Source organism: Leucobacter sp. USCH14, from assembly GCF_037619215.1.
In the GTDB taxonomy this organism is placed as follows: domain Bacteria; phylum Actinomycetota; class Actinomycetes; order Actinomycetales; family Microbacteriaceae; genus Leucobacter.
In genome coordinates this window covers 338,353-390,626 of sequence record NZ_JAQPZP010000002.1, presented here as the reverse complement: position 1 = coordinate 390,626, position 52,274 = coordinate 338,353, and the positions used below count along the sequence as shown (strand labels likewise).

General features: G+C 68.8%; 48 protein-coding genes, 1 tRNA gene and 3 pseudogenes (1 of these 52 running past the window's edge). 24 read left to right on the top strand and 28 right to left on the bottom strand.

All coding sequences use genetic code 11. From position 1 onward, the window contains the following. On the bottom strand, positions 1 to 211 hold a 211-nt coding region (locus PQI23_RS04170; RefSeq protein WP_339971811.1), incomplete at its 3' end, for a hypothetical protein. 92 nt (positions 212 to 303) lie between these two features. Here PQI23_RS04170 and PQI23_RS04165 point away from each other — a divergent pair. Continuing rightward, entirely contained in the window at positions 304 to 1,581 is a 1,278-nt protein-coding gene (locus PQI23_RS04165; RefSeq protein WP_339971809.1) for a D-alanyl-D-alanine carboxypeptidase family protein, read from the top strand. Between the two features lie 36 nt (positions 1,582 to 1,617). On the opposite strand, the gene PQI23_RS04160 is transcribed toward PQI23_RS04165, so the two are convergent. The 4 genes from PQI23_RS04160 to PQI23_RS04145 all read right to left on the bottom strand — a co-directional run bounded on the left by PQI23_RS04160 (position 1,618) and on the right by PQI23_RS04145 (position 7,740). Continuing rightward, positions 1,618 to 2,889 carry a M20 family metallo-hydrolase gene (locus tag PQI23_RS04160; RefSeq protein WP_339971808.1) on the bottom strand — a complete coding sequence of 424 codons (1,272 nt, stop codon included), beginning with the start codon at positions 2,887 to 2,889 and terminating at the stop codon, positions 1,618 to 1,620. Positions 2,890 to 2,959: 70 nt separating this feature from the next. Then, positions 2,960 to 4,609: an amidohydrolase gene (locus tag PQI23_RS04155; RefSeq protein ID WP_339971806.1), complete on the bottom strand. Its 1,650-nt coding sequence runs from the start codon at positions 4,607 to 4,609 to the stop codon at positions 2,960 to 2,962. An 11-nt stretch (positions 4,610 to 4,620) separates the two neighbouring features. Then, positions 4,621 to 6,303, bottom strand: a complete 1,683-nt coding sequence (locus PQI23_RS04150; RefSeq protein WP_339971804.1) for a thiamine pyrophosphate-dependent enzyme — start codon at positions 6,301 to 6,303, stop codon at positions 4,621 to 4,623. Between the two features lie 105 nt (positions 6,304 to 6,408). Then, the gene (locus tag PQI23_RS04145; protein ID WP_339971802.1) at positions 6,409 to 7,740 is read right to left on the bottom strand and encodes an MFS transporter; all 1,332 of its coding nucleotides are present in this window, start codon (positions 7,738 to 7,740) and stop codon (positions 6,409 to 6,411) included. 159 nt (positions 7,741 to 7,899) lie between these two features. Between PQI23_RS04145 and PQI23_RS04140 the strand changes: the two genes are divergently transcribed. Further along, positions 7,900 to 9,072: a helix-turn-helix domain-containing protein gene (locus tag PQI23_RS04140; protein ID WP_339971801.1), complete on the top strand. Its 1,173-nt coding sequence runs from the start codon at positions 7,900 to 7,902 to the stop codon at positions 9,070 to 9,072. Positions 9,073 to 9,098: 26 nt separating this feature from the next. On the opposite strand, the gene PQI23_RS04135 is transcribed toward PQI23_RS04140, so the two are convergent. Continuing rightward, positions 9,099 to 10,508 carry a M20/M25/M40 family metallo-hydrolase gene (locus PQI23_RS04135; RefSeq protein ID WP_339971799.1) on the bottom strand — a complete coding sequence of 470 codons (1,410 nt, stop codon included), beginning with the start codon at positions 10,506 to 10,508 and terminating at the stop codon, positions 9,099 to 9,101. An 84-nt stretch (positions 10,509 to 10,592) separates the two neighbouring features. Further along, a complete protein-coding gene (locus tag PQI23_RS04130) occupies positions 10,593 to 11,264 on the bottom strand; it encodes a TetR/AcrR family transcriptional regulator (RefSeq protein WP_339971797.1) in 672 nt (223 codons plus the stop codon). A 166-nt stretch (positions 11,265 to 11,430) separates the two neighbouring features. Between PQI23_RS04130 and PQI23_RS04125 the strand changes: the two genes are divergently transcribed. The 5 genes from PQI23_RS04125 to PQI23_RS04105 are packed head-to-tail and all read left to right on the top strand — an operon-like array spanning position 11,431 to position 18,329. Continuing rightward, positions 11,431 to 13,104 carry an amidohydrolase gene (locus PQI23_RS04125; protein WP_339971795.1) on the top strand — a complete coding sequence of 558 codons (1,674 nt, stop codon included), beginning with the start codon at positions 11,431 to 11,433 and terminating at the stop codon, positions 13,102 to 13,104. A gap of 11 nt (positions 13,105 to 13,115) precedes the next feature. Then, entirely contained in the window at positions 13,116 to 14,735 is a 1,620-nt protein-coding gene (locus PQI23_RS04120; RefSeq protein WP_445238400.1) for an ABC transporter substrate-binding protein, read from the top strand. Continuing rightward, positions 14,735 to 15,799, top strand: a complete 1,065-nt coding sequence (locus PQI23_RS04115; protein WP_339971791.1) for an ABC transporter permease — start codon at positions 14,735 to 14,737, stop codon at positions 15,797 to 15,799. The genes PQI23_RS04120 and PQI23_RS04115 overlap by 1 nt, the downstream gene beginning before the upstream one ends. Further along, complete coding sequence (locus PQI23_RS04110; protein ID WP_339971789.1) at positions 15,796 to 16,716, top strand: ABC transporter permease; 921 nt, start codon at positions 15,796 to 15,798, stop codon at positions 16,714 to 16,716. The genes PQI23_RS04115 and PQI23_RS04110 overlap by 4 nt, the downstream gene beginning before the upstream one ends. Beyond that, positions 16,713 to 18,329 (top strand): ABC transporter ATP-binding protein, encoded by a 1,617-nt coding sequence (locus tag PQI23_RS04105; RefSeq protein WP_339971787.1) that lies wholly within the window; start codon positions 16,713 to 16,715, stop codon positions 18,327 to 18,329. The genes PQI23_RS04110 and PQI23_RS04105 overlap by 4 nt, the downstream gene beginning before the upstream one ends. Before the next feature lie 7 nt (positions 18,330 to 18,336). Here PQI23_RS04105 and PQI23_RS04100 read toward each other — a convergent pair whose 3' ends face one another. Next, a complete protein-coding gene (locus PQI23_RS04100; RefSeq protein WP_339971785.1) occupies positions 18,337 to 19,131 on the bottom strand; it encodes an alpha/beta fold hydrolase in 795 nt (264 codons plus the stop codon). Between the two features lie 133 nt (positions 19,132 to 19,264). On the opposite strand from PQI23_RS04100, the pseudogene PQI23_RS04095 reads away from it, so the two are divergent. Further along, positions 19,265 to 19,520, top strand: a pseudogene (locus PQI23_RS04095) (ATP-binding protein); the annotation flags it as partial. Between the two features lie 125 nt (positions 19,521 to 19,645). Here the strand turns inward: PQI23_RS04095 and PQI23_RS04090 are convergent. Together PQI23_RS04090 and PQI23_RS04085 are read right to left on the bottom strand one after the other, a co-directional pair. Further along, on the bottom strand, positions 19,646 to 20,362 hold the full coding sequence (locus PQI23_RS04090) for an ABC transporter ATP-binding protein (protein ID WP_339971783.1): 717 nt from the start codon (positions 20,360 to 20,362) through the stop codon (positions 19,646 to 19,648). Further along, positions 20,359 to 21,450 carry an ABC transporter permease gene (locus PQI23_RS04085; RefSeq protein ID WP_339971837.1) on the bottom strand — a complete coding sequence of 364 codons (1,092 nt, stop codon included), beginning with the start codon at positions 21,448 to 21,450 and terminating at the stop codon, positions 20,359 to 20,361. Before PQI23_RS04085 ends, PQI23_RS04090 begins: the two co-directional genes overlap by 4 nt. A gap of 148 nt (positions 21,451 to 21,598) precedes the next feature. Between PQI23_RS04085 and PQI23_RS04080 the strand changes: the two genes are divergently transcribed. The 5 genes and pseudogenes from PQI23_RS04080 to PQI23_RS13965 all read left to right on the top strand — a co-directional run. Then, positions 21,599 to 22,795, top strand: coding sequence for a sensor histidine kinase (locus tag PQI23_RS04080; protein ID WP_339971781.1), 1,197 nt, complete (start codon positions 21,599 to 21,601; stop codon positions 22,793 to 22,795). Further along, a complete protein-coding gene (locus PQI23_RS04075; RefSeq protein WP_339971779.1) occupies positions 22,792 to 23,412 on the top strand; it encodes a response regulator transcription factor in 621 nt (206 codons plus the stop codon). Before PQI23_RS04080 ends, PQI23_RS04075 begins: the two co-directional genes overlap by 4 nt. A gap of 288 nt (positions 23,413 to 23,700) precedes the next feature. Continuing rightward, the gene (locus PQI23_RS04070; RefSeq protein WP_339971776.1) at positions 23,701 to 24,198 is read left to right on the top strand and encodes a hypothetical protein; all 498 of its coding nucleotides are present in this window, start codon (positions 23,701 to 23,703) and stop codon (positions 24,196 to 24,198) included. A gap of 46 nt (positions 24,199 to 24,244) precedes the next feature. Beyond that, a pseudogene (locus PQI23_RS04065) lies at positions 24,245 to 24,499 on the top strand (IS3-like element ISAar45 family transposase); the annotation flags it as partial. Next, a pseudogene (locus PQI23_RS13965) lies at positions 24,500 to 24,604 on the top strand (tyrosine-type recombinase/integrase); the annotation flags it as partial. It lies immediately after the preceding pseudogene. Between the two features lie 592 nt (positions 24,605 to 25,196). Here PQI23_RS13965 and nrdF read toward each other — a convergent pair. The 5 genes from nrdF to PQI23_RS04035 form a co-directional block, all read right to left on the bottom strand. Then, the gene (gene nrdF / locus PQI23_RS04055; RefSeq protein WP_339971774.1) at positions 25,197 to 26,165 is read right to left on the bottom strand and encodes a class 1b ribonucleoside-diphosphate reductase subunit beta; all 969 of its coding nucleotides are present in this window, start codon (positions 26,163 to 26,165) and stop codon (positions 25,197 to 25,199) included. 53 nt (positions 26,166 to 26,218) lie between these two features. Then, positions 26,219 to 28,360: a class 1b ribonucleoside-diphosphate reductase subunit alpha gene (gene nrdE / locus PQI23_RS04050; protein WP_339971835.1), complete on the bottom strand. Its 2,142-nt coding sequence runs from the start codon at positions 28,358 to 28,360 to the stop codon at positions 26,219 to 26,221. Then, complete coding sequence (nrdI, locus tag PQI23_RS04045) at positions 28,360 to 28,788, bottom strand: class Ib ribonucleoside-diphosphate reductase assembly flavoprotein NrdI (protein ID WP_339971772.1); 429 nt, start codon at positions 28,786 to 28,788, stop codon at positions 28,360 to 28,362. Before nrdI ends, nrdE begins: the two co-directional genes overlap by 1 nt. An 83-nt stretch (positions 28,789 to 28,871) precedes the next feature. Beyond that, positions 28,872 to 29,105, bottom strand: a complete 234-nt coding sequence (nrdH, locus tag PQI23_RS04040; RefSeq protein ID WP_010155847.1) for a glutaredoxin-like protein NrdH — start codon at positions 29,103 to 29,105, stop codon at positions 28,872 to 28,874. Between the two features lie 250 nt (positions 29,106 to 29,355). Further along, complete coding sequence (locus PQI23_RS04035) at positions 29,356 to 29,772, bottom strand: hypothetical protein (protein WP_339971768.1); 417 nt, start codon at positions 29,770 to 29,772, stop codon at positions 29,356 to 29,358. Positions 29,773 to 29,963: 191 nt separating this feature from the next. Here PQI23_RS04035 and PQI23_RS04030 point away from each other — a divergent pair, with 191 nt between their 5' ends. Continuing rightward, complete coding sequence (locus PQI23_RS04030; protein WP_339971766.1) at positions 29,964 to 30,476, top strand: DUF421 domain-containing protein; 513 nt, start codon at positions 29,964 to 29,966, stop codon at positions 30,474 to 30,476. Positions 30,477 to 30,508: 32 nt separating this feature from the next. Here PQI23_RS04030 and PQI23_RS04025 read toward each other — a convergent pair whose 3' ends face one another. The 5 genes from PQI23_RS04025 to PQI23_RS04005 form a co-directional block, all read right to left on the bottom strand. After that, on the bottom strand, positions 30,509 to 31,411 hold the full coding sequence (locus PQI23_RS04025; protein ID WP_339971764.1) for a ribokinase: 903 nt from the start codon (positions 31,409 to 31,411) through the stop codon (positions 30,509 to 30,511). A 46-nt stretch (positions 31,412 to 31,457) separates the two neighbouring features. After that, positions 31,458 to 31,916 (bottom strand): 23S rRNA (pseudouridine(1915)-N(3))-methyltransferase RlmH, encoded by a 459-nt coding sequence (locus PQI23_RS04020; protein ID WP_339971762.1) that lies wholly within the window; start codon positions 31,914 to 31,916, stop codon positions 31,458 to 31,460. Continuing rightward, positions 31,913 to 33,136, bottom strand: a complete 1,224-nt coding sequence (locus tag PQI23_RS04015; RefSeq protein ID WP_339971760.1) for a pyridoxal phosphate-dependent aminotransferase — start codon at positions 33,134 to 33,136, stop codon at positions 31,913 to 31,915. Before PQI23_RS04015 ends, PQI23_RS04020 begins: the two co-directional genes overlap by 4 nt. A 208-nt stretch (positions 33,137 to 33,344) precedes the next feature. Then, complete coding sequence (locus PQI23_RS04010) at positions 33,345 to 34,691, bottom strand: APC family permease (protein ID WP_339971758.1); 1,347 nt, start codon at positions 34,689 to 34,691, stop codon at positions 33,345 to 33,347. Further along, positions 34,688 to 35,548, bottom strand: coding sequence for a carbon-nitrogen hydrolase family protein (locus PQI23_RS04005; RefSeq protein ID WP_339971756.1), 861 nt, complete (start codon positions 35,546 to 35,548; stop codon positions 34,688 to 34,690). The genes PQI23_RS04010 and PQI23_RS04005 overlap by 4 nt, the downstream gene beginning before the upstream one ends. A gap of 88 nt (positions 35,549 to 35,636) precedes the next feature. Here PQI23_RS04005 and PQI23_RS04000 point away from each other — a divergent pair, with 88 nt between their 5' ends. After that, positions 35,637 to 36,251, top strand: coding sequence for a TetR/AcrR family transcriptional regulator (locus PQI23_RS04000; protein ID WP_339971754.1), 615 nt, complete (start codon positions 35,637 to 35,639; stop codon positions 36,249 to 36,251). A gap of 195 nt (positions 36,252 to 36,446) precedes the next feature. On the opposite strand, the gene PQI23_RS03995 is transcribed toward PQI23_RS04000, so the two are convergent. Then, a complete protein-coding gene (locus PQI23_RS03995; RefSeq protein ID WP_339971833.1) occupies positions 36,447 to 38,315 on the bottom strand; it encodes an ABC transporter ATP-binding protein in 1,869 nt (622 codons plus the stop codon). Positions 38,316 to 38,650: 335 nt separating this feature from the next. On the opposite strand from PQI23_RS03995, the gene mvk reads away from it, so the two are divergent. The 6 genes from mvk to PQI23_RS03965 are packed head-to-tail and all read left to right on the top strand — an operon-like array spanning position 38,651 to position 45,201. After that, the gene (gene mvk / locus PQI23_RS03990) at positions 38,651 to 39,715 is read left to right on the top strand and encodes a mevalonate kinase (RefSeq protein ID WP_339971752.1); all 1,065 of its coding nucleotides are present in this window, start codon (positions 38,651 to 38,653) and stop codon (positions 39,713 to 39,715) included. After that, entirely contained in the window at positions 39,712 to 40,701 is a 990-nt protein-coding gene (mvaD, locus tag PQI23_RS03985) for a diphosphomevalonate decarboxylase (protein WP_339971750.1), read from the top strand. Before mvk ends, mvaD begins: the two co-directional genes overlap by 4 nt. After that, positions 40,698 to 41,792: a phosphomevalonate kinase gene (locus PQI23_RS03980; RefSeq protein ID WP_339971749.1), complete on the top strand. Its 1,095-nt coding sequence runs from the start codon at positions 40,698 to 40,700 to the stop codon at positions 41,790 to 41,792. The genes mvaD and PQI23_RS03980 overlap by 4 nt, the downstream gene beginning before the upstream one ends. Then, on the top strand, positions 41,782 to 42,951 hold the full coding sequence (gene fni, locus PQI23_RS03975; protein WP_339971747.1) for a type 2 isopentenyl-diphosphate Delta-isomerase: 1,170 nt from the start codon (positions 41,782 to 41,784) through the stop codon (positions 42,949 to 42,951). Before PQI23_RS03980 ends, fni begins: the two co-directional genes overlap by 11 nt. A gap of 40 nt (positions 42,952 to 42,991) precedes the next feature. Then, positions 42,992 to 44,059: a hydroxymethylglutaryl-CoA reductase gene (locus PQI23_RS03970; RefSeq protein ID WP_339971745.1), complete on the top strand. Its 1,068-nt coding sequence runs from the start codon at positions 42,992 to 42,994 to the stop codon at positions 44,057 to 44,059. Further along, complete coding sequence (locus PQI23_RS03965) at positions 44,056 to 45,201, top strand: hydroxymethylglutaryl-CoA synthase (RefSeq protein ID WP_339971743.1); 1,146 nt, start codon at positions 44,056 to 44,058, stop codon at positions 45,199 to 45,201. The genes PQI23_RS03970 and PQI23_RS03965 overlap by 4 nt, the downstream gene beginning before the upstream one ends. 128 nt (positions 45,202 to 45,329) lie before the next feature. On the opposite strand, the gene PQI23_RS03960 is transcribed toward PQI23_RS03965, so the two are convergent. From PQI23_RS03960 to PQI23_RS03940, 5 genes are all read right to left on the bottom strand, one after another. Then, the gene (locus PQI23_RS03960; RefSeq protein WP_339971741.1) at positions 45,330 to 45,749 is read right to left on the bottom strand and encodes an organic hydroperoxide resistance protein; all 420 of its coding nucleotides are present in this window, start codon (positions 45,747 to 45,749) and stop codon (positions 45,330 to 45,332) included. 87 nt (positions 45,750 to 45,836) lie between these two features. Next, positions 45,837 to 47,300, bottom strand: a complete 1,464-nt coding sequence (locus PQI23_RS03955) for a sodium:solute symporter family protein (protein WP_339971739.1) — start codon at positions 47,298 to 47,300, stop codon at positions 45,837 to 45,839. Then, positions 47,297 to 47,602, bottom strand: a complete 306-nt coding sequence (locus tag PQI23_RS03950; RefSeq protein ID WP_339971737.1) for a hypothetical protein — start codon at positions 47,600 to 47,602, stop codon at positions 47,297 to 47,299. The genes PQI23_RS03955 and PQI23_RS03950 overlap by 4 nt, the downstream gene beginning before the upstream one ends. Continuing rightward, positions 47,599 to 49,035 carry an amidase gene (locus PQI23_RS03945; RefSeq protein WP_339971735.1) on the bottom strand — a complete coding sequence of 479 codons (1,437 nt, stop codon included), beginning with the start codon at positions 49,033 to 49,035 and terminating at the stop codon, positions 47,599 to 47,601. The genes PQI23_RS03950 and PQI23_RS03945 overlap by 4 nt, the downstream gene beginning before the upstream one ends. Positions 49,036 to 49,122: 87 nt before the next feature. Beyond that, the gene (locus PQI23_RS03940) at positions 49,123 to 50,085 is read right to left on the bottom strand and encodes an Lrp/AsnC family transcriptional regulator (protein WP_339971733.1); all 963 of its coding nucleotides are present in this window, start codon (positions 50,083 to 50,085) and stop codon (positions 49,123 to 49,125) included. Positions 50,086 to 50,246: 161 nt separating this feature from the next. Between PQI23_RS03940 and PQI23_RS03935 the strand changes: the two genes are divergently transcribed. Together PQI23_RS03935 and PQI23_RS03930 are read left to right on the top strand one after the other, a co-directional pair. Next, entirely contained in the window at positions 50,247 to 50,462 is a 216-nt protein-coding gene (locus PQI23_RS03935) for a hypothetical protein (RefSeq protein WP_339971731.1), read from the top strand. Positions 50,463 to 50,549: 87 nt separating this feature from the next. Next, positions 50,550 to 50,623: transfer RNA gene (locus PQI23_RS03930), tRNA-Met, on the top strand. Positions 50,624 to 50,790: 167 nt separating this feature from the next. On the opposite strand, the gene PQI23_RS03925 is transcribed toward PQI23_RS03930, so the two are convergent. Then, positions 50,791 to 51,366: a dihydrofolate reductase family protein gene (locus PQI23_RS03925; RefSeq protein WP_339971729.1), complete on the bottom strand. Its 576-nt coding sequence runs from the start codon at positions 51,364 to 51,366 to the stop codon at positions 50,791 to 50,793. Between the two features lie 120 nt (positions 51,367 to 51,486). Beyond that, positions 51,487 to 51,864 carry a MerR family transcriptional regulator gene (locus PQI23_RS03920; protein ID WP_339971727.1) on the bottom strand — a complete coding sequence of 126 codons (378 nt, stop codon included), beginning with the start codon at positions 51,862 to 51,864 and terminating at the stop codon, positions 51,487 to 51,489. An 84-nt stretch (positions 51,865 to 51,948) separates the two neighbouring features. Here PQI23_RS03920 and PQI23_RS03915 point away from each other — a divergent pair, with 84 nt between their 5' ends. Next, on the top strand, positions 51,949 to 52,274 hold the 5' end (the start) of the coding sequence (locus PQI23_RS03915) for a SulP family inorganic anion transporter (RefSeq protein ID WP_339971725.1). It continues 1,198 nt past the right edge of the window; 326 of the gene's 1,524 nt are visible here — the first part of the coding sequence; its start codon is at positions 51,949 to 51,951; its stop codon lies off the right edge, out of view.

Sequence of the window (52,274 nt, the reverse complement as noted above, 5' to 3'; positions counted from 1 at the left end):
CGAGCCCGACCGGGCGCACCCGCATCGACCGACCACCGAGCCGAGTGAGGTTCACGCAGATCAGACCGCCAGACGCGAACCCGCCTCCCGACCCCGACCCGCCTCCCGACCCGTCACCCGCTGCGGCTCCCGGCCCGAGCCCGGCGGCCGCGCGGAGCAGCCCTGACGACGCACGGCACCCCTTCTGACCACCGCGCAATCCGAAGTCCACCTAGGGTGGATCGAGTGAGCCCGAACGCAGCACCAGATGACGCTCCCCCGGCATCTCCGAAGCGCCGGAGGACGCGTCGTCTCCTCGGCGTCGTGGCTGCGAGCATCGTGCTCCTGCTCGCGATGGCGTACGCGATCATCTGCGCCATCGCTCCGTTGCCCGAGCCGGTCGTGACGCTCGACGAGCCGACGAGCGCGCGATTCGCCGCCGCCGACACCCAGGTGCAGCAGGCGGTCGACGCCGAGACCGAGCCGACGGCGGTGGGCTGGCTCCACGAAGACGAGGTCTGGACGAACTCGCGGTCACCCGCTCCGATCGCAAGCATCTCGAAGCTCGTCACCGTGCTCGTCGTGCTCGACGCGCAACCAGTGGCTGCGGGAGCCGACGGGCCGGTGCACGTGTGGACCGCCGAAGACGCGGCGCGACAGGCGGAATACCTCGCCGACAACGGCGTCGCGTTTCCCATTCCGATCGGCACGGAGGTGACGGCGCGCCAGATGCTGCAGCTCGCGCTGGTTCCATCGGCGAACGACTTCGCCACGGCCTACGCCTACTCGGTGTTCGGCGACAACGAGGCGTTCCTCGCAGCCGTGCGTGCGTGGCAGGAACGCGAGAGCCTGACGTCGCTGACGCTGTTCGAGCCCACCGGCATGGACGAGCGCAACGCGGCATCCGCTTCGGATGTGCTGCGGATCGCCCGCCTGGCGCTCGAGAACGAGACGATCGCGGAGATCGTGGCGATGCCCCAGGTCTCGCTTCCGTGGGGCGTCGGCACCCTGGAGAGCACGAACCCCCTGTACGGCGCGCTCGACGGCGTCGTCGGCGTGAAGACCGGGCGCACGAGCACCGCGGGGTATAACCTCGCCGCAGCGCGCACGAGCGATGCGCTGGGGCGCGACGTCGTACAGATCTCGGTCGTGCTGGGGCGTGAGTCCGCCGAGGATCGCCTTCGGTCGAGCCTCACAATGCTCTCCGCACTGGATGCTGCACCCCAGCGACTCACCATCACCGCCCGAGGCGAACGACTCGGCACGGCGACGACGGTCGACGGCGTCGAGATCCCGATCCTGTCGGACGACGATGCGGAAGCCGTACTGCTGCCGGGCGAAGCGGCGACCCGTACCGCGGTACTCGAACGGGGCGGGTTCTCGGCGGCGGGAGAACCCGACGCCGGGCTCACGGGGGCGGACGCCGAAGCCGGTCGGATCATCGGCGAACTGCGCATCTCCGTCCCGAACGATCCGAACCACTCGGACAACTCGAACAACCGGAACGATGCCGCGGTGGACCTCGTCACCGGATCCGACATCGTCGCTCCGAGCTACGGGTGGCGCCTCACCCACCCGCGCGAGCTCTTCACCTGGAGCTGATGCGTCGGTGCACTGACGCGGCTCCTCGCGTCACCCTCAATCGAGAAGCGCACCCGCGGCGAGTCGACGCACGACGCCCGTGAGATGGTTCACGCCCGCGACGAGGTCGGCCTCCTCGGTGAACTCGTCCAGGCTGTGCGAAATGCCCGCGACGCTCGGCACGAAGAGCATCACCGTGGGCACGGAGTCCTTCATGTTCGTCGAATCGTGACCGGCGACGGTCATCACCCGGTCGTGCGCGAGCCCGAGCTCGTCGGCGACTTCGCGGGCCAGTTCCACGCCGGACTCCGGGTAGGGATTCTGATCCCAGCTGTGCTCCGCGGTGACGGTGATCTCCACGCGATCCTCGCGCTGCACCCGCTCGATCGTGCGCTGCAGCGACGCGTGCGCCGCGCGGATCACGTCCGCGCTCGGCGAGCGCAGGTCGAGCAGCAGCTGCACCTGACTCGCGACGACGACGGGAGAGTTCGGGTACACGTTGAGCTCGCCGCACGCGGTGTGCAGTGCGCCGGGCGCGAACTCGTCCACGAGCTCGCGCGCGGCCACCACGAGCCTGGCGGCTCCGAGCAGCGCATCGCGGCGGTCGGACATGAGGGTCGATCCGCTGTGCGCCTGGGCCCCGGTCACGGTGAACTCGAACTTGTGCGCCGCCCAGGTCGCATTCACGAGGCCGATCGTGACCCCGTCCTCCTCCATGCTGCGCCCCTGCTGCACATGGATCTCGGCGTACGAGGCGACCTCGCGGCCCGTGTCGCCGCCGAAGACACCGCCGTCGCCGCGTTCACCGAGCGCATCGAGCGCCGCGGCCACGGTCACACCGTTCGGGTCGGTCGTCGCGAGCGCCGTCTCGAGCGGCATCTTGCCCGTGAAGACCGAGCTCCCCATCATCGAGGGCTTGAAGCGCGAGCCCTCCTCGTTGAACCAGTTGACGACCGCGAGATTGCACCGCGCCGCAGACGGGTCCGTGCGCAGCTCATCGGCGACGCGGAAGCACGCGTGCGCCGACGCCATCACGCCGAACGCGCCGTCGAAGCGACCAGCCGTCGGCTGCGAGTCGAGATGCGACCCGGTGAGCACGTACGGCGCACCGGGCACGAGCTCGAGCAGACCGAACTGGTTGCCGGCGGCGTCGCGCTCGACGGTGAACCCGTGCTGCTCGAGCAGCTGCGCGAACCAGGCGCGCTGCTCGCCGTCGGCCGCCGTCGCGGCCTGCCGGTCGACGCCGTTCGTTCCGGGTACCGCGCCGAAGCGGGAATGCACGGCCCAGTCTGCGAGGAATGCGTCGTCGTGCTGCTGCGTCATGGTCATCCTTACGTGCGAGAGAAGCGGGGATCCTCCGAGCGCGAGCGTGCGCGCCCGGGGCGGGAAGAGAGTCCGGTCAGGATCGTGAGTCGTAGCTCAGCGCACCGCCGAGCACCGTGGCGACGATGTCGAGGTCGGCGACGCGCGGGGCGGTCAGCGGCGAGGCGGAGAACACGGTGAAGTCGGCGAGCTTGCCGCGCTCGAGCGTGCCCTTATCGGCGAGCTGCCCGGTCGCGCGCGCCGCCCACTCGGTGTGCGTGCGGAGCGCCTCCTCCGGCGTGATCGCCTCCGCCGCGCCCAGCACGGTGTCCTTCTCCGTGCGGCGGTCGATGGCGGCCTGCATGCCGCGCCGCAGGTTGTTGTCGGCGACCGGCAGGTCGGAGGATCCGGCGAGCACGATTCCGGCGTCGATCACCGACCGCCCGCGGTACAGCCAGTCCTCGCGATCGCGACCCACCCGATCCGCCATCTGATCGCCGAAGGCGCTGATGAAGCCCGCCTGCGGCGTGACCGCGACCCGCAAGCGCCCGGCGCGCTCCACCTGGTCGGGTCGCGCGATGCCGAAGTGCTCGATGCGGCACGGAACGTCGCGACGCCCGTAGCGATCCTGCGCCTCCTCGATGAGGTCGAGTGCGAGGTCGATCGCGGCATCGCCGATGGCGTGCAGCGCGAGCGGCCAGCCCGCACGGTACGCGCCGAGGGCGCGCTCGCGGTACACCTCGGGCTCGTCGAGGAGATACCCGGTGTTGTGCTCGTGGCCGCAGTAATCCTCGGTGACCGCAGCCGTCGCGCCGAGCAGCGACCCGTCGAGGAAGACCTTCACGTGCCCGAAGCGCACGGCGTCATCGCCGAACCCGGCGCGGATGCCGAGGTCGAGGCCGGCGCCCTCGCCCTCGCGCGCGAAGTCGGAGGCGTGGCCGCTGAGCGGGCGGAGGGCGTCGATCGCCGGCATCAGCTGGGCCCGAGCGTGCAGCCGACCGCGCTCGGACGCCGCCTGGTACGCGGCGACCTCGATGGGGCTGTGGCCGATCCACCCGCCGCCGACCCCGGCCTCCGTGAAGCTCGTGATGCCCTGCGCGGCATACCGACTCGTCGCCGCTTCGAGTGCTTCGACGAGACGCTCGGTCGAGTACGGCAGCAGCAGCGCCTGCACGAGGCCCTGTGCCGCTTCTTCGAGCAGTCCGGTCGGAGCGCCCTGCGCATCGCGCACCACGACTCCCCCGGTCGGGTTCTCGAAATCGGCATCGAGCGCCCCGACGAGCCGGAGCGTCGCGGTGTTCGTGATCGAGGCGTGCCCCGAGGTGTGGCGCAGGTACAGCGGACGGCCGCCCGTGATCTCGTCGAGGCGATCGATATCGGGGAAGGCTCCGCCGTGATGCGCCTGGTTGAAGCCCGTGCCGTGCACCCAGGCGTCGGAGTCCCCGAGCGCATCGAGGCGATCGACCTCTTCCGAGATCTGCGCGTACAGCGCATCGAGTCCGCGCGTCACGCTGAGATCGATGGAGGTCAGCCCGAGGCCCCACCACGCGGTGTGGCAGTGCGCGTCGATGAGCCCGGGGGTGATGCAGGCGTCTCCGAAATCGTGCGTCTCGGCGGCGCTCAACCCGGCGATCTCCTCGTCGAAACCGACGATGCGGCCGTTGATGACGCCCACCGAGGTCGCCGACGGTCGTTCGGGGTGCATGGTGAGGATCTCACGGGCGGTGAGGATCATATCGAGGTGCATGGCGGTTCTCCTCAGGCTGCGATCTCGGTGGCTGCGGGCGGCATGACGCTCTCGTCGATGAGCACGTGGATGAGCGCCGGGCTCTCTGCGGCGAGCGCACGATCGAGAGCCGGAGCGAAGTCCTCCGTGCGCTCCACCCGCTCGCCGTGCCCGCCGAACGCGCGCATCCACTCGGCGAAGTCGGGGTTCGCCATTCGGGTGCCCGATGGGCGACCGGGGTAGTGCTTCTCCTGATGCTGCACGATCGTGCCGTAGATGCCGTTGTCGACCACGATCACCAGCGGCGCACCCCCGTGGGCGAAGGCGGTCGCGAGCTCCTGCCCGTTCATCATGAAATCGCCGTCGCCGCACACGGCGACCACGCGACGGTCGGGGAAGGCGAGCGACGCCGCGACTGCAGCGGGCACCGCGAGGCCCATGGCGCCGTTGCGCGCACCGACCAGGCTCGCGGGCTCGAGGTGCTTCACGAAGCGATGCGCCCAGATCGTCGCGTTGCCCGCTCCGAACGTCAGCACCGCCCGTCCCTCCAGGCGGTCGTCGAGCTCGCCGAAGGCGACGCCGAGGTCGACGCCGGGGTGCTCGGTACCGGCGGGGATGCCCGAAGCACCGGCGACTCCGGGCACCGACGCATCGGGGCGGTGCGCGGCGAACCGCTGCTGCACCTCCGCGCGGGCGTCCATCCACGCCGTGTCGCGCGCGCCGCGGGCCTGCTCACCCTCGGTCGTCTCGAGCGCGGCGACGAATGCCGCGGGCGTCGCGAGAATCTGCTGATCGATGCGCCCGGCGTGCATGGTGGCCTCCGGGTCCATCGACACGAGCACGGTCTCCGCCTCGAAGCCGAGGCGGTACCCGTCGCTCATGACGTCGGATCGGCCGCACCCGACGAACACGAGCAGGTCGGCCGCCGCGTACCCATCGGCCACCGCATCCGCGCGGCCGTAGCCGAGCCACCCCGCCCACGCCGGGCCCTCATGGGGAACGGCGTCGTAGGCGCGCCAGTCGGCGAACACCGGGATGCCGGCGTCGGCCGCGAAGTCGAGCAGTGCTCGGCCCGCTCCCGAGTGCCAGCCGTCGCCGCCCGCGATGATCGCGGGTCGTTCGGCACGGGCCAGGCGCTCCGCGAGTGCGGTGATCTCGCCGGTCGATGGCTGCGGATCCGGCACCGCGATGGGCTCGCTCCGCGCCGCGCCCGTCAGCTCGACGAGCACGTCCTCGGGCAGGCCGACGACCACGGGGCCGGGGCGGCCGGCCGCTGCGACGCGCATGGCCTCGGCCACGATTTCGCCCGAGCGATCCGCATCGTCGATCGTCATGACGCGCTTCGCCGTCGAGCCGAACCACCCGGTCAGACTGAACTCCTGGAAGGAGTCGCGCTCGCGGTCGGCGACCGGGATGAGGCCCACGAAGAGCACCAGCGGCGTCGCATCCTGCCAGGCCGTGTGGATCGCGATCATAGCGTTCGCCGCCCCGGGGCCGCGCGTCACCATCGCGACACCCGGGAGGCCCGTGAGCCGCCCTTCGGCGAGCGCCATGAAGCCCGCTCCGCCCTCCTGACGGCAGACGACCGTCTCGATCGTCGAATCGTGCAGCCCGTCGAGCACGTCGAGGTAGCTCTCGCCGGGAACGGCGTAGACGCGCTGCACGCCGTGCGCCTCGAGGGTGCGGACGATGAGGTGACCGGCCGACTGTGACATGTGATGCGATCCTTCCGAGGTGACGAGAAGCCGTGGTGACGAGGGCCCAGAATGAGAGGGGCCGGTGCGAACCCCCGGCGAGAGGATCCGCACCGGCCCGATCGGTCAGTGCTTGAAGCCGGGCAGGTTCACGCTCAGGCGGGGCGCGACGGCACCGGCGAAAGCGGAGAAGAGGCTCAGGAAGATGAGCATCGCAGCGGCGGGCCACCAGTGGTCAGCGGCAGCGGCGACGAACCCGGTGGCGAGCAGGGGGATGAAGCCCGAGAGCATGCCCGCGGTGTTCTGCGCGAGGCCCACGCCCGTGTAGCGCGTCTTCGCCGGGAAGAGGCCGGTGAGCACGGTGCCGGAGGCGGCGTACGGCAGCGAGAGGGCCGCGACGGCGAGCGTCATCGAGAGCACGACCAGCACGGGGTTGCCGGAGGAGAGCATCAGGAATGCGGGGATCGCCACAACCGCGGAGGTCACACCGCCCCACAGGATCACCTTGCTCGCACCGTACTTCGAACCGAGCACTCCGCCCCAGAGCAGCACGAAGATCTCGACGAAGGCGGCGACCATGCTGCCGAGGAGCATCAGCGACGAGTCGTACCCGAGCACGTTCACGCCGTAGTACACGCAGAACGCGGTGACGAGGTAGAACCCGCCGACGCCGAGCAGCGCTGCGGCCATACCGACGATGATCTGCTTCCAGCTGCGCTTGAAGGTGCTGGCGACGGGGGTCTTGTCGACCTCGCCCGACTCCTCCAGCTGGCGGAAGACCGGCGACTCCTCGAGCTTCGAGCGGATGTAGACGGCGACGAGCAGCAGCGGGAACGCGATGAGGAACGGGATGCGCCAGCCCCAGGAGTCGAAGCTCTGCTGCGACAGGAGGAGCGTCATCACGAAGAAGCCGCCGGAGGAGAAGATCGTGCCGATGGGCGAACCGATCTGCGGAATCGCCGCGTACCGGGCGCGGAGGTGCAGCGGCGCGTTCTCGACCACGATGGTCATGGCGCCCGACCACTCGCCGCCGACGAAGAGCCCCTGCAGCACGCGCAGCAGCACGAGCAGGATCGGGGCCGCGATGCCGATGGCCGCGTAGGTGGGGAGCAGGCCGATGAGGCCGGTCACGACGCCGATGCCGACGATGGTGATCATGAGCACCTTGCGGCGCCCGATGCTGTCGCCCATGCGCCCGAAGATGATGCCGCCGATCGGGCGCGCCGCCAGGCCGACGCCGAAGGTGGCGAACGACGCGAGGGCCGCCGCGGTGGCGTTCTCGCTCGTGAAGTACTGGACGTTGAAGACCAGCGCGGCCGCTGCGCTGAACAGGAAGAAGTCGTACCATTCGAGAGCGGTGCCGATCAGGGCTCCGATTGCGACCTTGTTCGCGTCTTTGACGCTCAGTTCTTGCGTGGCGCCGTATTCGATCGATGCCGTGTTGGTTGTCTCGCTCATGCGTTCTCTCCGTCGAGGATGCGGGATCCGTGAGGTGCAGCTCTCGCGCGGTTGCGCGGGCGTCGGTACTCGATCTTCGCAGGGAATCCGCACACCGGGAGTGCTATATCGCCCCCGAACGCTCGGAGATTCCAGTGCATATGCACATACACTGGGCGCATGGACGTCCGTTCGGCCGACGCACTCAGCGACACCCCCACCCCGAGCGACCGCGACCGATGGCTCGAGCTCCTCGCCGAGCTCGACCCGGAGTCGCTCACCGACCGGTTCCTGTCGCGCGTCGGCACGGTACCCGGGTACGACCCGGCCCCGATCCCCGTGTCGGAGCTGAGACGGACGGGCACGCTCTCGTTCGTCTCGCTGATCGAGGGGCTGCGTGCGGGCGGATTCGCGGAGCCCGTCGCCGTCGCCACCGACGTCGGCGTCTCGCGGGCGCGCGCCGGCATCCCGCTCACGTCGCTCATGACCGCCATCCGTCATGATTTCACCGTGCTGTGGGAGGCGCTCACCCGGGCTGCGACGGCGGAGGACGCCGAGCTCATCGTGCGGCACACGAACATCGTGCTGCGCACCGTCGACGACTACGTGCATCAGACGGAGGCCGCGTACCTCGACGAGCTGCAGCGCATGAACGAGGAGCAGGCGTCGGTGAGGCAGGGGCTCATCGCCTCACTCTTCCAGGATGCGCAACCGGGCCCCGAGCGCCTGCAGACGATCGCCTCGGATCTGGGGCTCGGCGACGACGCCCCGCTGCACGTGGTCGCCGCGGTCGGCGACGACATCACGGCGCTCAGGGTGCACATCTCCGAGCTCGAGCGCGCCGGCGGCAGGGTCTACACGCACCACCTCGGAGAGACGCTCGTGGCCTTCATGCGCCAGGCATCGCTGCCGGGGTCGCGGCTCTCGGAGGTCGCGGCGCGCGTGCTCGATCTGCGCGTGGGCGTCGCCCTGGCGCTCGGCGGCGTCGCCGACCTCAGGCAGTCCGCCACCACCGCGCGCGCACTGGCGCGAGCGTTCACTCCCGAGGAGTCCGGTGCGATGACGTGGAGCCGCGGTTGGGCGCGGCTGGCGGCGCGCAGCCTGCTCGATGCGGGCAACCCGATCCTCGCCGATGTGCACGACGCGCTCGCCCGCTGCACTCCGGCGGAACGGGTGCGGCTCGAAGAGGCCGTGCGCGGCTACCTCGACACCGGCAGCATCGGAGCCGCCGCCGAAGCGCTGTACTGCCACCGCAACACGCTCGCCAACCGGCTGCGCCGCTTCGCCGACCTCACCGGCGTCGACCCGCTCGTGCCCGCGGAGGCCGCGCGGCTCGTCGTCGGCTGGGCGTGATCGCCGCCGGCCGGGGCGATGCGAACTCAGGCGATGCGATCCGCCACGATGCGCTGCAGCGCCTCGAGCGAGAGCGTCACCGATTCGACGTCGATGCGCTCGTCGTTGCCGTGCACGCCCTCGCGGTACCGCTCGTAGCTCCAGTCCGGGCCGAGCAGCCCGAAGCCGTACGCGGGGATCCCGAGTTCGCGCAGCACGCGGGCATCCGAGCCGCCCGCCGCCATGATCGGCACGACGGGAGCATCGGCGACTGTTTCGACGGCGCGCTCGATCGCGGCGAAGAGCGGGGTATCCGACGGCGATGTGGTGGCCGCCCACCCGCGCAGATGCTCGATCTCGATGTCGTTCGCCAGCGGGCCGAGCACGGCGCGGAGCAGGTGATCCACCTCCTCGTCCGTCGTACCGGGGAGGGTGCGGATATCGAGATCGATGGTGCCCACCGCCGGAATCACGTTGTGCGTCATTCCCGCGCGCAGCACGGTCGGCGACATCGTGATCCGCGACACCGCGTGCGCGTACCCGGCGATGCCGCCGAGGTGCGGCAGCGCGGCGTCGAGTCGCACCGGGTCGCGCAGCCGCTCGGCGAGTGCCGGATCCTGAATCCGGGCGCTGACGAACGCGTTCCAGAGCGGACCGAGCTGCGCAGCGGGCATCACCTCGCCCAGCCGCTGCAGCACCTCGCCCACACGGTACGAGGCGCTCTTCGCCCCGTACGGAATCGAAGCGTGACCCGGCTTGCCGTGGATCACCAGACGCCGCCCGGCGGATCCCTTCTCGGCCACCTCGATCGCCACGTGCCGGCCCATGCGCATGCCGCCGGACTCCGAGAGCGCCTCGGTGACCCGCACGACCTCGGGGTGCTGCCGCACGAGCCAGTGGATGCCGTACTCGCCGCCGCCCTCCTCGTCGGCGACCGCGATCAGCACGACATCGCCGCGGGGCCGCTCCGGCGCGAGCGCCGCGTCGCGCAGCACGCAGGCGAATGCAGCCGTGAGGTAGAGCATGTCGACCGCGCCTCGGCCCCAGATCTCGCCGTTGATGAGGTCTCCGCCGAAGGGGTTGCGGGTCCAGCCGTCGGGGTCGACCGGCACGACGTCCAGGTGCCCGAGCAGCCCGAGCGCCGGCGCCGTCGGGTCGGTACCGCGCAGCCGGGCCACGAGCGAGGCGCGACCGGGCGCCGACTCGAGCACGTGCGTCTCGACGCGCCCCGTCGCGACGGCGTCGGCGAGGAAGCGCTGCAGCACGCGCACGCTGCGGATCTCCTGCCCCGACCCGACGCTGCCGTCGTTGACGCACGCCTCGCGGATCAGAGCGCGCAGGAGCGCGATCGTGTCCGCCGCGGAGCCGGTGGCGGAGTCTTTCGCAGAGCCGCTCGCAGAACTGCTCGCAGGGGCCGCTGATGTCGGTGCCGTCGATTCCTCGCCGCGTTCAGACACCGGTCGTCCCCTCCTGTTCCCGGGCCGCGCCCGCTCCACTCCTCCACCCTACTCGGGCGAGCCGGGTCGGGAAGGGCGGGTGGTTCACACCGCGACGGCGCGTTCGACGGAATCGAGGATCGCGGAGACGCCCGCGCGAAACACCGTCATCCCGTCGACCGCGAGCAGGGCGTCCCGGTGCGCGTCGACGAGCGGGTAGTCGCTCAGCGAGATCGGCCCGAACGTGCTGATCCAGGGGATCGAACCGTCTCGAGCGAGCGGGCCGCGCTGAAAGGTCTCGTTGGCCATGGCGGATGCGTGCGCCAGCATGAAGCCGGAGATCGCGGCGTAGAACCGGATGAGATCGTCGCCCGAGAGCCCCGCTTCCACGAGCATCTCGAGGATGAACTCGACGGCGGACGCGTCGCCCGGGCCGGCCGGGTCGGTGACGGCGCCCTCCTTGCCGATGGCGGGGTACTCGAGGCTCAGTTCGGCGGTGCGCGTCACGACGATCTCCAGGCGCTCGCGCCAGGTGCCCGTCGACGCGCGCCCCGCCTCCGCCGCCCACCCGCTCATGCGGTCGAGCGAGGCGCGCACCAGCTCGTCCTTGTTGCGGAAGTGGCGGTACATCGCCGACGCGTCGACGCCGAGGTGCTCGCCGAGCCGCTTGAACGTGACCCGGGAGGTCGGTTCGGTGCGTGCGAGTTCGAGCACACCGTCGACGATCGTGCGCTGGTCGAGTCGCACCCGCTTCGCACCGGCACTGCTCGCCACCATCGGCCTCCATCGTCAGCTGTGTTTCGGTTCCATTTCGCCGTGCACTCAGTGTAGCCAGCAGCGGTCACGAAGAGTCAACGTTCATGTCATCGGCGTTGACGCGGCGCCAGATCTCCCCTACGTTGATCACCTACGCATCGAAGAAGATACGCCGAAGGAGGCTGCGGTGGCGCACACCCCGACCGCTGACACCGTGTTCGAGCACGGATGGATCTACACCGGAACCGAGAGCTCACCCGTCTCCGGAGGAGTCGCCGTCGCCGACGGCCGCATCCTCACGACCGACGCCGACGAGGTGGCGCGCCTCGCAGAAACGGCGACCACCCGCGTCGACCTCGCCGGCCGCCTGCTGATCGCGGGGTTCCAGGACGCGCACGTGCACCCGGTGATGGCTGGCATCGAGCTCCTGAGCTGCGATCTCTCCGGCTGCGAGACCGCGGAGGAGACGCTCGCCACGATCGCAGCGTACGCCGCGGAGCACCCCGAGCTCGAGTGGATCCAGGGTGCGGGCTGGTCGATGGACTCCTTCACCGGAGGCACCCCCACCCGCCAAATGCTCGACGAGATCGTGCCCGACCGCCCGGTACTGCTCGAGAACCGCGACCACCACGGCGCATGGGCCAATACGCGGGCGTTCGAGCTCGCCGGGATCACGGCGGAGACCCCGGATCCCGCGGACGGACGCTTCGAGCGCGAAGCCGACGGCGCGCCCGCGGGTACCGCGCACGAGGGCGCGATGAGCCTCTTCGGCTCGGTGCGCCCGCGACCCACGCTCGACCAGGCGTACGACGGCCTGCTCGCAGCGCAGCAGCATCTCGTGTCGTTCGGAATCACGGCATGGCAGGATGCCGCCGTCGGCGAGTTCATGGGCAGCCCGGACACCGTGCCCGTGTACCTGCGCGCAGCGCGGGACGGCGCGCTCAAGGTGCGGGTGCGCGGTGCGCAGTGGTGGAACCGGGAGGACGGCGACGCGCAGCTCGGCCCGATCCTCGCCCGCCGCGACGAGGTGGCGAGCGAGTGCCACCCCGATCGCCTCTCGCTCGCATCGGTGAAGGTCATGGTCGACGGGGTAGCGGAGAACTTCACGGCGGCCATGCACGAGTGCTACCGCGATCACCACGGCAATGCGACCGAGAACCGCGGCATCTCGTTCTTCGACCCCAGCGACATGGCCCGCTTCGTCGCCGCGCTCGACGCCGCGGGCATGCAGGTGCACTTCCACGCGCTCGGCGACCGCGCGGTGACCGACGCGCTCGACGCCGTCGAGTTCGCGCGGGAGCAGAACGGCGCGAGCGGCAATCGCCATCACCTCGCCCACCTGCAGGTCGTGCGCTCGGAGGACGTGGCGCGCTTCGCCCCGCTCGAGGCGACCGCGAACATTCAGGCGCTGTGGGCGTGCCATGAGGATCAGCTCGACACCCTCACCCTCCCCTTCCTCGCAGACGACGCCGAAGACCACCACTACCCCTTCGGCGAGCTCCTCTCGTCGGGCGCGCGCCTCGCGGCCGGCAGTGACTGGTCGGTGTCGAGCCCCGACCCGATCCAGGCGATCCATGTCGCCGTGAACCGGCGCTCGCCGCAGAGCGGGCTGCCGCCGCTCGGCCCCGAGTCGCAGAAGCTCACCCTCGCGCAGGCGCTCGACGCGTACACCCAGGGCACGGCCCGGGTGAACCACCTCGATCACGTCACCGGGCGCCTCGAGCCCGGGTACTACGCCGACCTCGCGATCCTCGACCGCAATCTCTTCGATCTCGCTCCCGAGGATCTGCACACGGCGCGGGTCGATGAGACGTGGATCGGCGGCGAGCGCGTCTACGTTCGGGCGGAGGACGCAGCGTGACCCGCCGCCGCATGCGCCGGGCCGCCACGGCGGGAACGGCGATCCTGCTCGCCGCAGGTCTCGTCGGGTGCGGGCAGAGCGCGATCGGGAAGGACGCGGGCACATTCGAGCTCGAGGCGACCACACCCGCCCCGGTCGGCGAGATCGATTCGTTCACGTGGGCGCTCGGCACCGAGCCGTACTCCCTCGACCCGGCCTACGCGTTCGACTACAACGACAACACGGTCCTCTCGAACGTGTGCGATTCCCTGCTGCGCTGGAACTCCGACCTGTCGGTCTCGCCGGGGCTCGCGACCGCGTTCGACCACCCCGACCCGCTCACCTGGGTGTACACGATTCGCGAGGGCGTGAAATTCCACGACGGCACCGAGATGACGCCGAACGACGTCGTCGTCTCCCTGAAGCGGCACCTCGACCCCGAGGTCGCCTCGTTCTGGTACGACACCTTCAAGAACGTCGACACCATCGAGCAGACGGGCGAGCACGAGGTCACCGTGCGCACCGTCGTGCCCGATTCGCAGTTCAACCAGCTGATGTCGGCCGCCCCGGGCGTGATCCAGTCGGCTGCCACCACCGAGGCCGCCGGAGCCGACTACGGCAACCAGTCGACGGGCGTGAACTGCACCGGGCCGTTCTCGTTCGGCGAGTGGCGCTCGGGCGAGTCGATCACCCTGAACCGCTTCGACGACTACTGGGATCCCGAGCTGCGCGCGAAGGCCGAGCAGCTGACCTTCGTGATCCTCACCGACGCCAACGCTCGCGTGAACGCGCTGCAGACCGGCGAGATCGACGGAGCCTGGACGATTCCGAGCAACGCCATCGACGTGCTGCGCGCCAGCGACACGGGCAGCGTGCACTTCGGCCTGAACGCGACCGTGCAGAGCCTCATCGTCTCCGACATGGACGGACCGCTCGGCGACGTGCGCGTACGACAGGCGCTGACCATGGCGCTCGATCGGGAGGCGCTCGTGCGCGCCGCGGTGCAGGGGTACGCGACCCCGACCGACGCCCTCACACCCGAGTCGGTGTGGATCAACGGCGATCCCGAGGCGACTGAAGCCGCCTTCGATGATCTGCCGAACCACGACTACGACCTCGAAGAAGCGCGACGGCTCGTGAAGGAGGCCGGTGCGGAGGGCGCGAAGATCACGTACGCGACCGCATCGCTCGACGCCTCGTTCGACGTGATCTCGCAGGCGGTCGCGTCGGCCGGCGCGGAGATCGGCCTCGACATCGAGATCGACACGCGCACGCCGAACGCCTACACGCTGCTCTTCTCCGACCCGACGGCCCTCGAAGGCGTCGACCTGATGACGACGCGCTGGTACCTCTCGAGCACCGACCCGCTCGAGATGTACGCGGTGCTGCGCACGGGAGAGTTCTCGAACTACGGCCAGTGGTCGAACGAGGAGTTCGACACGATCGTGAACGAGGCCCTGCAGACCGACGACCCGTTCGCGCGGTCGCATCTCGCGGCCGAGGCGCAGCGGCTCACGAGCGAGGAGCTCCCCTGGATCCCGCTCTTCGACGTGCCGACGACCCTGTGGCTCGGAGAGCGGATCACGGGCGTCGATCCGTCGATCTACTACATGTACTACCCCTGGGCCGCGACGATCGGGAAGGCGGAGTGATGCGAACAGCCGACGCTGCTGCGAATGAGACACGGGCCGTGCGCCTGCGGGAGGACGGCGCCGATTCGCGCCGCACCCGAGGGAGCCGAGGCGGAGGCGCGCGCGGCGGTGTGACGGCGCGCTTCGTGCTGGGGCGCGTGATCGGACTCGTGGCGACGCTGTTCGCCGCCTCCCTCGTCGTGTTCTTCTCCCGGTTCGTCGTACCCGGCGACCCCGCCCGCTTCCTGCTCCGCGGCCGCAGCCCGAGCCCCGAGGCGATCGCCGAGGTCACGAGGCAGTACGGGCTCGACAAGTCGCCGATCGAGCAGTACCTCTCCTGGATCGGCGGGGTCGTGCGCGGAGACTTCGGCCGCTCGCTGCAGTACCGCGACGACGTGTCCAGCGTGCTGCTCGCCCGGCTTCCGGTCACCCTGGAGCTCGTCGCCCTCGCCGCGGTGATCATCGTGCTCTTCGGGCTCGCGGCCGGCGTCTTCGCCAGTCTGCGGCGCGGCAAGCTGACGGATCGCGTGATCCTGATGACGTCCACGGCCCTCGGCGCGGTGCCCGCATTCGTCATCGCGATCCTGCTCATCGCGGTGTTCGCCGTGCAGCTCGGATGGTTCCCCTCGTTCGGCAGCGGCGACGCGGGGTGGGATCGCTTCGTGCACCTCATCCTGCCCGCGTTCGCGCTCGGTCTCGCCTTCGTCGCGCTGATCGCCCGCGTGACCCGCTCGTCCATGAACGAGCAGTTCGTGCGCGAGCACGTCGAGGTGGCGACGAGTCGCGGCCTGACCCGCTCCTCCGTCGTGCTGCGGCACGTGCTGCGCAACGCGATCGGGCCGATCCTGCTCGTCAGCGGGGTGCTCGTCGCGGGTCTGCTCGTCTCGAGCGCGATCGTCGAGCAGACGTTCGGCCTCGCCGGCATGGGCTCGCTGCTCGTGCAGTCGGTCGACCGCCTCGACTTCCCGGTGGTGCAGGCGATCGTGCTCGTCGTGGTCGTCGCCTTCGTCACCATCAACACCATCGTCGATCTCATCCAGCCCCTGATCGACCCCCGCATCGCCGCAGGATCGGAGACCCGATGAGCACTTCAGCCTCGCAGGCCGCGCCGCGGCCATCCTCGTCCGGTTCATCGCCGGATGCTCCTCCCAACGCGACCCGCGCCCTCGCCGTGCCGAAGGCGCTGCGGCGCCGGCGCTTCTCCGTCCAGGCCACGGTGTCGCTCGTCTTCGTCGCGGTGGTCGTACTGGCCGCAGCGCTCGCGACCCTGATCGCGCCGTACAACCCCGACCACGTCGACCTGCAGAACGTGCTCTCGGGCCCGAGCTGGGCGCACTGGCTCGGCACCGACGCACTCGGCCGCGACCTGCTCACCCGGCTCATGTACGGGGCGCGCACCTCACTCATCGGGCCGCTCATCGTCGTGATCGGCTCGACCGTGCTGGGCCTCCTGCTCGGCCTCGTCGCAGCCTGGCGCGGCGGCTGGATCGACGCCGTGCTCTCGCGCGTCTTCGACTTCCTGTTCTCGTTCCCGGCGATGCTGCTCGCGATCCTCGCGGTCGCCCTCTTCGGCAAGGGGCTCTTCGCCCCCGTGCTCGCGATGACCATCGCGTACATCCCCTACGTCGCGCGGCTCACGCGCGGGCTCATCGTGGCCGAGCGCACCCGCCCGTACGTCCAGGCCTACCGGGTGCTCGGATTCCGCGGGTCCTGGATCGCGCTGCGCCGCGTGCTCCCGAACGTCGTGCCGACCGTGGGCGCTCAGTCGACGCTGAACTTCGGTTACGTGCTCGCCGATCTCGCCGCGCTGTCGTTCATCGGCCTCGGCGTGCAGGCCCCCACCGCCGACTGGGGCTCCATGATCAACGAGAGCCGCGGCGCGCTCATGAGCGGGGCGCTCCTGCCCACGTTCGTGCCCGCCGCGGTCGTCGTGCTCGTGGTGGTCGCCATCAACATCATCGGCGAAGAACTGTCCGACCGCATCGGAGGCAACTTCTCATGACCCAGCTCCTCGATATCGCAGACCTGTCGCTGCGCGTTCCGGGCCGCGGACCGCTGCTGAACGGGGTATCCCTGTCGGTCGCGGCCGGCGAATCGGTCGCGCTCGTGGGCGAATCCGGATCGGGCAAATCGCTCACCACCCGCGCCGCTCTCGGCCTCTTCCCCGAGCGCGCGTCCCTCGAGGGGTCGGTGCGCGTCGGCGACATCGACACCGTCACCGCGAGCGAGGCGCAGCTGCGCACGATCCGCCGCACGCGTGCGTCGATGATCTTCCAGGATCCGCGCGCCGGCATCAATCCCGTGCGCACACTCGGCGACTTCCTCACTGAGACCCTCGTGCGCTGGCACGAGCTCAGCCGATCCGACGCCGCCGCACGCGCTGTGGCGCAGCTCGAACAGGTCGGGTTGCCGCGTGCCGCCTCGTTGCTCGACCAGTACCCGCACCAGCTCTCGGGCGGCATGCTGCAGCGCGTGATGATCGCCGCAGCACTGCTCGATTCGCCCGATCTGCTGCTCTGCGACGAGCCGACCACCGCGCTCGACGTCACCACGCAGGCGGGCATCGTCGACCTGTTGCGCGAGCAGCAGGCGGCGCGCGGCATGGGCATGCTGTTCATCACCCACGATCTGGGGCTGGCGGCCTCACTGTGCGAGCGCGTCGTCGTGCTGCGCGGCGGGCTCGTGGTGGAGGAGGGGCCGACCGAGACCGTGTTCCGCGCCCCGCAGGAGACGTACACGCAGGAGCTGCTGGCGGCGACGCCGCGCATCGAGGTGCGCGCGGCAGCCGGGGAATCTGCGTCGGATCCCGCCGCGACTCCCGCGGAAACCCCGCTCATCGCGGCGTCCGGGCTCACGAAGCGCTACCGGGTTCCGGGGCGCGACGATGTGACCGCGCTCTCCGGCGTCGACTTCTCCCTCGCGCGCGGCGGGTCGCTCGGCATCGTCGGTGAATCCGGGTCGGGCAAATCGACGCTCGCCCGGATCCTCGTGGGGCTCGAGCAGGCCGACGACGGCGAGCTCGCATTCGACGGCGCCCGGCGCCCCGACCGGGCGATGTCGGGGGCCGAGCGCCGGGAGCTCGCCGCGACGACCCAGATGGTGTTCCAGGATCCGTACCTCTCCCTCGACCCGCGCATCGCGATCGGGCGCGCCGTCGCCGACGTCGTCCGCCTGCATCGCGGGGGCTCGCGGCGCGATGCCGAGTCGGACGCGGCCTCGCTGCTCGAACGCGTGGGCATCCGCCCCGATCAGCTCGCGGCTCGGCCGAAGGCGCTCTCGGGAGGGCAGCGCCAGCGCGTCGCACTCGCGAAGGCGCTCGCCGCGCGGCCGAAACTGCTCGTGCTCGACGAGGCGACCAGCGCGCTCGACGTATCGGTGCAGGCGCAGGTACTCGAGCTCATCGAGGAGGTGCGCGACCAGTTCGGGCTCTCCATCGTCTTCGTGACGCACGACCTCGCCGTCGTCTCGCGCATCTGCTCGGAGACGCTGGTGATGCAGCGCGGCGAGGTCGTCGAGTACGGCAGCACGGCTCGGATCCTCACCGACCCCCAGCAGGACTACACGCAGCGCCTCATCCGCTCCCGCCCCGAGCCGCTCTGGCAGCAGGCGGCGTAGATGCGCGCTACACCTCGCCGCGCAGGAAGTCGATGCCGATCCGCTTGAAATCGCGCGCGCCCGGCGCGTTGAAGTGGTGCCGCCCCTCGATCTCCACGAACGTGCCGTTCGGCAGCTGCGCGGCGAGCTGCTTCGAGTCGTCGAAGATGCGATCCTCGGTGCCGGTCGCGACGAGCACGGGCTGCTGCGGCGGGCGGCCCATGTCGGGGTTCTCGTCGCCGAACCGCATGCCGCCGGCGAGCGCGATGAGGGCGGCGAGATCGTTCTCGGGCACGCGCTCGGCGAGCTTCACGTAGTTCTGCGTGGCCTGGTCGGTGACGGGCGTGCCCTGCTCGAGGTAGGCCCGCGCCTGCGCGAGGTCGAGACGGCCGAGCGGTCGCCCGTCCGGGATGCCGCCGAGCACGGCCCGCTCGATGCGGTCCGCGAGGTCGACCGCCACGTGCCACCCCACGCGCGCGCCGAGCGAGTAGCCGAGGTAGAGCACTGGGTCGATCATGTACGTGTCGAGGATCACCTCGACATCCGACACCAGCAGCGGCATCTGGTAATTGCGCGGTTCAACGGGCTTCTCGCTCATGCCGTGACCGCGCTGGTCGATGCCGAGCACGCGGAAGCCCGCGCGCAGGAGGCCGCCGACCCAGCCCGTGCTCACCCAGTTGTCGCGGCAGCTCGATGCGAAGCCGTGCACGGCCAGCACCACGGGCGCGTCCTCGTCGCCCCAGGTGTACGTGGCCAGTCGGAAGCCCTCCTGAGACATCACGTACACAGGCTCGGGCATCTCGGGGATCAGAGGGATCGTCATCCCTCTATTGTGGCGGGCGCTCAACCTCGAATGGTCGAGCGCATGCCCGGAAGGTATAGGCCGAGATGCTTCTGTCACCGACTGGCTGACAAGAAAACCGGTCGGAACACAAACCAGCCAATTCAACCAAGTATCCGCAATGCGCTCGTTTGCCAACAGCCTGCTGGCCAACGCCGAGACGAGGATCATCTACCGACAGGAATTCGACCAGCTCGGCGTCACCGCTCGAGCGCCCGGACTCACTGGCATAGAACAGAAGCTGCTTCCGGGCTCGGCGTGGGAAGGGGCTCTGGCGCATCAAGGATCACTCGTTCGTCTGCCAGCACCAATTACACCCCGAGGAGTTGGAACTCTTTGACACCACGGGTCGCACGGTAACCAAAACTTAGAAGTTCGCGTGAATACTGACGGTTTGGCGGGAACATCAAGGTACGAGGACCATGCGGGGTGCTCGACACTTAAAGTTCCCGCAACTTCCCCGTGCTCCTATTCTCTCATCGTTCCGCCGTCCAGCTCAGCGTGTGAGCGCGTGCCCTGCGGCAGGGGTGGTGATGCGGCCGTCGATGACTGTGACGAGGTCGTCCAGGGCGTCGCGGTGCACGAGGTCGTGGGTAACGAGCAAGGTGGCGGTGTCGCGTTCGTGGGTGAGGCGGGCGAGGAGCTGCATGATCTCCGCACCGCGTTCTTGATCCAAGGCGCTGGTCGGCTCGTCGACGAGCAGCACCTCGGGTTCGTGGACGATGCCGCGGGCGATGGCCACCCGTTGCCGTTGCCCGCCGGAGAGCTGATGGGGGCGCTTGTCGGCGTGCTCGGTGAGTCCGACTGCGTCGAGCAGCTCCTCGACACGGGTGTCGATCCTCCCGCGCCTATGCCGGCTGCTGCCACCGCCGAGGCGTGCCATGAGCTGGAGTTGCTCGCGAGCTGTGAGCGCCGGAAGCAGGTTCGACTGCTGGAAGACGATGCCGATGCGCTCACGGCGGAGTTCGGTGGCGTCGGTCTTTGAGAGCTGGGCGGCGTCGATCAAGTCCGACTCATTCCCGATGAGGACGCCGCCGGAGTCGGGGCGGATCAGGGTCGCTGCGACGGCGAGGATGCTGGATTTGCCGGATCCGGAGGGGCCGGTAATGCCGGTGACGGTGCCGTTGTCTCCACGGAGGGTGACGTCATCGACAGCGGTGATGTGGTTGTCCCCGTCGGGGAAGGTGAGGGTGACGTTCTGCAGTTCGATCATCGGTTGCTCCCAAGGGCGGTGAGGGGGTCGGCTTTGGTGACGGAGCGCAGCGCGAACGCGGCTCCTGCAAGGCCCAGCACCGCCATCACGACGGCCGGGACAAAAGTTGTCAGCGGGCTCACGACGAACGGCAGTGCCTGTCCCGCGAGCGTCCCAAGCCCGACCACGGCCGCAAGGCCGACCCCGATCCCGGCGGCGAGCACGATGAAGGCTTGCCCAAGGGAATCTCGCACGAGCGACCCGGTCGTGGCCCCTAATGCTTTGAGCACGGCGATGTCGCCTGCGCGTTGCATCGTCCAGACGGTGAAGAACGCACCGACAACGAGCGCGGAGATCCCGAAGAGCATCACGATCATGAGCCCGAGCGACCCGATCTCAGACTGGAATGCCTCCAATGCGGTCAGACTCGTCAACGGCGTTTCCGCGACCGTGTCCGTGTCGGCACCTACGGCCTCCCAGTCTGCGTCGCCGGTGACGGCGAGCACCGTGGCCTCGCCCGTGCCGCCGACGCGTTGGCTGGCCTCGCTCCACGCATCCGGGGTCATGACAATGACCGGGGTGTGGCTGTACCAGAGATCCCCGCCGATAGCGGCGACGGTGAAGTCGTGGCCGGTGATCGAGATCGTATCACCGACCTCGACACCGAGGTCGTCGGCGGCGTCGGATGAGAGACCGACGTCGGTATCGGAATCTGGGGTGAGCTCGCACAGCGGGTTCGGTCCGATGGCCGGAGCTTCCTGAGGGAGCCCGTAGAGGGCGACCCCGGTGGGGTCGTCGGTATCTCTGGCCGAAGCCCGCGACTGGACGATCCCGACCGGTATCACCGACTCGACGCCATCTGCCTGTACCCACGCCTGGACGGTGTCCTCGTCGAGGGAGGAGGTTGCGAAGCTCGGGTCACTGTTGTCGGGCTGCTGCAGCACGAGACGGTCTCCGGGCAGCTGCAGTACGGACGAGATGTTCTGGGCGGCAAGTCCTCCGGTGAGGCCTGAGAGGAAGCCGACGAGCAGGGTGATCAGGGCGACAACGGCCCCGATGAGGAGGAACCGGCCGCGTGCGAACCGCAGCTCTCTCCACGCGACGAACACGATGATGCCTTTCCGCTCGAACACTCTGCCCGAGCTGCTCTTCACCCTCCTTTCAAGGGGCGTGGTCGGGCATCGCCTAAACTGTGGATTCGCGGTCAAACTTTCGGTTGATGGCCCGGAAACGCGGTTCGCATAGGCTTAAGCTGTCATGCCGCACTCGACCCTCGCCCCGGTGTTCACCGGCCTCCGCTTCGGCCTGCACGCTCTCCTGATCGGGCTTGCGGGTTTCGCGGCCGTGCGCGCATTCGTCGTCTTCTCCCCGGTCGCAGCATGGACGCTGGTCATCGGGGTCGCGTTCGTCGCGGTCTACGTCGCCGGCGCATGGGCGGCGCGCTCCGGTCGCGCAGCAGATTCGTCCGGTCGCAGGTTCGCGGTCGTCTGGGTCGTCGCGCTGACCCTGTTGTGGGCGGTGCTGACGTGGGTGAGCCCCGAGGGGGCGTACCTGGTCTTCCCCCTGTTCTTCCTCTACCTCCATGTCTTGCCTGGCTCCGGAGGGGTCGCGGCGATCGTGATCACAACCGTGTTCTCGGTCCTCGCCCTCGGACTGCATCTCGGGTTCAGCGTCGGCGGGGTGATCGGTCCGCTCGTCGGCGCCGGCGTCGCTCTCCTGATCGGGCTCGCCTACCGCGCACTGCGGCGTGAGGCCGAGGAACGCGAGCGTCTCCTTACCGAGCTTATCCGCACTCGGCAGCAGCTTGCCGAGACCGAACGTGAACAAGGCGCTCTCGCGGAGCGTGCGCGCCTGGCTCGCGAGATCCACGACACCGTCGCCCAGGGCCTGTCCTCGGTTCAGATGCTCCTGCGCGCCGCTGAACGCGACACCCCCGAACCCGGCGCCGGGTACCTGAAACTGGCACGCGAGACCGCCGCAGATTGCCTCTCCGAGACGAGACAGATCATCCGCGAGCTCACCCCCGCCCGACTCGATGACGGTCTCGCCGCCGCGCTGCGCAGGCTCGGACAGGAACAGACCGACCGTACGTCGTTGCCCGTCGAGGTGGCCGCTGAGGATCTCGATCTGCCGATGGGCACCCAGACCGCGCTGCTGCGCATCGCCCAGGGCGCGGTGTCGAACGCGATCCGCCACGCGGACGCCACCCTGATCGCCGTCGAGCTCGCACGTGAGGGCGACGCTGTGTCATTGGTCGTTTGCGACAACGGGCAGGGCTTCGACGTGTCCTCGGCCGTCGCCGACTCTCACGAGTCCGATTCCTTCGGACTGCACGCTATGCGTGAGCGTGTGGAACAGCTCGACGGCGCCCTCGCCATCACCTCGGCAGCCGGCGACGGCACCACGATCACCGCACGGCTGCCGCTCCCGACAGGGAGCGGGGCGTCCTCATGATCCGGATCGTGCTCGCCGACGACCACCCCGTCGTCCGCGCCGGGCTCCGCGCCATGCTCTCAGGTGATTCAGACCTTGACATGATCGGGGAGGCGGAGACCCCTGACGATGCCGTTGCCCTCGCTACCGATTTGACACCAGACGTGGTGCTCATGGATTTGCAGTTCGGCACCGAACAGACAGGGGCTGATGCGACCCGCCGTATTCGCGCTCTGCCGAACCCGCCAGCGGTGCTGGTGCTCACGAACTACGATACCGACAGCGACATCCTCGGCGCGGTCGAGGCCGGTGCTAGCGGTTATCTCCTCAAGGACGCCCCGCCCGAAGAGCTCATCGCCGCGATCTATGCTGCTGCCTCGGGCGAGACTGCTCTTGCCCCTGCGATCGCGGGTCGCCTGCTCGCCCGGATGCGCTCCCCGCAGCCCAGCCTTAGCGCCCGCGAGACCGAAGTGTTGCGGCTCGTCGCCGACGGCGCAACGAACAACGAGATCGCGGCTCAGCTGCACATCAGCGACGCGACCGTGAAATCGCACCTCGTGCATATCTACACCAAGCTCGGCGCCTCCTCCCGCACCGCTGCCGTCGCTACCGCACGCGACACCGGTCTCCTGAGATAGAGGAGTACTCGGCGTTTTTACTCCGGATTCTGTAACAGCGACCTGGGCGTAGATGCTCTCGTTGTATGCGTTTTCGCCGATGGTGAGGTCGGGGCGTACGATCGTCTCGATGTAGCGGTCGGTGCCTGCGATGCTGAGGCCGAAGAGGTCGCTGATCGCCCGTGCGTCGCCGCGGGTGGCGTGAGCCTCGGCGAGCATGCAATCTTCGCGGAGGGCCTGCGGGCGGATGCCTCCCTGCTCCCAGGGACGGGTTCGGTTCGCGGCCATCATCCTGGGTGCGGAGCGCTGGTGCATGATGAGGTGCGGGTTCTGCGAGTTCGGCCAACTGCTCTGGTGGTAGTCGAGCCATCGCGTGAGGCGTTCGCGGACGGGAGCGGTGTCCAGCGGCATTGGGATGTTGCCGTTGACCTTGGTGGTCGTCATGCCGCGGGTGGGGTTCTGAAAGACGAGCTTGAAGACTTGAGCACCTTGCCAGTGACCGCAGGCCACAGCGGGCTCGCCATCGATGAGCAGCCCGGCGGCGTCGAGCACGTTGATGGTGGAGACGATGTTGCCGTCGTAGCGTGGGAGTTGGAGCACTTCGGAGGCTCGGATCTTCGCGCTCGGGCTGTCGCGGAGGGTTTGCATCAGACGCAGGAAATGGCTCACGTCGTTGCGTCGGCGGACAGACCAGCCGAACTGCTCGGGGTCGGGGGCGACCTCGATGATGACGGGCTGCACCCACCCGGTCAGGGCGAGGGGTCTGCTGAGGGTTTGGTTGAGTCCAACACTGCTTCGATCGAGTGATCGTTGCTGGGAGGATGATGACTATGCCATCGAAGCACAGTGAGGGGAGATGGCCGCGGCCAACGACCCGATCCGGGTGTCGGTTGCGGTGGCGTGCCGGGTGCTCGGCTTCAGCGAGCAGACATACTACCAATGGCTGAAACAGCACGTTTGAGCTCGAGAAGCTGAGCAGCAGCACCTGATCGGTGTGCTCCGTGATTTGCACGCAGAGGATCCCGAGGGCGGATACCGGGTGCTTGCCGATGACCTTCACGATCTCGGCTACGAGGTCTCGGAGCGGCGGGTGTGGCGGCCGTGCAAGGTCCAGCGGATGCTCGGTCACGCGTCAGCCGCGATGACTCTCGATGTGTATACAGATCTGTTCGACGATGACCTTGACGCTGTCGCCGCTTCCCTCAGTGCTGCAAGACTCACCGCCCTGCGCGACGCGAGCTCGTTTTTGATTTTGCGGTTACGTGGGCATACACTCGAGATACGTTCCGCCGGCATCAACCCAGCGATGATAAACGAGAAAGCCCCCGCCCTTTCGAACGGAGGCCTTCCTGCCTGATCTAGGAGCTAGGCGACCAACCGAACATCTTCCTGGATCAATTTGCGAGACGCGCACTCGCCCTTGCGGTCGATGCACGGCGGAAACGTGCCTCCGACAGTATGGATGGTAGTCATCCCGTACTGATCGGACCAGATTCCAGTCACGGGGACGCGCTGCCCCGTCTTCCATTCCCCATTGGGGCCTTTCGGAGTGTGCATGATGTCACTCCCTTCTCCCACCTGAGGAATCTCCTCACATGGCGGGTCTTTACAACGGGAAAAGGCTCCCGCGCGCACGCGAGAACCCTTCCCGTAAATCTGGTAGCAATTGACGCAGTGTCGATGCACGACCAAAAGAAATGTGAGCAAAATGTGGGCAAATGCGCCATCGCAGCCATGTCGCGAAGTTGTATTCATGTCCATCACCTTCCCTTACATTTCTCGAAAAATTCGCTTGATCGGGTCTTTTAGAAGTCCCAGTCCTCGTCTTCGGTGGCGACGGCCTTGCCGATGACGTACGACGAGCCCGACCCGCTGAAGAAGTCGTGGTTCTCGTCCGCATTGGGCGAGAGCGACGAGAGGATCGCCGGATTGACGTCCGTCATCTCCTTCGGGAACATCGGCTCGTAGCCGAGGTTCATGAGCGCCTTGTTGGCGTTGTAGTGGAGGAACTTCTTGACGTCCTCGGTGAGGCCCACCGGGTCGTAGAGGTCGGCGGTGTACTTGACCTCGTTCTCGTACAGCTCGTACATGAGCGAGAACGTGTAGTCCTTGAGCTCCTGGCGGCGCTCCTCGGTCTCGTTCTCGAGGCCCTTCTGGTACTTGTAGCCGATGTAGTAGCCGTGCACGGCCTCGTCGCGGATGATGAGGCGGATCAGGTCGGCCGTGTTGGTGAGCTTGGCGTGGCTCGACCAGTACATGGGCAGGTAGAAGCCGGAGTAGAAGAGGAACGACTCGAGCAGCGTCGAGGCGACCTTGCGCTTCAGCGGATCATCACCCTCGTAGTAGTCGGTGATGATCTGCGCCTTCTTCTGCAGATTCGGGTTCTCCATCGACCAGCGGAACGCGTCGTCGATCTCCTGCGTCGAGCAGAGCGTGGAGAAGATCGACGAGTAGCTCTTCGCGTGCACCGACTCCATGAACGCGATGTTCGTGTAGACGGCCTCCTCGTGCGGGGTGATCGCGTCGGGGATCAGCGACACGGCGCCGACGGTGCCCTGGATCGTGTCGAGCAGGGTGAGCCCGGTGAACACGCGCATGGTGAGCAGCTGCTCCTGCGGCGTGAGCGTGGCCCACGACTGCACGTCGTTCGACAGCGGCACCTTCTCGGGCAGCCAGAAGTTGTTGACGAGTCGGTTCCAGACCTCGAGGTCCTTGTCGTCCTGGATCCGGTTCCAGTTGATCGCCTGCACGGCGTGGCCCAGCTTGAAGTTCATCGGGTTCTCTCTACTCCGGTGGTTTCTGTGTCGTTATGCCCTGATCGCGAGGATCACAGCATGCAGCTGACGCACTCCGACATGTCGGTGCCCTCGAGTGCGAGCTGACGCAGGCGGATGTAGTAGATCGTCTTGATGCCCTTGCGCCATGCGTAGATCTGCGCCTTGTTGATGTCGCGCGTCGTCGCGGTGTCCTTGAAGAACAGCGTGAGCGACAGGCCCTGGTCGACGTGCTGCGTCGCAGCAGCGTAGGTGTCGATGATCTTCTCGGGGCCGATCTCGTAGGCGTCGGTGTAGTACTCGAGGTTCTCGTTCGTCATGAACGGGGCCGGGTAGTACACGCGCCCGAGCTTGCCCTCCTTGCGGATCTCGATCTTCGACGCGATCGGGTGGATCGAGCTCGTCGAGTTGTTGATGTACGAGATCGAGCCGGTCGGGGGCACGGCCTGCAGGTTCTGGTTGTAGATGCCGTGCTCCATCACGCTCGCCTTGAGCTCGAGCCAGTCGGCCTGGTTCGGGATCGCGATGCCGGCCTGCGCGAAGAGTTCGGCGACGCGCGGCGTCGCGGGCGCCCACTCCCGCTCGGTGTACTTGTCGAAGAACTCGCCCGACGCGTACTGCGAATCCTCGAAGCCGCCGAACACGCTCTTCCGCTCGATCGCGATGCGGTTCGAGGCCTGCAGAGCGTGGAACAGCACGGTGTAGAAGTAGATGTTCGTGAAGTCGATGCCCTCTTCGGAGCCGTAGTGCACGTGCTCGCGGGCGAGGTACCCGTGCAGGTTCATCTGGCCGAGGCCGATGGCGTGCGACTGATCGTTGCCGTCCTCGATCGAGCGAACGGACGAGATGTGGCTCTGGTCGCTGACCGAGGTGAGGGCGCGGATCGCGAGTTCGACGGTGCCGCCGAGGTTGCCGCCGTCCATCGCCGCCGCGATGTTCATGGAGCCGAGGTTGCACGAGATGTCCTTGCCGATCTCGCTGTAGCTCAGATCCTCGTTGTACGTGGTCGGCGTGTTGACCTGGAGGATCTCGGAGCACAGGTTCGACATGTTGATGCGGCCCTTGATCGGGTTCGCCCGGTTCACCGTGTCCTCGAACACGATGTACGGGTAGCCCGACTCGAACTGCAGCTCGGCGATCGTCTGGAAGAAGTGGCGCGCGTTGATCTTCGTCTTCTTGATGCGCGAATCATCGACCATCTCGGCGTACTTCTCGGTGATCGAGATATCACCGAAGGGCACGCCGTAGACGCGCTCGACGTCGTACGGCGAGAACAGGTACATGTCCTCGCCCTTCTTGGCGAGTTCGAACGTGATGTCGGGGATCACGACGCCGAGCGACAGCGTCTTGATGCGGATCTTCTCATCCGCGTTCTCGCGCTTGGTGTCGAGGAAGCGCATGATGTCGGGGTGGTGCGCCGACAGGTAGACGGCGCCCGCGCCCTGTCGCGCCCCGAGCTGGTTCGCGTAGCTGAAGCTGTCTTCGAGCAGCTTCATCACGGGGATGATGCCGGAGGACTGGTTCTCGATCTTCTTGATCGGCGCACCGGTCTCGCGGATGTTCGACAGCAGCAGCGCGACGCCGCCGCCGCGCTTCGAGAGCTGCAGCGACGAGTTGATGCCGCGCGAGATCGACTCCATGTTGTCCTCGATGCGGAGGAGGAAGCAGGAGACGAGTTCGCCGCGCTGCGCCTTGCCGAGGTTCAGGAAGGTGGGCGTCGCCGGCTGGAACCGGCCCGACACGATCTCGCGCACGAGACCGCGGGCGAGCTCACGGTCGCCCTCGGCCAGGCCGAGCGCCGACATGACGACGCGATCCTCGAAGCGCTCGAGGTACCGCTTGCCGTCGAACGTCTTGAGTGCGTACGAGGTGAAGAACTTGAAGGCGCCGAGGAATGTCGGGAAGCGGAACTTCATCGCGAACGCCTCGTTCGTGAGCTCCTCGATGAAGGGCACGCCGTACTGCTCGATGAGCTCGCGCTCGTAGTAGTCGTTGTCGATGAGATACCGCATGCGCTCTTCGAAGTTGTGGAAGAACACCATGTTCTGATTCACGTGCTGCAGGAAGTACTGGCGCGCCGCCTCGCGGTCGCGGTCGAACTGAATGTTCCCGTCGGCGTCGTAGAGATTGAGCATCGCGTTCAGCGCGTGGTAGTCCATCTCGCTGATCTTCGACGATTCGAGTCCGGGCTCCATCACTGCGCTCGCGGTGTCGGCGGCTGTTGCTGTCGGGACCAAAACTGTTCCAATCCTTCTTGGACGGCGATGACGTCGTCGGGTGTTCCAAAGAGTTCAAATCGGTAGAGGAAGGGCACGTCGCACTTCCTGGCGACGATGTCGCCAGCGATCGCGTAGGCCTCACCGAAGTTGGTGTTGCCCGCCGCGATCACTCCGCGCAGGTACTTGCGGTTCTCCTCGTCGTTGAGGAACTTGATGACCTGCTTCGGCACGGCCCGGGTTTCCGGCCCCCCTCCGTACGTGGGCAGGAGCAGCACGTACGGTTCGGTGGCCCGGAGCGGCTCATCACCGGCCCGGATCGGGATCCGCTCGGCTGGGCGGCCGAGCTTCTCGACGAATCGGTGCGTGTTGCCGGAGACGCTGGAGAAGTAGACGAGATCCGCCATACTCCCCTCTTCCTCTCCGCTGCAGCACCGAACATACGGTATGGGGCGGGAACCCCACGTGCTCCCGCCCCATCACATCGCTCTTACGCGAGACGACCCGCGAGCTCCGAGATCTTGTCGGGGCGGAAGCCCGACCAGTGCTCGTCATCGGTCACCACCACGGGAGCCTGCAGGTAGCCGAGCTCCTTCACCGCTTCGAGCGCCGTCTCATCCTGCGAGAGATCGAGAACGTCGTACTCGATGCCCTTGCTGTCGAGCGCCCGGTAGGTCGCAGTGCACTGCACGCACGACGGCTTGGTGTATACGGTGATCGCCATTTCACGCCCTTCGATAAAAACTCGACTGCCTCGTCCGAGGCACTACATCTAGTGAACCACACCGGGGGCAACCACAACATGCAGTAGTTACACCAATGTAGTTTTTCACCGATCTCTCCCGAGAGACGGGGCCGGATCTGGGGAGAACTTTCGGCGCGGTTTCGCACTTCTTCCCCACTTATCCACAACGCCGAGGGGCCGAAAAAATTCCTTCCTCCACACCGTGCCCGGCGTGTCGGCGGAGCACGGTTCAGAGCAGCGAAACGGGCCACAGCAGCTCCCTCCCGTCCGGCTGGAACCAGCGCAGTACGAGCAGCGAATCGGCCGCGTCGGAAGCGGCCTCCGCACGCGTGCCCCGCAGTGCGACCCGCAGTCGCTCGCCCGGCAGCACCGTGCGCGGCAGAGACAGCCCGAGCAGGCCGTCACCGGCCAGCGAGAAGCACACGGCGTGCAGCGCCGCCGCGCTCATGTTCTCCACCTCGATCACGCCGCTCGCAGAACGCTTCGAGACGCGCCAGGGCGCCTCGATCGCCGACGGATCGTCGCGCACCGCAGCGGGAGCGGCGGGAGCGGCGGGAGCGGCAGCGATGACGGGGCCTGCGCGGGCGGTCGGGGACGACCCGCGCGCCCGCGGCTGCACTCGCGCTGAGAGTCGGAAGGGGATCATGCCTCGATGATCGAGGCAGCCGCCGACATTCATGCAACCGCGCTCCTGCCAGTGAACGCACACCGCACGCGCACTGTCGCATCGACTCCGCTGGAGCGCAAGCCGCCAGACACCGCTCTCCTGCTGTGGCACCGTGGAGCCGCGCCGCCGCTGCACCGCGTGCGGCCTCGCGCGAAGAGGGGAGATTCAGTATGTGGTTCGATTCGTGGTCGGATGTCATTCGCACAGTGATCGTCGGAGCGGGCGCGTACGGCTTCCTCGTGATCGCGCTCCTGATGCTCGGCAAGCGCACGCTGAGTCAGATGAACGCGTTCGACTTCGTCGTCACGGTAGCCCTCGGCTCGATCCTCGCCACGATCCTGCTCACCAGCGATGTCTCCTGGACCGAAGGGGCCGCCGCGATGCTGCTGCTCGCAGGATTGCAGTTCATCGTCGCCTGGCTGTCAACGCGCTTCCGCTGGTTCAGCAGGCTGGTCACCTCGCAACCGGTCCTGCTGGTCTCGAACGGACAGCTCGACCGCGATGCGCTCGCCGCGAATCGCCTCACCGAGTCGCAGGTGCTGCAGGCCGTGCGCGGAGGCGGATACGGAGACGTCGCTCTGGTCGGCGCGGTCGTGCTCGAACCCAACGGGAAACTGAGCGTGATCAGTCACGAGCAGATGGGATCGGGATCCGCGATGCCGGCATCGGCCCGAGAGGCATAGCGGCCGAGATGCGACGCGGACCGGCACACCCGCTACGGCAGGTACGCACCCAGTTGCTGCAGCGCGGGCTGCGAGCGCTCGTCCGCGACCGCCGCCGCACCGACCGCGCACGCGGCTGCAAGCGCCGCGTCCTCGGCGACGCCGGAGATGAGCGCCGCCACGAGTGCGGCGCAGAACGCATCGCCCGCCCCCACGGTGCTCACCACGTCGACCGCGGATGCGGAGGCCCGCGCGACCTCGACCCCGTCGCGCAGCAGCCGGGCGCCGTCGGCGCCGAGGCTGACGGCCACGAGCGGGCCGCCGCTGGTCCGGTCGCGGTCGCGGTCGCGGGAGGGGGCGCCGCCCGCCCCGTCCCCGTGCAGCGCGGGCATCGCCGCGAACTCGGTCTCGTTCACGATCACGAGATCCGCTCGCTGCAGCACCTCCTCCGGCAGCTCGGCGGCGGGCGCCGCGTTGACGGCGAAGAATCCCGTGCACGCGCGCGCCGCGTCGACGACGGCCGCCATCGGCACTTCGAGCTGCACGAGCACGGCCTCACCCGGCGCGAAGGCGTCGGCCGAGTCAGGCCCCTGCACCGCCACCGCCGCGTTCGCCCCCGGACACACGCTGATCTGATTCTCCCCGTTCGCATCGACGCAGATGAGCGCGACCCCCGTCGGCTCGTCGACGGTGCGCACGGCAGACGCGTCCACCCCCGCGGCGACGAGCGTCTCGCGGGCGAGCGCCCCGTCGGCGTCGTCGCCCACCGCGCCGATCATGCGCGTCGCGATGCCGAGCGCCGCCGCCGCGACCGCCTGGTTCGCGCCTTTCCCGCCCGGCAGGCGGGTGAAGGATCCCCCGCCGATCGTCTCCCCCGGCCTCGGCAGGGTGGTCGTGCGCGCGATGAGGTCGATGTTGATGCTGCCGACGACGGCGAGCCGGGGAGTACGCGTCACTGCGGGCCTTCCTGAAGCGGGCGGGCTGCGGGCGATCCGAGTCGGATCACACGTGATGATACGAGCGGTTCGCCGAGATCTCCTGCGAACGATACAGCTGCTCGACGAGCATCAGCCGCACGAGCTGATGCGGGAAGACGAGCTGGGAGAGGCTCCACACGAAGTCGGCGCGCGCCCGCACCCGGTCGTCGACGCCGTACGCCCCGCCGATGATCGCCGTCACCGGCCTGCCCGCGTCGAACGCGCTCTGCAGCGTGCGCGCGAGCGCGGGCGAGTCGATGTTTCGCCCGCGCTCGTCGAGCAGCACGACGAAGGCGTCGCGATCCAGCTTGCTCAGCAGCCGATCCGACTCCTCCGCGCGCGCCGCATCGCCCTCGCGTGACGAGTGCGGCAGGAGTTGCCAGACCGTGTCGTACGGCTTGCGCAGGCGCTTCTCGTACCGTCCGATGCCGTCGACGACCCAGCTCTCGTGCTTCTTGCCGACGGCGAGGATTCTGACGCTCACGCTCGCCGCGTCTCGAGGTACTCGCCGATGCGCCCGATGGCCTCGGTGAGCACCGGCACCGAGGGCAGTGTTACGAAGCGCAGGTGATCCGGCGTGGGCAGATTGAACCCCCGGCCGTTGGTCACCAGCACGTGGGTCGCCCGCAGCACGTCGATGACGAACCGCTGATCGTCGACGATCGGATACACCTCGGGGTCGAGCCGCGGGAACAGGTACATCGCCCCGCTCGGCAGCTCGCAGTCGACACCCGGAATCCCGGTCAGCAGGCGGTGCGCTGCGTCCCGCTGCTCGCGCAGGCGGCCGCCGGGCGCGCAGAGCTCGGCGATGCCCGACCAGTTCGAGGCCTGTGAGAGGGCGACGGGGACCGCGTGCTGTGCGGGCACGTTCGCGCACATCCGCATGTTCGCGAGCAGCTGCAGACCTTCGAGGAAGTCGCGGGCGCGAGCGCGGTCGCCCGAGACGGCGAGCCAGCCCGCGCGGTACCCCGCGACGCGCTGCGCCTTCGACAGACCGCTGAACGTGAGGCAGAGGGTGTCGCGCACGTGCAGCGCCGCGTGCTCGTGCCGCGCGCCGTCGTAGAGGATGCGCTCGTAGATCTCGTCGGCCATCAGCACGATGCCGTGCCGCTCGGCGAGGGCGGCGAACCCGCGCACGAGCTCGGCCGAGTACACCGCGCCCGTCGGATTGTTCGGGTTGATGAGCACGATGCCCTTGGTCGCCGGCGTGACGAGGCGCTCGATGGCGTCGAGGTCGGGCATCCACCCGTTCGACTCGTCGCACGGGTAGTGCACGGCGAGGCTCCCCGACAGGGTGACCTGCGCCGTCCAGAGCGGGTAGTCGGGGGACGGGACGAGGATCTCGTCGCCCTCATCGACCAGCGCCTGCACCACCAACGAGATCATCTCGCTCACCCCGTTGCCGATGAACACGTCGTCGGGGGTGACGCCGGCGACGCCCTCCTCCGAGTAGTACCGGGCAACGGCCTCGCGAGCCGGCAGGATGCCCCGCGAATCGCTGTACCCCTGCGCTTCGGCGAGCGCCTCCTGCAGTCGCTCGACGATCTCGGGCGGCGCCTCGAAGCCGAAGGGCGCCGGGTTGCCGATGTTGAGCTTCAGGATCCGGTGCCCCTCGCGCTCGAGGCGCTCCGCCTCCTGCAGGATCGGGCCGCGCACGTCGTAGCGCACCCCCGCGAGCTTCCGTGACTGGGTGATAGTGCGCACGGACACGATCCTACGTCGCGAGGCGGCACCGCCGCCCGCAGATCCTCTCCCGCCGGCTCCGCCCGCCGCGCCCGCCGCGCAGCTCCGCCCCCTTTCTGTGAGCGGGGTCACTTTCGGAGGGTGTCGCAGCCGTTTCGCATGTCGACACACTCCCGAAGTGACCCCGCTCGCAGATTTTGGGGACTTCGCCGCTATCCACCCGCCCCGCTCAGCGCTCCGAGAGCACCGGGACGGGGCGCCGGAAGCCGCCCGTCGCGACGGCGAGCATGACGACGCCGAGCAGCAGCCATGCTCCGCCCACCGCGTACGCCTCGGGGTGCAGCTTCGAGAAGAGGTACAGATCGACCGCGAACCCCGCGACCGGGATCAGGCTGAGCAGCACGGTGACCGCTGTCGAGCGAGCGCGATCCGCACGCCGCCAGATCCAGACGAGGAACGCGACGTTCACCAGCGCGAACGCCAGGAACGCGCCGAAGTTGATGTACGCGGTCGCCTTGCCGATGTCGAGCAGCATGCCGAGCATGCCGATCGCGCCGATCAGCAGGATGTTGATCCACGGCACCCGGAAGGCGGAGCTGAGCCGCCCGAACACCGCGCGCGGAAGCACGCCGTCGCGGCCCATCACGAACAGCAGCCGACTCGACGTCGCCTGGATCGCGAGACCCGAACCGAAACCGGCGATCACGCTCACGAGGTTGTTGATGTTCGTGAACGCGGCGCCGCCGGCGAAGATGGAGATCGTGTACCCCGCGGTGTCGGGATTGTCGAACGACCCGCCCGGGTGCACCAGCTGCATGAGGAACGAGACGCCCACGAAGATGCATCCGCCGATGAGCACGGCCAGCACGATGCCGCGCGGAATGTCGCGGCGCGGCTGCTTCGTCTCCTCGCTGAGGGTGCTGATCGCGTCGAACCCGAGGAACGAGTACGCGGCCACAGCAGCGGCGGAGCTCACGGCGACGACGTTCGTCTGCTCGTTCCACAGTGCGCTCGATGCGGCCCCGCCGCCCTCTCTCCCGAGGAAGAGGATCAGCACGATCACGAGCGCCGCGACCGAGGCCATCGCGGTGATGGTGAGCACGATGTTCACGCGGTCGGCCAGGGCGATGCCCAGCAGATTGATCACCGTCGTCGCACCGACGTTGATGAGCAGCCAGACCCACAGCGGAATGCCCGGGAACTGCGCATGCAGATAGGTGGATTGGATCAGCCACGCCACCATGGGGAGGAAGAGGTAGTCGAGCAGGATCACCCACCCCGCGAAGAAGCCGACAACGCGCCCGAGCGTCTTGCCGACGTAGGTGTAGGCGGATCCTGCGGTCGGATACGCCCGCGCGAGCAGCGCGTACGCGATCGCCGTGAGGAGCATGGCGGCGGTGGCGATGAGGTAGGCCGTCGGCGCGGCACCGCGACTCGCCTCCGACACCACGCCGAAGGTCGAGGTGACGATGCTCGGCGACATGTAGGCGAGGCCGAAGAAGACGACTCCGAGGAGCCCGAGGCGCGGAAGGAGTTTCGTCGGTCGCGCCTCCGTCGCGGCGGTCAGGGTGCTCATGCGTTCGCCCCCTCCGGCTCGCGCGGCGTCCAGCTCTTCGGCGAGATGCTCCCGCCGTAGAGCGGCAGGTCGATCGGAGCGTCGTCTGCGCGGAACTGGGCCCAGGGGCGGGAGACGCCTCCCGTGCCGAACTTCCGCACCGCGTCCACCTGGGCGAAGTCGACGACGGAGGTGAGGATCTCCTGCTCCGCGGTCGAGGAGCTCATGCGGATCGCGCCGTCGGGATCGACCAGCAGCGAGCGTCCGCGGCCCGTCGGCGCGGCGGCGTTCACGGAAGCGACCCACACCTGGTTCATGATCGCGTTTCCGCGGACGATGGCGAGCTCCTGGTCGCGATCGCTCGTGTTGGTCTGCACGAGGTTGAGGATGAGGTCGGCTCCCGCCCACGCGAGGTGGCGCACGTGCTCGGGGAACCAGATGTCGTAGCAGATCGAGATGCCGACGCGGCCGTAGCCGGGCAGATCGAAGACCGTGAACGTGCCTCCCGGGGCGCACACCTCCGCCGGACGCCACGGGAAGATCTTGCGGTACGTCGCACGCACAGCGCCGTCCGGGCCGAACACCACCGCGGTGTTGTGCACGCGACCGGATTCGCCGCGTTCGTAGAAGGTTCCCGGTACGAGCCAGATGCCGAGTTCGGCGGCGAGCGCGCCGAGCCGGGCGAACCGCTCATCGCCGAGCGGCGTGGCGAGCTGCTCGACGTCGGGCGCGTCTCCGGGGGTGTCGAGATGGAGCTCGGGGTAGACCCAGAGCTGCATCTCCGGGTGCGACGCGGAGCTCCTGCGCAGGTGCTCCTCGAATTCGGACAGCGTTGTCGAGTGGTGCTGCACCAGCGCAACACCGAGTGATCGGCTCATAGCCTTCCTTTCATTAGTTAATGAAACTTTAAATAACTCATACGGGCCTGTCAACGGCGAGGCGAGCGTGCTCTGGAAGAATGGGCGCATGGCCCGCCCTCGCAACCAGGAAGCACGCAAACGAGAACTCGTGTCGGTCACGTCGCAGCTTCTGGTGGAACGCGGTCAGGGAGGCGCGCGACTGGTCGACATCGCGGAGGCCGCGTCGCTCACGCCTGCCGCGGTGAGCTACTACTATCCGGATCTCGCAGACCTCTACGCCGACACCTACGAGACGGCGATCGAGGAGTACCTCACCCGGCGTCGCGAGCACGTCGCGCACATCGAGTCGCCCGTCGACCGCCTCACCGAGTGCATCGCGCTCGGCGTTCCGCACGCGGGTACGAGCTCTCGCTCCGCAACCGTTCTGCTGATGGAGCTCTCCGCGCTCGCCATCCGACAGGAGCGCATCGTCGCCTCAGGGATGGAGTTCGAAGCCGAGCAGCTGCGCCTGTTCAGCGAGATCCTCGAATCGGGCGTCGCACAGGGCGCGATGCGACTGCAGTACGGCGTGCTCGAAACGGCGCGGGCGATTCTCGCCGTCGAGGACGGGATCGCCATCCCCGTCGTGGCCGGGCGCCTGCCGTCCGAGGAGGCGCTGCACGTGACGCTGTCGGTCGCGTCGTCCCTCACCGGCGCGGACCTGCTCGCCGCGCGCCGCTAGCCGCGGCGGCGTGCGTCGCCCCCCTTCTCTCTCCTCCCCGCCCACGCCCCCTCCCCACCACCGTGCGAGCGGGGTCACTTTCGGAGCGTGTCGCACCGGTTCCGCCCGCCGACACCCTCCCGAAGTGACCCCGCTCGGAGGAGGGAGGGGCGGCGAGGGGCGGCGAGGCGGCGGGAGGCGGAGCGCAGCGCAGCCCTACTGCTGCTGGGCGTAGAGCTCCGCGTAGGCGCCGCCACGCTCGAGCAGCTGCTGGTGAGTTCCGTGCTCCAGAATGCGCCCCCCGCCGACCACGTAGATGCGGTCGGCGTCGACGATCGTCGAGAGGCGATGCGCGATCGCGATGGTGGTGCGACCGCTGCGCGCATCCTCGAGCGCGTGCTGCACGATGCGCTCGTTGACGGTGTCGAGCGCGCTCGTCGCCTCGTCGAGCACCAGCACGCGCGGGTTCTTCAGCAGCACGCGGGCGATCGCGATGCGCTGCTTCTCGCCGCCGGAGAGGCGGTAGCCGCGCTCCCCCACGATCGTGTCGTAGCCGTCGGCGAAACTCTCGATCGTGTCGTGGATGTTGGCCAGCCGCGCGGCGGCCTGCACCTCGTGCAACGACGCACCGGGTTTGGCGTACTGCAGGTTGGCGAGGATCGACGCATGGAAGAGGTAGGGCTCCTGCGTCACCACGCCGATGCGATCCATCAGCGCCTCCTGCCGAAGCTCGCGCACGTCGTCGTCGCCGTAGCGCACGGTTCCCGAGGTGGCGTCGTAGAGGCGGGGCACGAGCGAGCCGATCGTCGTCTTGCCCGATCCGGATGCGCCGACGAATGCCACGAACTCCCCCGGTTCCACGTGGAACGACACGGCGTCGAGCGTGGGGCGGTCGTCGGGGCCCGCGTCGGGGTACCGGAACGAGACGGAGTCGAAGGTGATGCGACCGGCGCGTCCCGGCTCATCGGAGGGCTCCCGCGCGTCGACTGCGTCGACGATCGCGGGCTTCAGATCCAGGTACTCGAAGATGCGGGCGAACAGCGCCTGCGAGGTCTGCAGGTCGAGCGCGATGCGCATGAGCGCGACGAGCGGGAACAGCAGCCGCGACTGCACCGTGGTGAAGGCGACGATCGTTCCCGCGGTGATGCCGGGATCGAACCCCTCGCTCTGCCCGCGCGCGATCAGCCACCCCGAGACCAGGTAGACGATCGCGGGCACCGCCGACAGGAAGACCTGCACGAGCGCGAAGAACAGCTGGCCGCTCATCGTCTGCCGCACCTGCAGGTCGATCTGGTTGCGGTTCTCGGCCGAGTACCGCTCGGTCTCGGTGCTCTGGCGCGAGTAGGTCTTCGCGAGCAGCACGCCCGAGATGGAGAGCGCCTCCTGCGTGATCGCGCTCATCTCCGACAGCGACTCCTGCGTGCGACCCGCGATCTTCGCCCGGATCTGCCCGACGCGGCGCTGCGCGATCACGAGCACCGGCATGACGACGACGGCGATCAGCGTCAGCTGCCAGCTCAGCAGCAGCATCGCCACGACGGCCGCGACGACGGTGACGGTGTTGCCGATGATGTTGGAGACCGTGTTCGTCAGCACGTTGGCGACGCCGCCGACGTCGTTCTGCAGACGGGACTGGATCACGCCGGTCTTGGTGCGGGTGAAGAAGCCGAGCTCCATCGACTGCAGGTGGGAGAAGAGCCGCACCCGCAGGTCGCCCATCACGCGGTTGCCGACGCGAGCGGTGAAGAGCGTCTGCAGAATGCCGAGTCCCGACGAGACGATGAAGACCGCGATCATCGCGCCGACGAGCCACGCGAGCACGGTGAGATGCGGCCCGCCGCCGTCGAGCGGGAAGAGCCCTTCGTCGAACACGCGCTGGGTGAGCAGCGGCGGCAGAATCGCGAGCCCCGCGGAGACCAGCACGAGCGCGATGATCACGACGAGTTGCAGTCGGTAGGGACGGAACAGGGCGGCGATGCGGCGCCCGAGCCCCTCGACCGCGGGCGCGTCCTGGTTGAGCTTGCGCTGCAGCTCGGCGTCGCCGGCGGAGATTCGGGATCCTCTCCCGACCGGCCCGCTGCCCATGGTCATGCTTCACCCGCGCTCATGCTTCGGAGGATAGCGCGCTGCGAGCAGCGAAGGCGCCGTGTTCGCCGGAGGCTGTTGCGGGCTTGCCGCACTGCGTGCGCGCCGAGCAACCCCCAGTGCGTCCGCCGACAGCGGATTTTCGGGCCGAACCCGGCGCTGATCTGGCATTCCCGGGGCGACGAATGCCTCTGCCCGAAGGTGCCCGGGTCGCATCTTCAGGCGGTAGCGCATACCCTAAGAGATCTGACGTGCAGGGGGACGGAGGTGTCCGGCCCTCTTCACGCGTGCCCGAGCGCGGATTTCGCCCCGGGAGCCGACCGAAACGGATCCGAATGTCCCAATCCCCCCGCGTGGAACCGCACGATGTTGAGGCGCCCCCGGTTCCGACGACGGGCGAGCGCCGCGGGGTCGGCGCCGCGCACGCGAAGGCGATCCTCTTCGGCGAGCACGCCGTCGTCTTCGGCGCTCCCGCCATCGCGATTCCCGTCGACAGCCTGACGGCGGAGGCGACCATCGAACTCGCCGAACCCGCCGGGCTCCGGATCGCCAGCTCGCTCTACACCGGCCCGATCGACGGCGCGCCGACGCGGCTCGCGCCCGTCGTCACCGCGATCCGCACCTCGCTCGAACGCGCCGGCCTCGCAGAACTCGCGCAGAGCGATTCGGCCGACGACCGGGCAGCCGACGGCGACACCACCGACGGCGAGGCACTCGGCGCCGGCGCCCTCGTGAGCATCACGAGCTCCATCCCGCACGAGCGCGGCCTCGGTTCGAGCGCCGCCGTCGCGGCCGCGATCGCCCGCGCCGCATTCGATCTCGCCGGCACGCCCCTCGACAGCGAGACGCTGTTCGACCTCATCCAGACGGCCGAGCGAGTCGCACACGGCAAGCCGAGCGGCATCGACGCCCGCACCGTGGCGGCGACCGGGGCCATCAGGTTCAACCGCGGATCCGTCGCGCCGATCCGGATCGGCGCACCCCTGATCCTCGCGTTCGCGGACACCGGCCACCCGGGTTCCACGGCGAAGGCGGTCGGTTCGGTGCAGGCGCTCCGCGAGCGCGAACCGGAGTCGACCGACGCCCGGCTCTCGCGACTCGCCGAGATCGCGGAGCATTCGATCGAGGATCTCGCGTCGGGAGACCGCACCGCGGTCGGCGCGGCGATGAGCGAAGCCCACGCGATCCTGCACGGCATCGGCGTGAGCTCCGAGCGCCTCGACGCCATCGTCGCAGCAGCCTGCGACGCAGGCGCGACCGGGGCGAAGCTCACCGGCGGCGGGCTCGGAGGCTGCGTGATCGCAGTCGCGGGCTCGGAGGCGCACGCCGAGCAGATCGGCACCGCCATGCGCGGCGCCGGTGCCGAACGCACCTGGACAGTGGAGGTTCCCGCCGCATGACGACCGCAACCGCCCGCGCGTTTCCGAACATCGCCCTCGTGAAGTACTGGGGCAAGCAGGACGAGGATCTCATCCTGCCCGTCGCGGGCAGCCTGTCGCTGACGCTCGACGCGTTCCCGACCACCACGACCGTCGCGCTCGATGCGGGCGCCGGCTTCGACGCGTTCACGCTGAACGGCGCTGAGGCGAGCAGCGATGCGACCCGGCGCGTCACGCGGTTCCTGGACCGGGTGCGCGAACTCGCCGGGTCCGAAGCGCGCGCCGTCGTCACCTCGACGAACGAGGCGCCGACCGGCGCCGGGCTCGCCTCGTCGGCGTCGGGATTCGCCGCGCTCGCGACCGCCGCCGCCGCCGCGTACGGGCTCGAACTCGACCGCCGCGACCTCAGCCGGCTCGCGCGCCGCGGGTCGGGCTCGGCATCGCGCAGCCTCGTCGACGGCCTCGCAGTCTGGCACGCTGGCGATGATGCGCACTCGTACGCGGAGGGTGTCTCGGGCCCCGACATGCGGATGGTGATCGTCACCGTCGACACCGCGCAGAAGGCCGTGTCGAGCCGGGCGGCCATGCGCCGCTCAGCGCTCACCTCGCCCTTCTTCCCCGCCTGGATCTCGTCGACCGAGGAGTCGCTCGCCGCGATGCTGGAGGCCTGCGCCGCCGATGACTTCACCCGGGTCGGCCGCATCACCGAGTCGCACGCGCTGCGCATGCACGCGGTGATCCAGTCGTGCGATCCGCCGATCAGGTACCTCGCCCCGACGAGCGTCGCCGTCTTCGACGCGGTCGCCGCGCTGCGCGATCAGGGCCTCGAGGCGTACTCGACGGCCGACGCCGGCCCCAACGTCGCGGTGATCGTGCGGCCGGATCAGGCCGAGGAGCTGCGCGACGCGCTGCAGGGATTCGGTTCGGTGCGACTCGTCGGCGCGGGCGCCGGCGCGCAGCTGGTCGATGCCGCGATCGCCGCCGAGCAGGCCGGGAGCAGCGCATGATCGAGCAGCGCGCTCCGGGCAAGCTCTACATCGCCGGCGAGTACGCCGTCGTGGACCCGGGCCAGCCCGCCGTGATCGTCGCGGTCGACCGCTACATCACCGTGCAGCTGAGCGAGGGATCGCAGGTCGGTCGTGTGCGCTCGAGCGCGTACGGCCGCTCCCCCCTCGTGTGGGTGCGCGACGACGCGAGCGACCGCATCGTGCTCGAGCACCAGCCGTACGACTACGTGTTCGCCGCGATCACCGCCGTCGAGCAGTTGCGTTCGGAGCTCAGCCTGCCGCCGCGCTACTACGACCTCGACATCAGCAGCGAGCTCGACGACGTCAGCGGCCGCAAGTTCGGCCTGGGATCGTCTGCCGCGGTGACGGTCGCGGTCGTCGCGGCGCTCGACGAGTTCTACGGTCTCGGTCTCGGCGAGGTCGACCGGTTCAAGCTCGCCCTGCTCGCCACCATCGAGGTCGCTCCGACGGCTTCGGGCGGAGACCTCGCGGCGAGCACGTTCGGCGGCTGGATCCGGTACGCCTCCCCCGACCGCGGAGCGCTGCGCACCTTCCGCGCCGCGCACGGCGTCTCCGCCACGCTCTCCGCGACCCGGCAGTGGGCCGGAAGCGGTGTCATGCGTCTCGAGCATCCCGGCGCGCTGCAGCTGCTCGTGGGCTGGACGGGCTCGCCCGCGTCGACCGAGCGCCTCGTCGAGCAGGTGCGCACGTCGGAGAGCCGCACGCCGCTGCAGCCCTACCCGACCTTCATCGAAGACAGCAGTGCGTGCGTCGATGCGCTCGTCGCCTCGTTCTCCCGCGGCGGTGCCGGGGCCCCCGACGTGCTGGGACGGGCGCGTCGCGTGCTGCAGCGCCTCGGCGCCTCGTCGGGCATCACGATCGAGACTCCTCAGCTCCGCGATCTCTGCGATATCGCGGAGCGCCACGGCGCCGGGGGCAAGCCCTCCGGCGCCGGCGGAGGCGACTGCGGCATCGTGCTCGCGGACGCGGATCTCCCCACCGAACCCATCCTGCGCGAGTGGGAGGCGAACGACATCCGCCGCCTCAGCCTCGCCCCGCACCCCGCGTCAGGAGACGTCCATGCGTTCTGACACCGATTCACGCGAACCCGCCGCCTCCGCGACGTCGGCCGTCCACGACGAGAGCCGCGCGGCGCGCAAGGACGAGCACGTCGATCTCGCGCTGGGGCAGCAGGGCGACGGCGGCGGGCGCAACGAATTCGACGATCTCGACTTCGTGCATCAGGCGCTCGATGGCGTCGACGCCGAGCGCGTCGACCTGGGCGTCGACATCTCCTTCGACGCCGGGCGGCAGTACCCGGCCGGCGAATGGCACTGGGAGACGCCCTTCTACGTCAACGGCATGACCGGCGGCACCGAGCGCACGACGCGCATCAACCGCGAGCTCGCCATCGCGGCGCGCGAAACAGGTCTGCCGATGGCCTGCGGGTCGGTCTCGGTCGCGCTCGACGACCCCGACGCCGCACGCGGATTCGCGGTGATCCGCTCCGAGAACCCCGACGGCTTCGTCATGGCGAACCTCGGCGTCGGCCGCCCCGCCTCCGACGCCCCCCGGGCGGTCGAGCTGCTCGGCGCGAACGCCCTGCAGATTCACGTGAACGCGGTGCAGGAGACCGCGATGCCCGAGGGCTCGCGCGACTTCTCGTCGTGGATCGCGTCCATCGAGCACCTCGCCGCCGCATCGCCCGTTCCCGTGATCGTCAAGGAGGTGGGCTTCGGCCTGAGTCGCAGCGCGCTGCGGCGCCTCTCCGAGATCGGGGTCGGCATCGCCGATGTCGGCGGGCGCGGCGGCACCGACTTCCTGAGGATCGAGAACGCGCGGCGCTCCGCCGGAGAGTACGCGATGCTCTCCGGGTTCGGCCAATCGGCGCTCGCGAGCCTCCTCGACGCTCCGCTGAACGCCCCGACGCTGCTCGCGTCCGGTGGCGTGCGCTCGCCCTTCGACGTGGTGAAAGCGCTCGCCGCCGGGGCTCGGGCCGTGGGCGTGGCGGGCGCCTTCCTGGCGGCGATCGGCCGCGACGGCGAGGCCGGCGGAGCCCAGCGCCTCGTCGATCTCGTGAACGACTGGAAGCTGCGCACCCGCGCCGTCTACGCCCTGCTCGGCGCGGCGACCCGCGACGACCTGCTCCGCACCGATCTCATCCTGCGCGGCCGCCTCCGGGAATTCTGCGCGGATCGCGGCGTTAACATCAGTGCACTCGCTCTACGGTCGGAGGCGCCCCGACCATGACCTTCATTCCGCACGCCCGCACTCACTCACGAAGGAAGCCATGAGCGTTCCCGAACAGGCACACCGCGAGACCGTCACGGAGATCCCGACCAGCTGGGTCGGACCGATCAGGATCACCGGCTCCTCGGTCACCGGTGAGATCTCCGTACCCCTCGCCACCTACGAGACGCCGCTCTGGCCGTCCGTGGGCCGCGGTGCACGCGTCTCCCGTGCCGTCGAAGGAGGGATCCGCACCGTCATCACCGGCGAGCGGATGACGCGATCCGTGCTCTTCACGGCGCGCGGCGCCGTCGGGGCCCAAATCGCCGCGCAGACCATCGAGGCGCGCTTCGGCGAGCTGCAGGAGGTCGTCACGGGCGGCAGCCGCCACGCGAAGCTGATCGAAGCGCACCCCGAGATCGTCGGCAATCTGCTCTTCGTGCGCTTCGCCTTCACCACCGGCGACGCGTCGGGCCACAACATGGTCACCAACGCCGCAGACGCGCTCATGGAGCGCGTGCTGTCATGGGGGCTCCAGCTCGAGTACGGCTCCATCTCCGGCAATTACTGCTCCGACAAGAAGGCGACCGCGGTCAACGGGATCCTGGGCCGCGGCCGCAGCGTGGTCGCGGAGATCCTGATCCCGCACGAACTCGTCGCGAGCGGACTCCGCACCGACGCCCAGCGGGTCACCGACATGGTCGTGCGCAAGAACCTCGTGGGCAGCACGATCGCGGGGGCGATCCGCTCGGCGAACGCCCACTACGCCAACATGCTGCTCGGCTTCTACCTCGCCACGGGTCAGGACGCCGCGAACATCGTCGAGGGATCGCAGGGGATCACCTACGCCGAGAACCGGGAGGAGGGCCTGTACTTCTCGTGCACCGTGCCCCACCTCATCGTGGGCACCGTCGGCAACGGCAAGCACCTGCCCCACATCGAAGAGGCGCTGACCCGCATCGGCTGCCGTGAGGATCGGGAGCCGGGCGAGAACGCGCGCCGACTCGCCGAGCTCATGGCGGCGACCGTGCTCTGCGGCGAGCTCTCGCTCATCGCGGCGCAGACGAACCCGGGCGAACTCATGGCCGCGCACCTGCGCATCGAGCGGAAGGAGACGCCGAACGCATGACCTCGATCGGCATTCACGACATCGAACTGGCGAGCACGCACCACCTGCTCGATCTCGGCACGCTGGCCGAGACCACGGGCGTCGACCCGGCGAAGTACCGGATCGGCCTCGGGCAGGATGAGTTCAGCGTTCCCGCGGCTGACGAGGACATCGTCACCATGGGCGCCACGGCCGCGCTCGCGCTGCTCGACCGCAACGGGCTCGACGGCGTGCGCACGCTGCTCTTCGCGACCGAGTCGGGTCTCGACCACTCCAAGGCTGCGGGAGTCTTCGTGCACAAGCTGCTCGGGCTGCCGCCGCAGGTGCGCGTCGCGGAGATCAAGCAGGCCTGCTACGGGGGCACTGCGGCGATCCAGGCAGCCATGGGCATCGTGCAGCGCAACCCGAGCGAGCGCGTGCTCGTGATCGCGAGCGACATCGCCCGGTACGCGCTCGACTCGCCCGGCGAGCCGACACAGGGGGCGGGCGCCGCGGCGATCCTCATCGCCGCCGACCCGGCACTCATCGAGATCGAACCCGCCTCGGGGCTCTTCTCCGCAGACGTCGACGACTTCTGGCGCCCCAACGACTCGTCGACCGCGATCGTCGACGGCGCGCTCTCGATCTCCGCGTACCTCGACGCCATGACCGGGGCGTGGGACGATCTCGCCGCGCACGGCGGGCCGGCGATCGCCGACATCGATCGCCTCGTCTACCACCAGCCTTACACGAAGATGGCGCGCAAGGCCCAGGCCCGCCTCGGCGAGCACACCGGCGTCGACCTCGGCGACGACGGCCTCGTGCCCGGCGCGGTCTACAACCGCCGGCTCGGCAACGCGTACACCGCGTCGCTGTACGCGGGCGTCGCCTCGGTGCTCGACCACGAGCAGGATCTCGTCGGCAAGCGCCTCGGAATGTTCAGCTACGGCTCGGGCAGCGTGAGCGAGTTCCTGACCGGCATCGTGCAGCCGGCCGCGGCCTCCCGCAGCGACCACTTCACGTCGGTGCTCGACGCGCGAGTGCCGCTCAGCGTGCCCGAGTACCGCGAGCTGCACGCGCGCGAGCTGCCGAGCAACACGGACGTCGAGAACCCTCGCGTCACGGAGGCGCCGTTCCGCTTCGCCGGCATTCAGGGGAGCGCCCGCCGCTACGAGCGGCGGTGAACCGCAGTCCCATCGCCGCAACGCCGAGACGCCGAGATCCTACTGCGACGACGAGATCCTGCGCGGATCGCGCGCTTCCAATAGGGTCTCGACGTCACCAGTAGGATCTCGACGACTTTGCCTGACGGTCAGTCGTCGGAGGCGGTGACCTTCACCTCGATGTTGCCGCGCGTCGCCTTCGAGTACGGGCACACCTGGTGCGCTGCGTCGGCGAGCTGCTGGGCCTGCTCCTGCTCGAGATGCGGGAGCACCACCTCGAGCTCGACCGAGAGCTCGAAGCCGCCGTCGACGTTGCTCAGGTGCACGCGCGATCCGACACTGGAATCCGCGATGTCGACTTTCTGCTCGCGCGCCACCGCCTGCAGCGCACCGTGGAAGCACGCGGCGTAGCCTGCGGCGAAGAACACCTCGGGGTTGGGGGCGCCGCCCGGGCCGCCCATCTCCTTCGGAGCGCGCATATCGGTGTCGACGAGCCCGTCGACGGTCTTCACATGGCCGTTGCGCCCGTCGCCGGTCGCGAGTGCCTCGGCGGTGTACATGATGCTCATCGGTTCCCCTTTCGGTGGCGGCTCTGGTGCCGACCACATTCGCAGGCTACGCCGCTCGGCTGGCACCGTGCACATACTCGCCCGAACTCAGCTCAGAGCGGACACCGAACCCCCGGCTGCGACGCGATCCGGGGACGGCATCGCGACCTGCTCAACGTCGCGACCGCCTCGCGCGCGCCGGATCGCCTCGGCGACCACGAGCACGATGAGATTCGGCGCGAGCGCGATCAGACCGGAGTCCCAGCTGCCGATCGGAATGCCGGCGAAGGTGATGACGGCGACGGTGAGCGATCCCGCGACGATGCTCAGCCCGACGGGCCAGGCGCCGACGCGCACTCGGTCCGCCAGTGCGATCGCGATCGCAGGGGCGAACTGGGTGGTGCAGCCGTAGGTCAGCAGCAGCAGCGCCCCGATATCCGAGCGCACCAGCCCGAAGGCGAGCGCGAGGCCGATCGCCACGACGATGACGGCGTAGTTGACCGTCATCTGTCGACTCGGAGTCATGCTGCCGATGACGTTTCGGGTGATGAGCGTCGAGATGCCCATGACGATGGCGGATGCCGGAACCATGGCGGCCGAGGCCCCCGCGATGGCGACGATGCCGACGAGCCAATCGGGCAGGATCACGCCCGACATCGTGAGCAGCACGGTGTTGCCGGTGGTGTCCTCCGGGAGCACGAGTACTGCGGCGAGCCCCACCGTGACCGGGAGGAACAGCACCAGCTGATAGATCGGCAGCCACTTCGCATTGCTCCGCAGCACCTCGGCGCTCTTCGCAGCGAGTACCGGCGGCCACAGGTGCGGCAGCGTGTTGAAGCTCGATCCGATGACCGTCACGAGCGTGGCGGTGATGAAGAAGACGGGATCGTACCCGTCGACCTGCATGGTGAGAAGCACGGGGGCCTCCCGCGCGATCTGGGCGAAGATCTCGGGAATGCCTCCGAAGGAGATCATGAGCCCGGCCGCGATGACGACCATGGCGACGACCATCATGATGTCTTTCAGGATCGCCACGCGCGCGATGCCCTTCAATCCCGACCAGGCGACGAAGAGCGCGACCAGAATGCTCGCGATCACCATGCTCAGTCCGCGCGCGCTCTCGCTGCCCGTGGCGAGCTCGACGATCAGCCCGAGGCCCGTGATCTGGAGCTGCAGGTACGGGATGAGCGCCAGGGCGCCGATCACCGACACGACGCGTCCGAGCCACCTGCTGCGGAACCGGTCTTCGAAGAAATCGCCCATGGTGAGGTAGCCGCGGCGCTGCCCGAACTCGCGGATGCGGGGCGCCACGAAGTAGAGACCGAGCCACGAGATGGTCAGGTACGCGACGGCGAAGGTCGCGCTGACGCCGCCGCCGAACGCGATGCCGGCGAGCCCCAGGAAGCTGAAGGTGGTGAGCGATTCGCCTGCTTGGAGAAACCAGGAGGTCCACTTCGGGTTGCTGCGCTCGCCGACGGTCCAGGTGCTCATGCTCTTCTGACGGCGGCGACTCGCGACGCCGAGCGCGCCGATCAGCACGATGCCGACGACGATCATGATGGAGAGTGTCATCGTACGCCCTCGCTCTCCTCGGCCGCGATTCGAGCGGCGCGGATCTGCTCGATCTGCTGCGTCGCGAAGCGCTCCTCCTGCTGGTCGGCCTCGCGGCCGCCCGCGCGGAGGTAGAGCACCTCCACGATCTGCAGGGCGACGACGGAGAGCAGCACCATCAGCGCGCTCCAGACGAGCACCGCGGGGAGCCCGAGCCACAGCACCGGCTCCTGAGCGAAGGGCAGAAACGGGATCGCGAAGAATCCGAGGGCGGGAACGCTCACGATCGCGAGCCTTCCGAGAGTGAACAGTCGTGGTTTCATCGTGCTTCGTTGCTCCAATGGCGTGATTCGGCGGGGAGTTCGGGGGAGAGCCGGGCGAACCCGGTGAGCGCTTCGTAGGCCTGTGCGATCCCGAGCAGCCGGTGATCGCTTCCGAAGGGGCCGACCATCTGCAGTCCCACAGGAAGGCCATCACGCGTGAACCCGGCGGGCACCGAAAGCGCGGGTGCGCCGAGCATGGTGATGGTCGTCGCGGCGCGCATCCAATCCAGATAGTGCGCTTGCGGCTCACCCTCGACGGTGCGCGGGTAGTCCCACTCGACCGGGAACGGCGCGACGGTCGCCGCGGGCGCGAGGAGCACGTCGAACTGCTCGAAGAACCGGGCGGCTCCGCGCATGAGCGCGGTCTGTCGCTCCTGCGCGCGCATGATGTCACGGCCCATCAGCGACCGTCCCTGCCGAATGTTCCACGTGAGACGCTCGTTGAAGTCGTCGGGATGAGCATCGAGCTCTGCTCCCCAGGCGATCTCGAACTCTGCGGCTCGCAACGTGAGGAAGGCGTCGGCGGCACCGCTGAGATCGGGGCAGGCAGTCTCCACGTGGGCTCCGTGCTCGGCGAGCACTGCGGCGGCGCTGCTGAGCACCTCGTCGACATCGGCGGCGATGGGGGCGTGGCCGCCGAGCGACGGGGCCCACGCGACACGCAGCCCGCGGAGATCGGCGACGGCCGAGACGGGGCCGAGTGCCGGGGCGGCGACGGGAGTTCGCGCATCGGGCGCACCGAGAACCGAGAGCAGCAGGGCGACGTCGCCGACGGTTCGACCCATGGGGCCGGCCGTGGTGAGCGGAGTGAGGAGGTTCGACGCTTCGGCCTCCGGCACTACGCCGGGTGAGGGCCGCAGGCCGACGACGTTGCAGAAGGATGCCGGGTTGCGCAGCGATCCGCCCATGTCGCTCCCGTCTGCGAGCGCGACCTGCCGGGCAGCGAGGGCCGCGGCCGCCCCGCCACTGCTTCCGCCTGCGGAACGGTCGAGGGCGTAGGGATTGCGAGTGGCGCCGAAGACGCGGTTGACCGAGTGCGAACCGGCGGCGTACTCAGGCACGTTCGTCTTCCCGATCACGATCGCGCCCGCGTCCCGCATGCGCCGCACATGCAGTGCGTCGCGCTCGGGAACATGCTCGGCGTGGCGGATCGAGCCGTATGTGGTGCGGATGCCGCCCGTGTCATGGGTGTCTTTGATGCCGACGGGAAGCCCGAAGAGCGGCAGACGCGGATCGGGCCCGTCCGCATCGAGCTGCGCGGCTCGGCGCAGTGCGCCTGCGGCATCCACCGTGATCATCGCGTTGACAGCGGCGCCGCGATCGATGCGCTCGAGGTGCGCCGAGACCGCTTCGACGGCGCTGATCTCGCGCGCGCCGAGGGCCGCGCGGAGTTCGGTGGCGGAGAGTTCAGTGAGTTCGGCCGGATCGGCCATGCGTGGTTCCCATCGTCATTGACTTACGACTACGGTCAGTAAGTCAATCACGACTTTCGGATTATGCCAACGCGATTTATAGAACTACTACTTCTGGCCTTTCTCCGCATTGATGACGCGGCCGCTCCGCTTCACGACGCGGCTGACGAGCGCGGGGTGCAGGCGGACGACCGGTGCCGTCCACTCCTCATGCAGCAGACGACGCACGTGCGGAAGGTCGTCGGCCGCGAAATGGGCGATGAGCGAAGGCTCCCCGAGCAGCTCGGCGACGTACCGGCTCTCGGGAAGGACGGCGACCGCCTCCCCCACCGCGCGCACCTGCGCCGGCGCGCAATCGATGCGCACGCACGTCTCGACGCTGAAGCCGAGCAATCGCGGATCGACCAGCACGCGCGTCGCGACGGCGCCGCGCTCGCGGAGATCGGCAAGACGCTTCCGCGCAGTGGGCTCGGTCACACCCACCAGCTCGGCGAGTTCGGCGATGCTCGCACGGCCATCGCGCTCGAGCGCCTGCACGATCGCGCCATCGGCAGCATCGAGCCGTTCGGGCAGCGCCGTCGACCCCTCAACACGGGGACCGGGTTCCAGAAGAGACGCCTCGGACGCGGAGAGCAATCCCGGCCGCCAATCGGCGTTCGTCTTGAAGTAGTGCAGCACCGGCGTGGCCGAGACCTCCAGCACACCGGCATATGCGGGGATCACGGACAGCGTCATCGTACTGAGGTCGAACATCTGCTCGTGCACCTCGACCAGCACACTCGAGGGATTTGCGAGGACGAAGACGTAGACGACGCCGGGGTGCTGCGCGAGCTCCTGCGCCAGCGACTCGAGGCGAGACGGCTTGCAGGTGATCTCGATCACGCAGGTGGGGCCGAGATTGCGCAGCCCCACGACGGAGACGATTCCAGATTCGAGGAGCACTCTGCCGCGGCGGGCGACGGTGCGCAGTGGCTGATCGAGCGCTCGCGCGACACTGCTCCACGGAGCTCTGCCGTCGACTTGAAGCGCGCCGACGATACGGCGATCCAGCTCGGAAAGCGCGTCAACCACCTCTGGGCCTCCCTCGTTGCGTGTGCTCTCTCGATGGTAACCATCGCGAAGCGCTCTTCGCGCGTCGGGCTGGCGCGCGCCGGGCAGCCGCATCCCACCACATTGCGCACGCACCTGCAATCCCCTGGCCCGCCTCCCGACCGCGCGCAATCGTAGGTGGCATGACGAATCACGACGACTTCAAGCAACCCCTCGATCACCTACCGCCGCAGGAGGAGCGCGGCGAGGTGGGCGAGGCGTCCGAAGCCGACAAGCCGAGCTACCCGACCTCCGACGCGACGCCGTCGGGCCCCGCCCAGGCGTCGCCCGCCACCGCGGCCGAGCCGGGCGAGCCCAGCCGACACGGAATCGACAAGCTGCCGCCGTCGGGAATGTAGCTCACTGCTCGACGGCGTGCGGCGACGCGCCCAAACCGACCCTCGATTCGAGGTCGCTGCGCCCCCGCGGTACGCTTGGAGACGTGCCGCGGGGTGGAGCAGTTCGGTAGCTCGCCGGGCTCATAACCCGGAGGTCGTGGGTTCAAATCCCGCCCCCGCAACGAGAAGAAAGGCTCCTGATCAGGTGGAAACCCGATCAGGAGCCTTCGGCTTTCCCCTCGGTCGCCGGTCGACAGCCGCCCGCCCGGAGTCAAAATCCGGGCTCTCACCTCGCTCGTGAAGCCCGGAAACTGCCCCCGATTCCGCACATGGGCAGCTGGGGCACGGGTCACCGGGTGACGTCGTAGACGGCCTTCACCACTCCATTGCGGTACGCCTCCGACTCGCGGAGCACGAGCCGCTGCTCGCCGTGCTCGTGGCGCGAGAAGATGCTCTTGCCCGCGCCGAGCAGCACCGGGAAGACGAGCAGGTTGTACCGGTCGATCAGCCCGGCGTCGAACAGCCGACGCGCGAGCTCCCCGCTCCCGTGGATGAAGATCGCGCCCCGGCCCCCATCCTTGAGCGCGGCCACGTCCGCTTCGGATCGCAGCAGCGTCGTCGGCCCCCACCCCTCCACCAGTGCGTCGGAGTCGAGACTCGTCGACACGACGTACTTCGGCAGATCCCGATAGGCCGCGTGATTCTCGGAATCCCGCCACACCGGCGCGAAGGCCTCGTAGCTGCGGCGCCCGAACATCAGCGCAGTGGTCTCGCCCAGTTCGTCTCCCTTGAGCGAGAAGGCCGCTTCGTCGAAGGGCGTGCGCATCACCCACCCGCCGCTCGGGTGCACCTCGCTCGTCGCGCCCGGTGAGTCCATCACGCCGTCGAGTGAGATGAATCCGGTCCAAACGAGTTCTCGTGCCATATCCCGTCCAATGCTCGAGCCGCAACAGTGCGTCCGCAGAATCATCGCCCCCACCGACGCCTCTCATGCTACGGAGCAGCGAGGTCGGTGTCACGCACTGGAAGGAACTGATCCTCTCGGTCAGCGCAGTGGCGTACCGCGCAGCTGGCGGATGAACTCGTCGGCGGCCTCGAGCTGCCTCGCGAGCTTCTCTCGCCGCTCCTCCGCGTCGGCGAGGAAGTCATTGAACGCTCGCGCCGCGTGCTCCTCCGTCGACCCCTGCGTGCGGTCGATGGCCCGCAACAGGTCGCCCATTTGGTCCAGGGAGTACCCGAGGGGCTTCATGCGCCGGATCAGCATCAGTCGGTCGTAGTCGCTCTCGGTGTACAGCCGGAACCCGCCCTCCGACCGCCCGGTCGGCGCCAGGAGCCCGATCTGGTCGTAGTGGCGAAGGGTGCGGATCGAGAGCCCCGTGCGCTCCGCGAGCTCGCCGATGTGCATCATTCCGCCTTCAGGCATGCGTCATCCTCATTTCATTCGCCTCAACCCTAACGCTACGTTAGTGTTGTCGTGCGGATCCCACCGTTTCGCAGGAGGAGACACATGTCCATCGCACCGAGCAGCACGGACGATCCGGCGCGCTACCGCCCCGACCCGTCCGTGCTGACGGCGCTGCGCTCCCCCCGGCTGCTCACGCGCGAGGCGCTCGCCGGGCTCGTCGTCGCCCTCGCGCTCATCCCCGAGGCGATCTCCTTCTCCATCATCGCAGGCGTCGACCCGAAGGTCGGGCTCTTCTCCTCGTTCATCATGGCCGTCACGATCGCCTTCGTCGGCGGGCGCCCCGCGATGATCACCGCGGCGACCGGCGCGGTCGCGCTCGTCATCGCGCCGGTCTCCCGCGAGTACGGCATGGAGTACTTCATCGCGAC

Bases quoted from the DNA above. Each gene is read 5' to 3' on its own strand.
- PQI23_RS04160 (WP_339971808.1), bottom strand. From the start codon at position 2,889: ATGACCATGACGCAGCAGCACGACGACGCATTCCTCGCAGACTGGGCC.
- PQI23_RS04155 (WP_339971806.1), bottom strand. From the start codon at position 4,609: ATGCACCTCGATATGATCCTCACCGCCCGTGAGATCCTCACCATGCAC.
- PQI23_RS04150 (WP_339971804.1), bottom strand. From the start codon at position 6,303: ATGTCACAGTCGGCCGGTCACCTCATCGTCCGCACCCTCGAGGCGCAC.
- PQI23_RS04145 (WP_339971802.1), bottom strand. From the start codon at position 7,740: ATGAGCGAGACAACCAACACGGCATCGATCGAATACGGCGCCACGCAA.
- PQI23_RS04140 (WP_339971801.1), top strand. From the start codon at position 7,900: ATGGACGTCCGTTCGGCCGACGCACTCAGCGACACCCCCACCCCGAGC.
- PQI23_RS04130 (WP_339971797.1), bottom strand. From the start codon at position 11,264: ATGGTGGCGAGCAGTGCCGGTGCGAAGCGGGTGCGACTCGACCAGCGC.
- PQI23_RS04120 (WP_445238400.1), top strand. From the start codon at position 13,116: ATGCGCCGGGCCGCCACGGCGGGAACGGCGATCCTGCTCGCCGCAGGT.
- PQI23_RS04115 (WP_339971791.1), top strand. From the start codon at position 14,735: ATGCGAACAGCCGACGCTGCTGCGAATGAGACACGGGCCGTGCGCCTG.
- PQI23_RS04110 (WP_339971789.1), top strand. From the start codon at position 15,796: ATGAGCACTTCAGCCTCGCAGGCCGCGCCGCGGCCATCCTCGTCCGGT.
- PQI23_RS04105 (WP_339971787.1), top strand. From the start codon at position 16,713: ATGACCCAGCTCCTCGATATCGCAGACCTGTCGCTGCGCGTTCCGGGC.
- PQI23_RS04100 (WP_339971785.1), bottom strand. From the start codon at position 19,131: ATGACGATCCCTCTGATCCCCGAGATGCCCGAGCCTGTGTACGTGATG.
- PQI23_RS04090 (WP_339971783.1), bottom strand. From the start codon at position 20,362: ATGATCGAACTGCAGAACGTCACCCTCACCTTCCCCGACGGGGACAAC.
- PQI23_RS04080 (WP_339971781.1), top strand. From the start codon at position 21,599: ATGCCGCACTCGACCCTCGCCCCGGTGTTCACCGGCCTCCGCTTCGGC.
- PQI23_RS04075 (WP_339971779.1), top strand. From the start codon at position 22,792: ATGATCCGGATCGTGCTCGCCGACGACCACCCCGTCGTCCGCGCCGGG.
- nrdF (WP_339971774.1), bottom strand. From the start codon at position 26,165: ATGAACTTCAAGCTGGGCCACGCCGTGCAGGCGATCAACTGGAACCGG.
- nrdE (WP_339971835.1), bottom strand. From the start codon at position 28,360: ATGGAGCCCGGACTCGAATCGTCGAAGATCAGCGAGATGGACTACCAC.
- nrdI (WP_339971772.1), bottom strand. From the start codon at position 28,788: ATGGCGGATCTCGTCTACTTCTCCAGCGTCTCCGGCAACACGCACCGA.
- nrdH (WP_010155847.1), bottom strand. From the start codon at position 29,105: ATGGCGATCACCGTATACACCAAGCCGTCGTGCGTGCAGTGCACTGCG.
- PQI23_RS04035 (WP_339971768.1), bottom strand. From the start codon at position 29,772: ATGATCCCCTTCCGACTCTCAGCGCGAGTGCAGCCGCGGGCGCGCGGG.
- PQI23_RS04030 (WP_339971766.1), top strand. From the start codon at position 29,964: ATGTGGTTCGATTCGTGGTCGGATGTCATTCGCACAGTGATCGTCGGA.
- PQI23_RS04010 (WP_339971758.1), bottom strand. From the start codon at position 34,691: ATGAGCACCCTGACCGCCGCGACGGAGGCGCGACCGACGAAACTCCTT.
- PQI23_RS04005 (WP_339971756.1), bottom strand. From the start codon at position 35,548: ATGAGCCGATCACTCGGTGTTGCGCTGGTGCAGCACCACTCGACAACG.
- PQI23_RS04000 (WP_339971754.1), top strand. From the start codon at position 35,637: ATGGCCCGCCCTCGCAACCAGGAAGCACGCAAACGAGAACTCGTGTCG.
- PQI23_RS03995 (WP_339971833.1), bottom strand. From the start codon at position 38,315: ATGGGCAGCGGGCCGGTCGGGAGAGGATCCCGAATCTCCGCCGGCGAC.
- mvk (WP_339971752.1), top strand. From the start codon at position 38,651: ATGTCCCAATCCCCCCGCGTGGAACCGCACGATGTTGAGGCGCCCCCG.
- mvaD (WP_339971750.1), top strand. From the start codon at position 39,712: ATGACGACCGCAACCGCCCGCGCGTTTCCGAACATCGCCCTCGTGAAG.
- PQI23_RS03980 (WP_339971749.1), top strand. From the start codon at position 40,698: ATGATCGAGCAGCGCGCTCCGGGCAAGCTCTACATCGCCGGCGAGTAC.
- fni (WP_339971747.1), top strand. From the start codon at position 41,782: ATGCGTTCTGACACCGATTCACGCGAACCCGCCGCCTCCGCGACGTCG.
- PQI23_RS03970 (WP_339971745.1), top strand. From the start codon at position 42,992: ATGAGCGTTCCCGAACAGGCACACCGCGAGACCGTCACGGAGATCCCG.
- PQI23_RS03965 (WP_339971743.1), top strand. From the start codon at position 44,056: ATGACCTCGATCGGCATTCACGACATCGAACTGGCGAGCACGCACCAC.
- PQI23_RS03960 (WP_339971741.1), bottom strand. From the start codon at position 45,749: ATGAGCATCATGTACACCGCCGAGGCACTCGCGACCGGCGACGGGCGC.
- PQI23_RS03955 (WP_339971739.1), bottom strand. From the start codon at position 47,300: ATGACACTCTCCATCATGATCGTCGTCGGCATCGTGCTGATCGGCGCG.
- PQI23_RS03950 (WP_339971737.1), bottom strand. From the start codon at position 47,602: ATGAAACCACGACTGTTCACTCTCGGAAGGCTCGCGATCGTGAGCGTT.
- PQI23_RS03945 (WP_339971735.1), bottom strand. From the start codon at position 49,035: ATGGCCGATCCGGCCGAACTCACTGAACTCTCCGCCACCGAACTCCGC.
- PQI23_RS03935 (WP_339971731.1), top strand. From the start codon at position 50,247: ATGACGAATCACGACGACTTCAAGCAACCCCTCGATCACCTACCGCCG.
- PQI23_RS03925 (WP_339971729.1), bottom strand. From the start codon at position 51,366: ATGGCACGAGAACTCGTTTGGACCGGATTCATCTCACTCGACGGCGTG.
- PQI23_RS03920 (WP_339971727.1), bottom strand. From the start codon at position 51,864: ATGCCTGAAGGCGGAATGATGCACATCGGCGAGCTCGCGGAGCGCACG.